Raw genomic sequence first — 57,671 nt, forward strand, 5'->3', positions numbered from 1 at the left:
CGCGCACGGCGCGGTGCTCTTCGGCATTGTTGTCGAACCAGTTCTGGCGGCCGAAATCATAGTCATAGACCGGCTCCTGCCCCTCACGCGCGAACCAGTTCGGCCGCTCCCAGCCGGCCCCGGCGCCGAAACAGGCGCCGGCCGCTGCCATGCGGTCGTGCAGGATGGAGCGTTTGACGTCGCGCCCGGTCTCCCACTGCCGGTTCGGCCAGTGCATCTGGTAGGCGATGCCAAGCGATTCGACGATGCGATCGACGACGAAGGATTTGTTGTTGTCGGACGGCAGGACGCGGCGGACGTCGACATCCCAGATGTCGTAGGGCTGCACGCCGTCGTTGATCCAATGCGACATCACGTAACCTGCGCCGCCGCCCGACAGGATGCCGAGCGAGTTGAAGCCGCAGGCGACGTAGAGGTTGTCGATGTAAGGCGCGCGGCCCATCAGATAATTGTGGTCCGGCGTGAACGATTCGGGGCCGCAGAAGAACTGGCGGATGCCGGTCTCAAACAGGATCGGCAAACGCTGCATGCCGCGCTCGATATGCGACTCCATGCGCTCCCAATCGGGCTGGATCTCGTCGAAACAGAAACTCTCGGGAATACCGTCAACGCCCCAGGGCGCGGCGTCAGGCTCGAAGATGCCGAGCATGATTTTGCCCGCCTCCTCGCGCGCGTAGATGCTGCGTCCGGGATCGCGCAGGATTGGCAGCATGTTGTGCAGGCCCTCGATCGGCTCGGAAATCAGGTAATAGTGCTCGGCCGCCTGCAAGGGCAGATCGATACCGGCCATCAGCCCGACCTCGCGGCCCCACATCCCCGGACACAACACGACGACCTCGGCGCGCACGTCACCCTTCTCGGTGTTGACGCCGACCGCGCGGCCGTTCTCCTTGATCAGGCCCGTGACCCTCGTGTCCTCGAAGATACGCACGCCGCGCTGACGCGCGCCCTTGGCCAGCGCTTGGGCGACGTCGGCGGGGTTGACCCGGCCATCCTCCGGGAACCAGAAGCCGCACACGAGATCGTCGACCTGGGCGAGCGGAAACTTCTCCTTGATCTCCGCCGGCGAGATCTCGTGGTTCTCGACATCAAACGTCCGCGCCATCGCGCAGCCGCGCCGCATCTCCTCGGCCTTATCCTCGGTCATGGCAAGTTGGATTGAGCCGCAGCGGATGAAACCGGTCGCCTGCTCGGTTTCGGCCTCCAGCTCGCTATAGAGTTTCAGCGAGTACTGCGCCAGACGGGTCTGCGCCTCGGTATCGCGAAGGGTCGTGACCAAACCGGCGGCATGCCAGGTGGTGCCACTGCTCACCTGCTTGCGCTCAAGCAGAACGACGTCCTCCCAGCCAAGCTTGGCCAGGTGATAGGCCACCGAGCAGCCTATGACACCACCGCCGACAATGACCGCGCGAGCGTTGGATGGAATCGCGTCTGTATTCATGAATGCCTCTCTATGCGCCGCCGGACCGTCGCCCGATCAATTTCTGGGTCGTCGATCCTTACCCGATGCCCCCGTCCCGGCAAGAGGCGGCGTCAGGGGCCGATCGGAGAGGTGGGACATCCCGTGACGTCCCGCCTGTCCAACTCAGCTGAGGTGGGTAGAAAACCCGTCTGCCAAGACTTCCGTTCCAAGTGTCGAATTTCGGCCAACAAGAACGTCTGGAAGAGATGCAGTTCCATTCACGATGAAACGGAGGTACGATTTTCGTTACTTGGGGAATTACCTGTCAGTTATCGGTCGAGCGCCCTTGTGGTGGGTCCGATGCAGAACAGTACGCAGTGGGAACATTTCCACGGTGGCTCGGCTGAGGCTGAGCGCGCCAGCTTCGAAAAGCTTGCAGAGGACATCATGCGTGTCCAGGTCAAGCTTAAGAAAAAGAGCTCGGCGTTAAGCATAGATCGAACGTTTCACGCCAAGCCCATCCTGGCGGTCACCAACGCTCGTTTCCTCGTCGCTGATAATCTTCCAGAAGACCTGCAGCAGGGTTTCATGCGTCCAGGTGCCGCGTACCCGGCGACCGTCCGTCTGTCCAACGCGAGCGGCATTCACCAGGCTGATAAGAGCCGTGATCTTCGTGGTATGGCCGTGCGCGTCGTGGTCTCCGACGATGAGATTCATGACCTCCTGATGACCAACTTTCCGGTGTCGCACGCCCGCGACGCCGATCAGTTTGTTGCCTTCGCCAACGCCGTGGCGGGTAATCGAGTGGCCGGTATCATCAAGTTGATGGCGGCGGTCGGGCCCGGCGAAACCGTGCGCATGTTCCGTAACGTGCTGGCCGGCGCCAGGCGCAAAGTTCTGAGCCTCGCGCTGGAGAGCTTCTGGAGCCGCGGCGCCATGTTGTGGGGCAGCGCCGGCCCAGTGCGCTATTTCGTTCGTCCCGCACGCGGTGCCGCATCGGCGGTGACAGCGCCCGGCGACGATCCCAATTTCCTCAGCCGCGAGTTTGCCGAGCGTCTCGCCGGTGACGATGTGGACTACGAGTTCTGTATCCAGCGGTACGTCGACGAGAAGAAGACCCCAGTTGAGGATGCCGCCGGTGAGTGGAAGTTGAGCGACTCACCGGCGATCGTCGTTGCTACACTGGTCATCCCGCGCCAGGACACGCGCTCGGCCGAAGCAGCGGAGACCGTGCGCGCCGTTGAGCAGATCAACTTCAATCCGTGGCACACGACCGATGACTTCAGACCGCTCGGCCATATCAACCGCGCTCGCAAGGCGGTTTACCAGGCAAGCGCGGCGCATCGAGGCGGCCTGCGTTTCCACGAGGATCCGCCGCTGCGCAACCGCATCGCCACGCGCGTAACGTCTGCGATCTTCAAGCTGATCAACCGGCGCTGGGAGTGGCACAGACTGCCGGTGATGATGGCGTTGCTGAACCTGTCGCTGCTCCGCCACGAACTGCGTCAGAAAAACCTAATCGATACCGCGCCGCGCGAGGCGCCACCGCAAGCCGATCCCTCGCCACCAGGCGCGGTTCCCGAAGAGGTCCGTACGCGCCGGATGTTCGACGGCAGTCACAATGATCAATCCGCGCCACGGATGGGCGCTGTCGGCGCCACCTTCGGCCGCAACATCAAGGCGGCCTATCTGCCTGACCTGATCGACGAGCCCAACCCGGTAACCGTCAGTCAGACACTGCTGCGCCGCGAGAACTTCGTCCCGGCGACAACCCTGAACGTGTTGGCTGCCGCCTGGATCCAGTTCCAGGTCCACGACTGGGTACAGCACAAACGCCACCGTCTGGGCGAAAACGATATACGGGTCTCCCTACCTGACGGCATGACCTGGCAGAACGTCAAGGATGGACCGTGGGAATCCGAAATGCGCATTGCCGGCGACGACGCGCTTGCCGAAGCCGACCCCGCCGCGGGACGCGATGCGCCGGTGTTCACCAACATGGTGTCCCACTGGTGGGATGCCTCGGAGGTCTACGGCACAGACGACAAACTGATACAGACGCTGCGCGAGGGTCCCAAGCTTCGCCTGGATGACGGTTATCTACCTCTCGACGCCAACAGCTTCGAGCTGACCGGCTTCAATCAAGCGTGGTGGCTGGGTCTGAGCGCCCTCCACACCCTGTTTGCACGCGAGCACAACGCCATCTGCGATGCGCTGCGGGACGAGTATCCCTATTGGAGCGACGACAGGGTTTTCAACACGGCGCGTCTCGTCGTCGCGGCCCTGATCGCAAAGATCCACACCGTCGAGTGGACGCCGGCGATCCTCGCCACCGAGGTGATCGACATCGGCCTCAAGTCGAATTGGTACGGCGCGCCGAAGGATCCGTTAACCCAGTTTGGCCTGTGGCTCACGGATGTTCATGCGCTGAAGGGGATCCCCGAAACCCAGCCCGACCACCACACCGCGCCCTATTCGCTGACAGAGGACTTCACGACCGTCTACCGCATGCATCCGCTGCTACCCGACGACTATCGCTTCTACAATCGAACCGATGGGTCGTTCGTCGAAGCCGGCAGCTTCGATGACATACAGGGGGCGAAGACTGACGACGTCCTGCGCCGCCTCGAACTCGGCAATGTCATCTACTCCCTGGGCATTGCGCATCCTGGTGCAATCACGCTGCACAACTATCCCCGCGCGCTGCAGAACTTTGTGCGCGAGAACGGCGAGACGGTCGACTTGTCCGTCGTCGATATCATGCGGGAGAGAACACGCGGCATTCCGCGCTACAACGCGTTCCGTGAGGGCCTACACAAGCCGCGCATCAAACGATGGGAAGACATCACCGCAGACGGCGAGTCGGTGCGCCAGCTGCGCGATGTCTATAAGTCGATCGACCACGTCGATGCCATGGTCGGCCTGTTGGCGGAAAACCCGCCGTCCGGGTTTGGCTTCAGCGACACCGCGTTCCGGATCTTCATTCTGATGGCGACGCGGCGTCTGCAGAGCGACCGCTTTCTGAACGTCGACTTCCGGCCTGAAATCTATTCACCGCTCGGCATCGCTTGGGTGCTGGAGAATGGGATGACCAGCATCATCCTGCGCAATTTTCCCGAGTTGGCGTCGGTCGTGCCGAGCGACCAAAGCGCCTTTGCGCCATGGCGCGCGTTACCGTCCGAGCGATAAGGAGGGGCCGGATGCGAGTTTACGAATCGATCGTCAAGAACCTGGAACACCTGGGTGTCGACGCCGTGTTCGGCGGCGCTGGTGAGAATGCCGCCGGCATGATGGTGGCGCTGGACAATTCAAAGAAGATCCGCGGCATGATCACCAAGAACGAACAGGCGGCCGCCTTCATGGCCTGCGGCTATGCCATGTTCACGGACAATCTGGGCGTTTGCTTTGCGACGGCCGGTCCGGGGGCGTTCAACCTGATCTCCGGTTTGTCGGTGGCGCTGACCGACTCCTATCCGGTTCTGGCGATCACCGGCTATTCGTCGATCGAATGGAGCGGCATGGGTGGGCTCAATGAGACCTCCGGGCTCAACAGAACACCGGACTCCCAAGCCATGATGGCGGCGACGACCAAGAAGTCCTACTTGCTGAAGGATATCGCCGAGACCTCGGACATGCTTGAGGAGGCGGTCAACATCGCGTTCGAGGGCCGCCCCGGCCCCGTCCACATCGCCGTCGCAGAGGACCTGACGGCATCCGGCATGGAGGTCGAGAACCACCGCGATATCCGGCTCGACATCAATCCGGTCGTGCCTGAAACGGCGCGTGTGGCCGAGGTCGCCGACGTTCTGGTCCGGGCGCTCGAAGACGGCAAGCGCATCGCGGCCTTGGTTGGATTTGGCGCGATACGCAGCCGCGCCGGTGAACCGTTGCGCCGTCTGCTGGAGCGCTACCAGATCCCGCTGCTGACGACGCTCGACGGCAAAGGCATCGTGCCCGAGGAGCACCCCCTGGCCGTCGGCGTGTTCTGCGACAGCGGCCACAAGAGTGCCTGGGACACCTTTCTTGAGGCCGATGTCATTCTGGCCATCGGCAACTCGCTTGCCCAGCACGCGACCTTCGACTTCCGCGAGGGCCTGTTCGACGGCAAGACGCTGATCCACATCAACATCGACCCGGTCGAGATCGACAAGGTCTACAAGTCCGACCACGCCATCGTCGGCGACGCCAAGCTGGCGGTCGAGGCGCTCTACGACAAGATGTCCGATACCCTCGACCCCATGCCGACCATGGAGTTCGACACCCAGGACTACGACGAGGAGACGATTATCGCCGTTCTACGGCGGCTGCACCCCGGCGAGCTGGCGCAGAGTGTCTCTAAGCTGATGCCCGACAACGCCGTCGTGCTTGCCGATGCCGGCGCTCACCTCGCCTGGCTCGGCTACTACCTTGAGCTGCGCGACGGACAGAACTTCCGCAAGCCCGGCATGTACGGACCGATGGCTGGCAACACCAACGGGGCGCTCGGTGTCAAGATCGCCGAACCCGACAGGACCGTCATCGTCGGCTGCGGCGACGGTTGCTATTTGATGTCGGGTTTCGAGCTTCTCACTGCCGTCCAGTACGACATCCCGGTCATCTGGATCATCTTCAATGACGGTGAGTTCAAGCTGATCAAGCTTTATCAGATCGCCGCGTTTCGCGAGTGCGGTCTGACCGACTTCGACAATCCCGACTATGCCGCCTACGCCAAGGCCTGCGGCGCGGAGGGTTACCGCGCGGAGTCGCTCGAAGAGTTCGAAGAAGCCTTCAAGCTCGCGCTCGCGTCCGGCAGGCCGACCGTGATCGACGCCGCGATCACCCGCTTTGCTCTACCCAACTACAGCACGACGCCGGAAGGCATTCTGGCGGGGATCTGGGAAGGCGTTCGCGGAAGGCTCGGCGGTGACGACGACGAGGACGACAAGTCATGAGCATGAACACAACCGGTCATGCCGGCCTCGACGCACTTCTCGCTAGACCCCTGCTCGAGACCATGTGGCAGCGACGCACACACCGCGTTCCCCGCGGCATCAAGAAGATCGCTGCGGGCTCCATGACCTACGAATCCGCCTCGCCACCGGTGCCGCTCGACGCACTCGAAGAGGCTGTCCTGATCGCCGCCACGGGCTGTACCGGGCTCACCATGCCGGATCGCCCGTTCTCCGATCCCAACACAGGCGATCCCGTGATGGCCAAGCCCAACCTGACGATGGCCGGGCGTACCGCGGGCAGCCCCGACAACGCTCAGGGAACGCACTTCTTCCTGATCAACGACAGCGGCACCTACTTTCTCAAAAACCTGCCGCCGGCCGATGGCGATCCCTTCGACCCCGACACGCTGATCGCGCGCGCCAACGAAGCCAAGGTGCAGTTGATCGACAAGCGGATCGATGTCGCGGAGGGCGACCGCGCTTTCCCCGCCTATCTCGACTCCAACCGTTTTCTTTCGAACCTACCGGGCACGACCATTCTGATGCCCGTGGTCGATCTCTCACACCAGTACATCAACGGGTTGATGTACTTGCTGACCCAACCGGACGGTGCCCGCCCGACCCTGGTCGACGATCGTTTTTTCTATCGCAACGCAGGCGTCAAACGCTGGGTCGAGAACGGCTTCTTGAACAAGGATCTCAAGGTGCCGCTTGGCGCCATCGGTACACTGCGAACCCAGATCGAGGCCGACCTGCTGCTGCAGAACCTGTTCCTGGTCGCCGATGCCATGGGGTTGGGTGCCTGGATCCACGCGACGATCAGCCCACCGGTCTTGACCGGCGATCCAAAGTTCAGCCCGCGCTATGGCCCGATGCTGGGTTTCGAACATGTCGTGCCGCGCTGGCGCGTGCTGGATCTGCTTCGCTGGCACGTCCCCTTGCCGCGTTTCGCGAACCTGCGCTCCCACGCGGTTGCGCTCAAACACGACGGCAGTTTCCTGATACGGGCCAAGTGTCCGCCCAACTACCCGTCTATGGCGGACGCCGTCGATGCCGTGATCGCCGGGAAGTTTGGTCCCGGCGGCGTCTACAACGACCGCGACACGTTCCAGAAGATCTACAAGGACGACTTCGGCGACCGTTATCTTGAGGAGGCAAACTCCTACAGCGACGACGTCATCAACTGCGTGCGCGACGTCTGCAACTACATCTACGACACCCATGGACGCTTTCCCGCCCATTGCGAGGCGATCCACGTGCCCGGCGTGTGGTTGCAGGTTCACTATCCGGAAGTCCCCTATTACGAGACCTATTTCAAGGATGGATTGACGGAGGCCCATCGCCGGCACGACGAGCTTTGGCGTCCCGACGGCAGCGGCAAGGGGGCGACGAATGGCTGATAACCCGAAAGTCTTCAGCGAACGCCAGGCGCGTTTTCTGCTGCACCTGGGCCAAACTGTCGCGCCGGGTGTGGCCGACCTGGACAAGCGTGGTCAGAAGCGCTTCCGGATGATCATTCGGCTTATGCTGTTACGCCGTTCCAACATGGAGCGGCTCCAGGTGCGGCTCTTTCTCCTTGTGCTTCGCTGGTTGCCGGCACCGGTTTTCTTCCGACCCTTCGAACGCATTCCCGCCTCGGCGCAGACCTGGATCCTGCTGCGCTTCGAGAACGCGCCGATCAAACTGCTCCGCGCCGGATTCTGGGGCCTGAAGACACTGATCTTCATGGGTTACTACGGCCAGTTGGCGATCGCAAAGAAGGTCAAGTACGACCCGGATCTGCGCCATGGCAACGAGCTGTTATTACAAGAGAAAGCGGCGCAGCCATGATCGAGAAAGACTACGACATCATCATCATCGGCTCGGGCGCCGGTGGCGGGACGGTTGCGCGAGAGCTGAGTGCCCTGTGCGGCGAAGGTAAGACGATCGCCGTTCTTGAGTGGGGTCCGAAGTTCCGTGACGAGGAGTTCACGGGCCGCGAGCTGCAAATGGCCAACAAGCTCTATTTCGAATCCGGTGGTCTGTTGACCGAAGGTCGCGAGATGACCTGTGCCTTCGGACGCGGTTACGGCGGCTCGACGATGGTCTACACCGGCACCTCGATCGAACTGCCGGAACATGTCGCTGAGCGTTGGGCGGTCCCCGGCCTTACCTATGCTGACATCATCGCGCGCACGCAGAAGTACAAACAGGAAAACAACGTCCACATCCTCGACGACAACCTGATCAACGAGAACAACGAACTGTTCCGCATAGGCTGCGACAAGCTCGGCCTGAACGCGCGCAAGTTCCCAGTCAACATCAAAGGCTGCCTGGGTTCAGGCGCCTGCAACATGGGATGCCCCAACCAAGCCAAACAAGGCACGAACCGCGTTCAGCTGCCCCAGGCCGAACAACAGGGTGTCGAGGTCGTTACCCATTGTCGGGTCGAGAAGATCGGTGAGCGTTGCGTTGAAGCCGAGGTTAAGACCCTGCCCCTTGGCGAGCCGCCCAGCTGGGCGCCGGGCCGTTATCTGATCCGCGCCAAAGTGGTGATCGTCTGCGGTGGCGCGGTCAACTCGTCAGCGCTGATGCAGCGCTCCAACTTGCCGGTGAGCTTTCCGGCGCTGGGACGCTTTTTCACGTGCCACCCGGCGCTCACCCTGGTGGCACAGCACGACAAGCCGATCACCAATTTCTACGGCTTTCCAAAGACCTACTACTGCGACGATTTCGAGAAGTCGGAACACTACCTTCTCGAAACCTGCATGTACTTCCCGTTCACGACCGCCAAGAACATCGCTTCCTTCGGGCCTGAGCATTCCGCCTTCCTTGCGGACTTTACACGCCTGCAGATGATCCTGGTGTTGGCAAGCGACAAGGCGATCCCGGAGAACAGAATCACAGTCGACGACGATGGCAACCCGCAGGTCGACTACACCTTCACCGACGATGTTAAGAAGGCCTTCGTCAGCGCACAACGCGTCGCGGCCCGAATTTTCTTCGCCGCCGGCGCGGCGCGCGTTCATGTACCCGGAGCATCGATACCGGTGATTGAAGCGTCGATGCAGGACAAGATCGACGAACTCGTGACCATGCGCGAGCTACGCATGGGCAAGATACCCATCTCCAGCGCCCACATGATGGGCGGTTGCCGCATGGGTCGCGACTCCTCCGATTCCGTGACCAATGGATGGGGCCAGGTGCACGACATCCCATGGTTGTTCTGCGCTGATTCGAGCCTTTTTCCCGGCTCCTCCGAGGTCAACCCCTACATGACCGTCATGTCGCTGGCGGATCGGGTGGCAGAAGGCATACGCGACAATGCCGGGACCTTGCTCGCGGCATGACGCGGAAGGTTTAGACATCGTGGAATGGCTGGCCGACAACAAAGAACTGCTGAGCTGGATTTTCGGCGCCATCGCGACCGCGGCAGGCGGCATGTGGGCAGTCGTCAAATTCTATCTTGAAAGGCGCGATCGACAGAACAGCCGCAAAGCCGCAGGCACCAGTAGCAGCACAACGCCAAGCGGCAACGTCCACATCGGCGACAGCGTTACGATCCAACAGGCGTCGCTGTCAAAGCCGGCTCTGGCCTTGGCCGTCATTGGGCTTGCCCTCCTCGCTTACGCCGCCTTCTTTTCCCGTAACGACTGCATTCAAGGTTCGGTTGTCACCGGCGACGTCTCGGGAAGCCAGATCAATGTCGACGCAACCGTCACAGGAGATTGTGAGTGACGCACAACGGCGCACTGGCAGCTTGCGTCATCGCGCTGGCAATGATTTTGCCGTCCGCGCCTGCCACCTCGCAGATTATAGGGGACAGATTGCAGGCGAACTGCTCCAGCGTCAGTCAAGACGTCACCGAGAGCACGATCAACATCATCTGCGGCATGCCGCACGAGCAAGTCGTCCAATTGGTCGAGCTCGCCGCATCGCCTGAGGCCGGCGACCGCGATGAGCTGTTGACACAACTGGCGGCCATCGTTCCCGCCAACAGCCAGTTTCAGGCAGAAGCCGTCGCCACGTTTCTTGAGATCCTGAACGAGCAGCCCGTCGAGCCGGAACAACTCGCCGATCGGTTCGCTGCGATCGCAGAACAACACGTTCAGCTACTGGAAGAAGTAAGCCGGTTTCGTGTCTCCGATCCCGACGTCCAACGTCTGCGCGACGAGGCGGCATCGGCATTGGAGAATGCACCGAACTATGACCTTGCCGTGGCCAAGCTGGAAGAAGCCCGCGCGCTCGTACGTCAAAAGCGCGAGGCGGTGGCTCAGGTGCTGGCCGGTCAGCAACGCGAGGAGGCAGCCCTTGCGCGCGAACAGGCAAAGATCGAGTCAGCCCGTCTGCAATACGCCGAAGCGGCCCGCCACTACCAGGAAGCCGAACAGCTGTTGCCGGCCGACGACCTCGACCAGCGCGGCTCCGACCTTGTCCAAGCCTGTCTGAACTGGCGTTACCACGGCGAGGACTTTGCCGACAACGCATCACTGGATAACGCGATTGCCGCCTGCGGCGCAGCACTCGATCACTTCAGCCGCGAGCGAACGCCATCTGACTGGGCGAAGACGCAGAACAGTCTGGGCAACGCCCTCACAGCGTTGGGTGAACGTCAGGTTGACACGACCCGGCTCGAGCAAGCCGTTGCCGCCTTCCGTGCCGCACTGGAAGAACAGTCCCGCGACAGTGACGCACTCGACTGGGCGTCTACCCAGAACAATCTGGGCGTCGCCCTGATGTGGATGGGTGAACGCCAGGCGGATACCGACAGCCTGGAGATGGCGGTGATGGCCTTCCGTGTGGCGCTGGAGGAGCGCAGCCGCGCCGATGTTCCACATGCCTGGGCCATAACCCAGAACAACCTTGCCACCGCGCTCGCCATGATCGGGCGCCGCGAAAACGACCTCGTTTCCCTTGAAGAAGCAGCCCGAGCCTATCGCGCGGCGCTGCAGGAATGGTCGCGCGATAACGCGCCGCTCGACTGGGCGATGACCCAAAGCAACCTGGGCAACGTCCTGGCGACCCTTGGCGAGTGGCAAACCGATCCCGAACTCCTGGAACAGGCCGTTGCTGCTTACCGGGCAGCGCTGGAGGAGCTACCGCGTGAGCGCCTGCCGCTCGACTGGGCGATGGCCCAGAACAATCTGGGGAACGCACTGACGGCACTGGGCGGGCGCAGCACCGGAACCGAACACTTCGAAGAGGCGGTGACAGCGCTGCATGCAGCGCTTGAAGAGCGCACGCGCGAGCGCGCGCCGCTGGACTGGGCGGAAACGCAGAACAATCTGGGCAACACCCTCATGCGCCTGGGCGAACGCGAGATGGACACCGAGAGCTTCGAGCTTGCTGTCGATGCCCACCGCGCAGCGCTTGAAGAAAGAACACGCGATGACGTGCCACTTGATTGGGCCATGAGTCAAAACAACCTAGGCAACGCCCTGATGCGTTTGGCTGACCGAAGCGGTGATGCAGAAGATGCCGAGGCCGCGGTGACAGCCTTTCGGGCAACCCTGGAAGAATGGACTCGCGAACGCGTCCCGTTTTATTGGGCGGCAGGACAGAACAGCTTAGGTTCGGCACTCGTGCGCTTAAGCCTCGCGGAAGGCGAGACCCAACATTTGGAGCAGGCCGTTACCGCATTCCAGGCGACGTTGGAAGAGTGGACCAGAGAGCGCGCACCACGCTATTGGGCCATGGCCCAAAGCAATCTTGGCAACGCGCTGCTTTTGCTGGGTGAGCGCGACGACGGTACGGCGTACCTCATTGAAGCAAAGGCGGCCTATGAGGCGGCCCTGACGATCTACCCCGAGACGGAGAGCACGAACGCGCACGCTGAAGACCTAAGAGACGACCTCGCCCACGTGGAGACCTTGATCCAAGAGCGCCAAGAAAGCACCGACCCTTAGCGGGAATCGTGTTTCGTGCGTCGCATCGCGCCCAGACAGGCGGTTTGTGATCGCAGAAGCAAAGTGCGAAAAGCAAGTCACCTAATGTTTGTCTCGTGAACGATGGAGACCCGAATGTTAGACCATCCCGCAATTGACATCGCGTTGGCGACGATCCTTTTCTACATCGTGTTGAGTCTCGTCGCCTCCTCTGTTCAGGAATGGATAGCCAGCATGCTGGGCCTCCGCTCCAAAAACCTGAACGCAGGGATCAAACGGCTGATCGGTGATCAATACACCCAGCGCGTCTACCGCCATCCGTTGATTGCGAACCTGGCCAAGGCTGGCAAGCTGCCATCCTATATTGATCCGAAGACGCTGAGTACCGTACTCCTCGAGCTGATTGCGCGGGACAATGCGTCGAAGTCGTATGTCACCTGCACGGCGGACGACGTGCGAGGTATTGTCGGAAAGATCAGCGATGATCATCCTCTCAAAGAGATCTTGGATACTTGGCTGACGGAAGGCGAAGATGCGGCCAACACCCTCAAAGACCGCCTGGCCTCATGGTTTGACGAAGGCATGTCGCGGATGTCGGGTTGGTATGCGCGGCGCGTCAAGGTCATCATTTTTGTTATCGCCGCGGCCGTTACGATCGCGACCAACGCCAGCTCCATCCACTTCGTCGAGGAGCTTTGGCGCAATGACATCCTGCGCTCGCAGCTGGCGGCGCAAGCGGTAACGCTTACAGAAGCTGCCGCATCAACCGACGAGATGCCGAATGTCTCTCAAGACCTGAATGACTTTCCCATCGGGTGGTACGGGCTACCCGAGGATTGGGTGGCATGGCTAAAGACGGTTCTCGGATGGGCCATCACGATCGCTGCGATCAGCCTCGGCGCGCCTTTCTGGTTCGACCTTCTCAGCAAAGTCGCGCGATTGCGGGGAACCGGAGCGAGGGCCGGCTCGAACAACCGCGATCCGTCCAGCACAAGCTGAGCAGCGCTGCTCGGTTCGGGCGGTGTCGAATGTCTGGCGTCGGAGGCGATCAGCGCGGAGGTATGAGAGAGCGCACCTGAGTTGCACCCTATCTCACATGCGACCCGTAACCTGCATTATGGAGACTGGCGGTGCGGGCAGTCTGCTGCGAACCCGTCTCCGCTGGGATTTCCCGGTTAGCAGGGAAAGTACAGGGAAATTTTGCAATTTCTGGTGTTTTCTGGGCTTCTCTCCGCTGTTACCGCAGTGTTTTCAACCGCTTAGAGGCAAATTCCCTGCGTATCGGAACAGAGAATTTTTTCGACCGAACAGGGAAGTAATTCAGCACGGATACTGCGAAAGCTTCAATGCGCGGCTCAGGGATGAGCTCCTAAATGGTGAGATCTTCTACTCGCTGAAGGAAGCCCAGATCATCATCGAAAGCTGGAGGAAACACTACAATACCAAGCGACCCCACAGTGCATTGGGCTACCGCCCACCGACACCTGAGACCATCGTCCTGATGGGACAAAGGCCAGTCATGCACTAACATTCAAATCGGACCACTCAGGTGGGGCTGATCAGGCCATCTCCGGACGCTTATGCCACCGGACCAAGTGCGTCCGGCGGCGCGCATGCTGTGCATGCAATCCCACGGAATCTGGCTGCGTTGCGCCCTGGATACCGACGGCATCACACGCGATGAAGCGTGTGCACAGCTCCTTGGATTGCTGAACCTGCTGCTTAACGAGGAGCAGCTCATCACGCCCATGTCCGCAGCGGACTACGTCGGGTTTCAGATCCTTCGATCGCCGGGCGCGGCAACCATGGCGCCATGACCTGCATTATGGAAAGGAGGTGACCGGTTATGGCGGAGGGAGCATCCGTCGAACGATTCCTATTTCTGGATGAATAACAACAATAATCAACACGTACTTGGAAAACATACCACCTAAAACACCGCGCCAATCGCCACTTTGGGGGTGGTACAATCGGTTCCATTCCACTTCATCACAAAGGAAACAGCACATGCCCATTTACCAAGGCTCGGCGCCGGGCATTTTTGGTCACCTCTGGGGAGATGGGTTCATGTCGCCCGGTGGCGAGAGAAACCGGGCGATGCTTTTTGGTGATCGCGAAATCAAAGGAAAACGGCTGCTGGACATCGGTTGCGGGGGCGGTGGCCCCGGTCTCAAGCTGGTCGAGGAACGTGGCGTGGAGCTGGTCGGCATCGACGCCGAGCCCTTAATGGTAGAGGGCGCCCGACGACGGGCTAAGGAGCGCGGGCTCGCGGGTCGCGCCGAGTTTCATCTGGTGGAACCTGGGCCGTTTGGTTTTGCCGACAGCTCTTTCGACATCACCATGAACAACGGCGGTGCCCTGATGTACACCGAAGACAAGCTCTCCATGATCAAGGAGTGTTATCGGGTGCTTAAACCGGGCGGTCTGATTGCTTGTTACGACTGGATGTCGCGTGAGGTCGAGCAAAGCGAGGACTTCGCGTCGGTGGTCGGGGATAAGGTCTTCCTGATGCCGCTCGAGCACCACGGCGAGCTCTTACGCGAGGCCGGTTTTATCGACGTCGAGCTCACCGATGACGCCGACTGGTACCGTGAAGAGGTCAAGGAGGAATGCCGCAAGCTTCGCGAGGACTCCAGGGATGAGCTCTGCGAGCGGTTCGGCGAGGAGGTAGTCGATGACTTCATCAACTTGTGGACAGATATAGCCCGGATTTCCGGGAGCGGTGAGCTTTGTCCGGCCTACTTCCACGCCACCAAACCCTCCTGAACCGGATGGTCAGAAAGAGGAAGTATGCGCGGCAGAACGCCGCCAGGCTCTAGCCTTAGGGTATGATTGGCGGACAGCGTCTAAGCTTGGTCAATTCTTTTTTGGGAGCGGGTCATGGAAGAAGGCAGCAAATCTGCAACCGGTGGCTGTCAATGCGGCGCCGTTCGATTCGAAGCCTGCCGACGTCTCACCGGTGCTTTCATTTGTCACTGCCGCATGTGTCAGCGCGCGACTGGCAGCGCATTCTCCGCCACCACGCTATACCCACGCGACGCGGTCAAGCTGACGGGCGAGATTCGATGGTATGCCTCCTCGGATATAGCGGACAGAGGGTTTTGCCCCAACTGCGGCACATCAGTCGTGATCCGCTACCACCCTCCGGCGTGGAGCGGGTGGTATGCGATTTCGGTGACAACCCATGACGATCCGGAGTCGATTCCGGCCGAGGCCCACACGGGGGTTGAAAGCAAACTCTCGTGGCTCAACGTCGATGACGGCCTGCCGTGCATGACCTACCCCGAAACCTTCCTTGAGGACATCGGGGCGGATGACAACAAGATCTTCCACCTGGCCAACGAGTTGGGTACGCGCGATCCGTGAGTCCGATCTCACGCGTGAGAGTAAGCTCGGTTCCGGGTCAGAAGAAGACGTAGGCCCGAACTATCACGTTCTTACGACACGGCGCATCATCGGGCGCTGTGGGATCCTTGGCCGCGGTGTGGAAGGACCAGCGCGAAACCGACCCGTCGGTCACCGAGTCATAACACTTGAGCATTGAAACCTCGGTTGGGGTCTGCTGGGGCAACCAATACCACTCGTGCTCGGCCCGATAGGTGAACCGCGTGGTTTCGCCCACCCGGTCGTCGTAGATGCGGTAGTCGGTGATGTAAGGCTGGTCGGCGAACGAAGGCCAGGCACAGAGAACAAACGGCCACTGCTGCACCGTCTCCATTGGCTTGGCCAGATTGAGCGACATGAATCGCCGCGACATTTTTTCGTCGGCTTGCGCCTCCGTGTAGTGCTGTTCACGGCCGAAATTGCGCAGGTTGCGCGTCAATAGCTCGCGGCAGCGCACCCGGCCGCTGTTGTCGTTCAGGTCGTTGTGCACCAGATTGATGTATTCGGTCGTGACCCCCGGATCTTTGTTGTCTTGATCCTCTACCGCCACTCGGTCACTGCCGTACGCACTGTCGAACACGTCGTGGTTGAAAACGAGGGCATCGGTGGCACCGGGGAAGAAGTCGAGTAGCAGCTGCTCCATTTCCGGGTAGAAAACGCACCGCACCTCGGCCGCGTCGTAGAAGTTGTTACATTTGGACTCGCAGTGCGCCAACGACACGCCGAGCTTGTCCATCGACTCAGCGCCGTAAGGCGACAGCCCCGGGTGATAGTCCTCGATACGCCTCGCGTCGCGCACCACCTGCGGGAAGTAGAGGCATTGCCGTTCGTAGTTATCTTCGTCCTCGGACAGTGCCTGCACCTCGGCAGCGCGCGCCGGGTCCCGCCACGCGGCGTGTGACGAAACCAGGCTAAAGGTGGGCTGCTCGAATACCGTGTAACGAAACGGCATGACAAGACCGCCCTCGGACGCGTTCATGTTGTTTGTCCGAATGTGCGCCACACACTCGTCGTAGGTGCGAAAACCCTCGCCGTACTGAGTTGCAATTGGGCCCGGCGGTGCGTTGCTGATGCTCTCTATCAACCGTTGCGCCGCGCCCTCGGCCGCCTGACTCAAACCCTCCTCGATCGCCGCCGTCGTTCCGCCATCGCCGTTTTGATCAAACGCCATGAAGGACAAACCGCCGTTAGCGGCAATGGGCGGAGGTTGGCCCTCGGTGAGCTGCAGGGTGGGGACATAAACTGACGGTGACGGTGTATCGGTTTCCGCAGACTGTTTCACGAGCGGGTCCAATTGGTGAACCTCCAGGCAGCCTTCTATTAGCTCGCCGCGATACTACTCCACGGGCGCCCAAAGCGCTATGACCTGTAGCTCATCCTGTGCACCGCGGTGGTACAGGTGCACCTGATCACCTTACCTTGGTCTACACAGACGTCCGACGTCTTACCATTTTGTGACCAATTGTAGCCGGGCGTACACGATTGAGCAGGACCCAGATTGTCATCTAAAGTGCGCTAAAGTCTTGTCCAGTCGAGGTAGAAAGTGCTGACGCCTTACCGGGTGCTCGATTTTACCGACGAGCGTGGCGAGCTCGCCGGCATGGTTCTGGGCGATCTCGGGGCCGACGTAATTCGCATCGAGCCTCCCAAAGGGAGTGCCGCGCGCCGCGGCGGACTGGTAGTTGGCAAGGGCGCGCGTGCGGGTGAAAGCATCCAGTTCATTGCTTACAACCGGAACAAACGTTCTGTTGCGCTGACGCTGTCTGAGCCCCGGGACCGAGGTTCACTAATCTCGCTCGTAAAGAGCGCCCATGTCATTTTCGAGAGCTTCCCTGACGGCGAGCTCGCGCGGCACGGTATCGGCTTCGATACGTTGAGGGAGTGGAATCCGGACATTGTCCTGGTGCGAATCAGTGCATTTGGTGTCGACGGCCCGCACGCGGGCCACGCCGCATCCGATCTCACCATTGCCGCGATGAGCGGCAGCGTTTCGGTGCAGGGAACTCCCAGCCGGGCTCCGGTACGAGTGTCGGCCCCGCAGAGCTGGCGTCATGCCGGCGCCTGGGGGGCGACGGCGGCGATGATCGCGCTGGCCGCGGTCGCCCACGGCTCCGGCGCGCAACATGTCGACGTGTCGGCCCAGGAAGCGATGACCTGGACCATGATGGATCAGCTAGCCGCGGCCGCGCACGGGTTACCCCGGCGCGAGCGCATCGGGTCATCTTTTGCGCACGCTGGGGTAACGTATCAATCTATTTTCCCCTGCCGTGACGGCTACGTCACTCTCTCGCCCGGCAGCTCGGAGATGGCCCCGTTAATCAATTGGCTGGTGGAAGAAGAGCTGCTCGATGCGTCTTGTCGAGAAAAGGACTTTGCGTCGCCGCTCGAGAGCCCGCGGGAAGGCCAGGAGAACTTCCCTCTGGCGTTGTTGCTCGAGAAAGGGGCCGAGCTGGTTGCGCGTTACGATCGCGAAGAGCTGATGCAGGCCTACATAGAGCGCGGGGTTAGGACCGCGCCCCTCAATGGACCGCGCGAGCTGCTCGGATTTCACCATCTGGCGGAGCGCGAGTATTGGATAACTCAGTCTCTCGGCGAGGCTCACGAGGCGCGCGCGCCGGGTCCATTTGTGCGCTCCAGTCGGTTTGCGTTCAGCCAGCATTGCCCAGCCCCGCGCATTGGGGAGCATGCGGAAACGATCTGCCAGTCGTCACCCATCGTCGCTGAGAGAAGGCAGGGAGCCCGCGCGCGTCTGCCTTTCCATGGCGTTCGGATTGCCGACTTCACCTGGGCGGTGGCGGGACCCACGATTACCAAGATTCTCGCCGATCAGGGCGCCGAGGTGATTCGCATCGAGTCGTTCTCGCGTCCCGATGTGCTGCGTTGGTTGCCGCCCTACCTGGATGACATCGAGGGAGCAGATCGATCGCATGCATGGGCGCAATGGAACACCGGTAAACGCAGCATTGCGTTAAATCTCAAAACCGAGGGCGGGGCGGCACTGGCCCGCCGCTTGATCGCCTGGGCCGATGTGGTGGTGGAGAACTTCAGCCCCGGCACCATGGACAGGCTTGGGCTTGGCTACGACACGGTGCAAGCGATCAACCCGCGTGCGGTGATGCTGAGCAGCACCCTCATGGGCCAGACCGGCTGCGGCGCGCATATCGGCGGCTGGGGTAATCAAGCTGCCTCAATCGCCGGGTTTTACGAGCTCACGGGCTGGCCGGACCTGCCGCCGGATGGGCCCTACTTCGCCCACACCGATGTCATTGCACCGATGTTCGGGGCCTGCGCTCTGATGGCGGCCATCGATCATCAGCGTCGTACGGGGGAAGGGCAGTACCTGGATGCGAGCCAGCTCGAGGCCGCCCTGCATTTTCTCGCCCCCGAGCTCCTCGCGCATCAAACCAACAAAACCACGTTCACTCGGCTTGGTAATAGGCATCTGCTCCACGCCCCGCAGGGGATCTATCCCTGCCATGGCGAGCCCGCGTGGTGTGCCATCGCCATCGACACCGACGAGCAGTGGCGATGTTTGCGTGAAGTGCTGGGCGATCCACCATGGTCGGCCGAGCCCGGCCTCGTGACGGCCGCGGGCCGCCAGCAACGTCACGACGAGATAGACCGCCATCTCACCGGTTGGACCCGCGAGCTGCCCGCTCGGGAGGTGATGGATCGGCTGCAGAAAGCAGGGGTCCCCTGTGGTGTGGTGCAGGGCACCGACGATCTCAAAGACGATCCGCAGTACCGGCATCGTCGATTCTTCCATACGCACCGGCACACCTTGCACGGAGAGGCGTGGTACGCCGCGTACCCGTTTCACATCCAAGGCGAGCCGCAGACGACACGCTTTGCCGCGCCCTGTATCGGTGAGCACAGCACCGAAGTCATGTGCGATGTTCTCGGAATGGACGCATCGGAGATAGCGCAAGCCCAACGAGACGGGGCGGTGGAGACCGGCCCGGATCAATGGTAGCCAAGTTCGATCCCTGTGAAGACCCGCGATGCATCGCTTGCCACGACCGAGACGACCTACGATCGACTGGCTGAACTCGCCGTTCGGTGGAACTCGCTAGGTCACCACGATCAGCGCCTCTTCCTGAAGCGTTTGGTATCGCGCGTCACTGTTGCCAGCGAACATGTGGAGATCCATGTCCATCCCGACGCTATTGTTGATGTCGGTCGACAAGGCGACGACGGGTTCCTTGATCGAAGTCCCGACCTCCAGAATCAGACCAAACCGCTGGTTCTGACAGTGCCAGCATGCCTGGCACGACGCGGTAGGGAGCTCAAACTCATGCTCGGTGGTGAAGAGGCAGAGGACAACGAACCGGATCGCGATCTCGTCGCCGCCGTGGCACGCGCCCATCACTGGCTCGATCTCCTAGTGACGAGCAAGGTCGGGTCAATTCGAGATCTCGCTCGCAACGAGAAGAAGTTGGAACGCCATATCGGGCAGCATCCGAGGCTAGCGTTCCTTGCTTCCGATATCGTCGAGGCCATACTCGACGGCCGGCAACTGGGATCGCTAACCGTCCGTCAACTTATCAGGACGGACCCGCCACTCGAGTGGGGTGAGCAACGTCGACTGCTTGGGTTTACGGCCTGAGACAGGTCGGTGCTCTGCGCCTTCCGCCCGAGTTCACTAGACTCGATGCCACAAAGTCCCCCCAGAATAAGGCCTGTCGGAGAATGTCTGGAGAGGTCGAAGACAGCCGCGATGATACCGCTCTCTGCAACGACCTGACGTGATCACCCAGAGGGCGCGAACGCCCGGCTACTGGGCGGGACACAGGCGCTCACACTTATGGAGAAAACCGTTCCATATCATGTAGTTGGAGAGTGGCGGAGGGAGCGGGATTCGAACCCGCGAGGGGCTTACACCCCAACACGCTTTCCAGGCGTGCGCCTTAAACCACTCGGCCATCCCTCCTCGAAGCCGCGAAACCTACAAGCACGCCCGGATCGGCGCAAGCTAGCCGGAAACGGCTGAGTTCGCGGTCAATTCAGTGTAAACTGGAGGCCACCCGCCCATGACGGCCAACGCGGCCGGGAGCGCTCACTTTGCGACGTTTCATACGCTATCTTGGCCTGCTGCTGCTGGCCGTCGCCGTCGCCATCATCGTTGCCAATCTGTTTCAAGACGGCTGGCTTTCGCCGTCCATCGCGGAAGTCTGGGCTTCGATCGACGCCAACTCGCTGGTCGGCTTCGGCTCGCTGGTGGAAAACGAGATCGACCCCGATCTGTGGGTCGATTCCATCCTGCCTCTCCTGGGCCTCCCGGTATGGTCGCTTCCGGCGTTCTTCGGCGTCATCTTCGTGCTGATCGGCTCAGGCGGCCGGCGCAGACGCCTGTCGCCGGGCGGCTAGAGCGGGTCACGATCGCCCAGAGTCACTCAGCGTCTCTGATCAATCGTGTGAACCCGCTCTCGGTCAACTGGTTTAGGCAGACCGTGGTCAGGTGGGTTCGGCCTTTTCCTTGCGCACGAGACTTTTGCCCACGGTGCGGCCCAGCAGGTAGTCGAGTGACACCGCGCCCGGCCCCTTGATGACCAGATAGACGAACAGGAACACCCACAGCGCGCGTTGATCGAGGATGGCAGCATTCGACAGATTGTCGAACCAGGCGCCGATGGTCGCGGCGTCGGCGCTGTGGAAGGCGATGTCCACATAGCTCTGGACAACCACGAAGACGACCATGCCCAGCGCGGCAATCCGTGTGAACAGGCCGAGCACGATCAGGATCGGCAGGATCACCTCGCCATAGGTCCCGAAAAAGACGACCAAACCCCAGGGAATGAACGCGACCTGGGACGCGTCATAACCTGCGGCCTCGATAACCGGCGGGACGATCTGGAAGTACGCGGAGTCCGAGATCGAGAACGGCCCACCGTCGAACTTCGTCAAGGCAGAGTTGAGGAAGTAAACGAACAACACCGCGGCAAAGACGACGCGGGCCAAAAGGCCCAACAGCCAAGCGTCGGTGGCGCGTTCGACGGTACGTGTCGTGCGGGTGTAGAGAGCGGCGATCGACTGGATCATGGCAAGTCCTGTCGGTGGTTGGAGGTGGGGTTGACGTCAGGTTAAGTCAGGATGGATCGGTGCGCATCTGGATCAGGTTTGCCCGGACAAACACGCCGGCCTCGAACAAACCAGACAGATGTTCGGAAAGCTCGAAAGCCGGTTCTGCCGCCATCGCGGTTTCGGCGGCATCACCAAGGGCCTTGCCGTCAAGCAGCGCCTCGGCGAAGGCTGCCCCGCCGGCCGGCAGAATGCGGGTATCGACATCAAGGCCCGGCCTTGCGGTCAAGGCGTCCTCGGCCCGCTTCATATCGACGTCGTCCGATGACATCAGCCCGGTGCTGGCTGCCCACAAAGAGACGACCGGGAAGGACGAACGGATCAGGCTGACCGCGGGATGAACGTCGAACGTGACGCCAGCGACCTCGTCGGGCGGGATCGCGCCCAACGCCTCGATCTCCAGCGGCGCGACGTCGGCGGCGTGATAGGCCTGCAAGCGCGCGAACTCCAGCCGCGCCACGTCACCCAGATAGGGGATCGCCCGCGCCGCCGGCGGGAATGTCTCCAGGAAATCGCCGAACGTCGCGCCATAGCGGAACAGGAGCGGCGATTGCGGCGGCGTGGTGTCGAGATAAGCGCGCGCGGTCGCCTGAAAGAATTCGTCGCCAACCAGCGCGCGTACGGCCGGAAACGTGTCAACCAGAGCGCCTGTCGCGGCAGCAACCACGTTGTTGCGGTAGACGTCGAACCGCTTGGACTGTGCCGCATCGGTCGTCGTTGGGCCGGGGCGCTGGATTTCGCCGGGCGCCGGTTCGTTGGGATCCACGAGCGCCTTTGCAAAGGCCGCCTGCGTGTCAGCCAGCATGCGCATGGCGCGGCTCCTCTAGGCGTTCGTCTTGCGGGGCACCGGCGTCCGCGATCGTCGCACCCGATTCAGCCGCACCCACCATAACCCTGTCAGCGGCCCGCGCCTCAGCAAAGAGGACCGGCCAGTCCGGCACGTTGGAGTCCCATTCAATGAGTGTGGGGACGGTGCCCACGCGGGCGATCACGCGGCGATAGAGCGCCCAGACGGGATCGGCGACATGCCGGTCATGGCTGTCGATCAGCAGGGTCGCGCCTGTCTCGTCGCGGTCCTCGGCATGACCGGCCAGATGAATCTCGCCGACCGCGGCGAGAGGAAAAGCGTCGATATAGGCCTCGGGCTCGTAGTCGTGATTGGTGGCGGAAACGAAGACGTTGTTGACGTCAAGCAAGAGCCCGCAGCCGGTCCGCGCCGTCACCTGGCTGAGAAAGTCCAGCTCCGACATCGTGCTGGTCTCGAACGTCACGTAGGTCGCTGGGTTCTCGAGCAGCATACGCCGGCCCATGGTCTCCTGAACCTCGTCGATATGGTCGACGACGCGCCGCAGAACCTCCTCCGTATAGGGAACGGGCAAGAGATCCGGATAATAGGTCTGCTCGTGGGTCGACCAGGCGAGATGCTCTGAGAAGAGACCGGGCGCATAACGATCGTTGACGACCTTGAGCCTGGCCAGATGCTCTCTATCCAGTGCTTGGGCTGCCCCGATCGAGAGGCCAACGCCGTGCAGAGAAAGCGGGTATGTCTCACGGATGCAGGAGAGGTACCGATGCGGCGGGCCGCCTGCCCCCATGTAGTTTTCGGCGTGAATCTCGAACCAGCCGATATCGGGACAGGTGTCCAGGATTTCACGGTAGTGCTGCGCCTTGAGGCCGACCCCGGACCTTGCGGGTATGTCGGGTGAAACGCGGCCGGTGGCTGTGGTCTCGGCCATGGCGGATCAGGGAACCATCATCCCGTCAAAACGACGACGGGCAGAGGCCGTTCCCCGCGCGCCTGACGATCAGGCGCGCGAGGCACGTGCCGTCGGTCAGGCGTCCGGCAGATCGCGATCGAGCGGTTCAAGGGAACCGGTGCGACCGTCGGGCAATTCATAGTCAGCCATCTGTTCGACGCCATACTTCTCGCAATCGCCCGCAGGAACGAGCGTCCAGGCGTTACCCTGATAGTCCAACGTGGACGTGCCGGCACATGTCGTGCCCGGTCCTGCCGCGCAGTCGTTCTGGCCGGCAAGCGAGATACCGTAGCACTTTTCCTTCTCCGCGGCATACGCGGGCGTTGTTACGCTGGCTGCGGCCGAAACGGCCAAGGCGACGGCGCCGGCCACAGAGGCGGCGACGAATGATTTTGATGTCTTCGACATGGGTGAAGCTCCGTTATGGGACGAGTACAGTATGGATGATAGTAAAGCGGTTTTGTAACTCTATTCGTCAAGAGGTCCGACGACCGAGTAGGTGCCGTCGTTCTTGTCCAGATCGGTCCAGTTCTTGGTCGACGCGGGCTCTGCTTCCGCAGTTGTCCAGTTCTGCTCACTCTTTTCGATGAAACCTGGGATGTCCTCTTCCCAGAAACCGACAACGGGGGGATGGATGTTCAGGTAGAGCGTGCCATCGACGATGCGCCACAGGTTCGGATTGCCCGGAACCTTGCCGCCCTGGGCAATGCCATAGGCGCAATGGCCGTCATAGGCGGGCGCGTACTTCTCAGGATCAGCGATGAATGCTTCCTTGTTCTCCTCGCTGGCGAACGCCCAGGTTGCGCCGTTCCACTCCGTCGTGATCGATTCCTTGCCCTGGACTGCCAGTGGTTGTGTCGACCCCACGGGAGCCTGCTCGAGGCTGAAGAACGCAACGGGATCATAGCCGGAAATGGCAAATCCCGTGTTATCGACATATTGCTGGCCGGCAAAGGCCGAACCAAAGCTCGAGATGGCCAGAAAGGCCGCTGCAACGGGAAGGACACGGAGAGAGGTGCGCATGGTATCCAATCCTATGACCACGAGGGGTCGTTGGTTGATGAACAGGCCTAGCATGTCGTGATTTGGGACTTTCTCTCAATTCAACAGACTTCACGAGACGATAGAGAATGCGTGACCTAACCCCGGGGGTTCATCAGCGTGCTGCGAGATATCGCCGAGGCGGCGACCAGTAGAGCGGGTTCGTTCGGCGCTCAGGCCTTGCGGTAGACGAGGTAGTGGACCGCAGGGCCCTCCCCCCTAAAGACCTCATCGAGAAGGTGCTCGATCAAGGCGATCGCAGCGTCGTTCTCAAACCGGTCGAGCATCGCCTTGAAGCCTCTGGCCTCCCACAGATCCTTGTGGATGGTGATCGCCATCAGGCCGCCAGATCGCAGGACGCGCATGATTTCCGGCAGCGGTTCCGGCCCGACATGCCCGCAGGTGAACGTGCCCGAGGATACTGCCGCGCCGTAGGATCCATCGTCCAGGGCCAGTGGCTCGTTAAGATCGGCGCGAATCAACTTGCGGTAGATGCCGCGCGCCTTCGCCCGCTCCAACATCGCCGGCGTGATGTCGATGCCGTCGATGGCGCGAAAGCCCTGTTCGGCCAGATGGACAGAGGTTAGGCCGGTGCCGCAGCCAATATCCAGCACCGGCGTTGAAACGTCCTCCAGATGCGCCGCGAGCATCCTGGAGATGCGGTCTGGTCCAACATAGCCGAGATCGCCGACCATGCGGTCCTCATAGGCGTCGGACCACTCGCTGTAGAAGGCCTTGGCCGCTTCGGTACCGTCAAGGGCGTAGGCGCCTTTGACGAACGCGTCCGTGTCGGCGTGTTTTCCGCCCTGCTTATTGTCGTCAGCCATCAAGCCTGAGCGCGGCCAGGAATGCGTCCTGCGGAATCTCGACATCGCCAAACTGGCGCATGCGTTTCTTGCCGCGCTTCTGCTTTTCCAAGAGCTTCCGCTTACGCGTGATGTCGCCGCCATAGCACTTGGCCAGCACATCTTTCCTGAGCGCGCTGATGGTTTCGCGGGCGATGACCTTGCCGCCGATCGCCGCCTGGATCGGAATCTTAAAGAGCTGGCGTGGGATCAGGCCCTTCAACTTCTCGCACACCGCGCGGCCACGGCTCTCGGCGCGGCTGCGTTCGACGATCTGCGCCAGGCCATCGACCGCCTCGCCGTTGACCAGGATGTCGAGGCGAACCAGATCGCCCTCGCGGTAGTCGTCGAGCTGATAGTCGAAGCTGGCATAGCCGCGGCTGACCGACTTCAGGCGGTCATAGAAATCGAACACGACCTCGGCCAGCGGCAGGCGGTAGACAACCATGGCGCGGCTGCCGGCATAGGTCAGCTCGACCTGCTCGCCGCGCTTGTCGGTGCACAGCTGCAGGACCGCGCCCAGATATTCGTCGGGCACCAGGATGGTCGCCTTGATCCACGGCTCCTCGATCCGCTCGATGCGCGTGGGATCGGGCAGGTCGACGGGATTATGCAGCTCGGCCGTCTCGCCGCCGCGTTCGGTGATGCGGTAGACGACGCTGGGCGCGGTCGCGATCAGATCCAGATCGAACTCGCGCTCCAGCCGCTCCTGGATGATTTCCAGGTGCAGCAGGCCCAGGAACCCGCAACGGAAACCCTGGCCCAGCGCGACCGAACTCTCCGGCTCGAAATGGAAGCTCGCGTCGTTCAGGCGCAGCTTGCCCAGGCTGTCGCGCAGATCGTTGTAATCGCCGGCATCGGTCGGATATAGGCCGCAGAAGACGACCGGCTGGCTCGGCTTGAAACCGGGCAGCGCGTCTTCGGTGCGTTCACGGTCATCGGTGATCGTGTCGCCGACACGGCACTCGGCGATGTCCTTGATGGCCGCGGTGATGAAGCCGATCTCGCCCGGCCCCAACTCGTCGACCAGGACACCTTTGGGTGTAAAGATGCCGACCCGGTCGACATCGCGCACCGCCCCGGTGCCCATCAACCGGATCCGCTGGCCCTTGCGGATGTGCCCGTCGACCATGCGCAGCAGGATCATGACGCCCAGATAGGCGTCGTACCAGCTGTCGACCAGGAGCGCCTTCAGGGGTTTCTCGGCGTCACCCGCATTGGGTGGCGGCAGACGGTCGCAGATCGCCTGAAGGACAGCCTCAATGTTCTCACCGGTCTTCGCGGAGACGGGAATGGCGTCCGACGCATCGATACCGACGACGTCCTCGATGTTCTGCTTCACCCGGTCGACATCGGCGGCCGGCAGGTCGATCTTGTTGATCACCGGCAGGATTTCCAGATCCGCGTCAACAGCCATATAGGCGTTGGCGACGGTCTGCGCCTCGACGCCCTGGGTCGAATCGACGATCAGCATGGCGCCTTCGCAGGCGCGCAGCGACCGGCTGACTTCGTAGGTGAAATCGACGTGGCCGGGCGTGTCGATCAGATTGATCAAATAGGTCTCGCCGTCGGCGGCGACAAAGCTCAACCGCACGGTCTGGGCCTTGATGGTGATGCCGCGCTCGCGCTCCAGATCCATGGCATCCAGCACCTGCCCCCGCATCTCGCGCGCATCGAGACCGCCGCACGCCTCGATCAGGCGGTCGGCCAGGGTCGACTTGCCGTGATCGATATGCGCGATGATCGCGACGTTGCGGATATGCGAAAGGTCGGTCATGGGTTTCCGTTCAGAGCAGATCCTGTTTTGATGGGGTTGCTCTGCGATTTCGTCAAGACAGGTGAATCTGCTTTACACATAGATAGAGAGCGGACGCGGAACATAAGCGTCCAGGGGGTTCGGACGCAACCACGGGGATGACCGGCAACAATTCGGTTCCCCGTGCGTCCGCGAGGCCGCATGGTGGCGGTGAAGCCATCTGCCGGGAGCGCCCCGCCCATGATCGACCATCTGGAAACCTCGCCTGACGGCCGCGCCATGCGTTTCAGAGCCGGCGGCAAGCTTACCCACGAGGACTATCGGGCGATGATACCCCTGCTGGAGCAGGCCATCTCCGAACACGGCAAGATCTCCGTCCTGGTTGAGCTCGACGATGTTACGGGCATCGAGGCGCGCGCGGTGATGGACGAATTTGCCTTCGATATCCGGCACTTCCGCGACTTCGATCGGCTCGGCGTCATCGGCGAGGGTCCCTGGGAGGACTGGATGACGCGCACCACGAACCCGCTGGTACCGGGCGAAATGCGCTATTTCTCCACCGCCGAAGCCGACACCGGCTGGGCCTGGGTTCAAGGTGGCTGACGATGAGCGACGCTGCGATGACGGGTTCCCAGGACATCACGATCCGTTCCGCTACGCCGGAGGACCGGTCTGACATCGAGCGGCTGGTGGCCGCCCTCCAGAACGACGGACGGCGTTACGATCCAGCGCTTGCCGCCGGAGAACCGGTTTTCGCCAAGAGTTCGGTCGACGCCATGAATGCCTATGTCGCCGATGACCAGGGCCTTTGCCTCGTCGCGCTTCTGGACGGTCGCGTGGTCGGCTATGTCGGATGCTCGCTCGAGGTCGATGACGATATCTGGACCGATCCCGATTGGACACGGTCGGTGCATGTCCAGGAGCTATTCGTCGACCCGGCGGCGCGCCGCCGCGGCATCGCTCGACGGCTGGTCGGCGAGGTCGAGCGCCACGCCCTGAAGCTGGGCGTAAAGCGCATGCTGGTGATGGCCAACGCGCGCAATCCCGAATCCTGCGGCTCCTACCGCGCCATGGGCTTCAGCGATTACAAGGTCCTGTTCGAAAAGCTCCTGCCAACCGCGCCGTAAACTCGGACCTGTTCGGGGCGGCTAGAGCATTTTCCGTTCAAGCGGCATCACCAGCCCGCTCCCCCACCCGGCCACCCATGGCAGCATCCTCGGGGTGGCCGGGAGGGGGAGCGGGCCGGCACCGATTCCGTGAAAACGGAAAATGCTCTAGCCGTCAGCCCCTGAGCTTACCGCCGGTGTTTTTCTCCACCGCCGCCACGACCTTGGCGGCGACCGCGTCGATCTCCTCATCGGTCATGGTGCGGTCTCGCGGCTGCAGATGAACCGAGATGGCGATCGACTTCTGTCCCTCGCCCAGCGAGGCGCCCTCGAACAGATCGAAGACATCGACGGCGGTGATCAGATCGCGTTCGGCGCCGGCCGCTGCGCGCACGACTTTCTCCGCCGGCACGTCAGCATCGACAAGGAAGGCAAAGTCGCGCTCGACCGCTTGAAGCTGCGAGATATCCAAGGCGGGCCGGGTGAAGTTCTTCGACTTGGGCGCCGGCACATGCTCCAGCATCACCTCGAACCCGGCGATCGGGCCGTCGATATCCATGGCCTTCAGGACGGCCGGGCTGATCTCGCCGAAAGCCGCCAGGACGTTCGGTCCCAGACGCAAGACACCGGAGCGGCCGGGATGGAACCAGGCCGGCGCATCGGTCGAGGTCTGCGCCTTGTCGACCGGCGCGCCGACGGCGTCCAGCACGGCAAGCGCGTCGGCCTTGGCGTCAAAGGCATCGACCGGACGCTCCGTCTCAAGCCAGTTGCGCGGGCCTGAAGCGCCGACACGGACGCCGGCCACCGACGTCGTCTGACCCTCTGGCGCGCGATCCTTATAGGCCGGGCCGATCTCGAACAGGCCGAAGTCACGCTGCCCGCGCGCCATGTTACGGCCGGCCGCCGCCATCAGAGCGGGAAGGCCTGACGGGCGCAGCACGTCCATGTCGGCGGAGATCGGATTTTCCAGCACCAGGTCGTCATCGACACCGCCGAACAGCGCCGCGTGGGGCCGCGGCACGAAGGAATAGGTCACCGCTTCGTTCATGCCACGGCCGGCCAGCGCGCGGCGCGCCCAGCGCACCCGCTTCTGCAACAGCGTCAGGATCGGCTTGGCATAGGCGGAGAGTCGCGGCAGCGACACCGGCTCGATCTCATCGAAGCCGTTGATGCGCAAGATCTCCTCGATGACATCGGCTTCGCACTGCATGTCGTGGCGCCATGTCGGCACGGTGACATCCCATCGATCTTCGGCGGCGTCGCGCACGCCATAACCGAGATCACCCAGGATGCGTTCGCCTGCGGTCTTCGCGATGTCGATGCCGCCCAGCGACAACACCCGCGACGGACGGACCGCCATGGTTTGCTGTTCGGTCGGCACGTCGCCGGCGATAACCGGCTCGCTCGTCTCGCCGCCGCAGATCTCAAGCACCAGCCGGGTTGCGATCTCCATGCCGTCGGGCGCGAAGGCGCCGTCGACGCCGCGCTCGAAACGATGGCGCGCGTCGGTGTCCAACGCCAGCTTGCGCCCGGTCGCGGCGGTGCGCAGCGGATCGAACAGCGCGATCTCCAGGAAACCGTTGACCGTGTCCTCTTCGGCGCTCGTCGTCTCGCCGCCGATGATGCCGCCCAGGCCAAGCATGCCGCCATCGTCGACAATGGCGGTCATCTCATCGTCGGCCTCGTACTCCTTGCCGTTCAGCGCCAGAAACGTCTCGCCTGTCTTCGCCAGGCGCGCGCCGATCGTGCCCTTCACCTTGTCGGCGTCATAGATGTGCGCCGGACGGCCGATATCGAGCGTGACCCAGTTGGTGATGTCGACGAGGGCCGAGATCGGCCGCAAGCCGACCGCGATCAGCTTCTGCTGCATCCACGCCGGGCTCGGCCCGTTATTCAAGCCCTTGAAGTAACGCCCGATGAAGAGCGGACAGGCGTTCTTGGTCTCGTCGTCGAAGTCGAGCTTGATCGTCATCGGGCTCTTGAACGTGCCCTTGACCGGTGCCGTGTCGAGCGGCTTCAGCGTGCCCATGCCGGCGGCCGCCAGATCTCGCGCGATACCGCGCACGCCCAGGCAATCGCCCCGGTCAGGCGTGATCGCGACATCGAACACCGCATCGTCCAGACCCATGTAGGCCGCGAACGGTTCGCCGACGACCGCATCCTCAGACAGCTCGATGATGCCGTCGTGTTCGTCGGAGAGCCCCATCTCGCGTTCCGAACACAACATGCCGTTTGACTCTTCGCCGCGGATCTTCGACGGCTTGAGCTTCATGTCGGTGCCGGGGATGGTCAGGCCCGAGGCCGCGAACACGCCTTTCATACCGGTGCGCGCGTTGGGCGCGCCGCACACGACCTGGACGGTCTCGGTCCCGTTGTCGACCATGCAGACCCTTAGCTTGTCGGCGTTGGGATGCTGCTTGGCCTCAACCACATAACCGACGATGAATGGCGCCAGTTCGCGCGCGCGGTCGGTGACGCCGTCGACCTCCAGGCCGATGCGGTTCAACGTGTCGGCGATCTCCTCGGCCGACGCCTCGGTGTCCAGGTGGCGTTTCAGCCAGTCGAGCGTGATCTTCATCGTGCCAGCCCGCCATAAAGCGTCGGCATGTCGAGGGCGGCGAAACCATAGTGGCGCAGCCACCTGAGGTCGGCATCGAAGAACGCTCGCAAGTCGGGGATGCCGTACTTCAGCATCGCGACACGGTCGATGCCCATGCCGAATGCGAAACCTTGATACTTGTCGGGATCGATGCCGCCGTTCTTCAGAACGCGCGGATGCACCATGCCGCTGCCCAGGATCTCCAGCCAGCCGTGGCCGCCGCCGATCTTGAGCTGCCCGCCCTCAAACGAACAGCCGATATCGACCTCCATCGACGGCGACGTGAACGGGAAGTAGCTCGGCCGATAGCGCATCGGCACGTCGTCGACCTGGAAGAAGGCTTCGACGAAGTCGCGCAGGCAGCCTTTCAGGTGGCCCATGTGGGTCTTCTCGTCGACCACCAGGCCTTCGACCTGATGGAACATCGGCGTGTGGGTCATGTCGCTGTCGCTGCGATAGGTCCGGCCGGGCGCGATGATGCGGATCGGCGGTTTGCTGGCCAGCATGTTGCGGATCTGCACAGGCGAGGTGTGGGTGCGCAGGACTGGACGCTCCGACCGGTCCTGGGCCGACAGATAAAAGGTATCGTGGTCCTGGCGCGCGGGATGTTCGGCCGGGATGTTAAGGGCGCCGAAATTGTACCAGTCGTCTTCGATGTCCGGTCCCTCGGCAACCTCGAAGCCGAGTTCGCAGAAGATCGCCATGATCTCGTTGGTGACCTGGCTGACCGGATGCACGGTGCCGTGAAGCTCGGGGCGCACCGGCAAGGTGACGTCAATGCGCTCCTCGGCGAGCCGGCGGTCGAGTTCGCTGCGCTCCAGGTCGTCGCGGCGCGTCTCGATGGCCTCAGCGATGCTGTCCTTCAGCCGGTTGAGCTCGGCGCCCAGTTCGCGGCGCTGGTCGGCGTCGACCTGGCCCAACTGTTTCATCAGCGCGGTCACCGCGCCCTTCTTGCCCAGCGCGGCCACCCGGACGCCGTCCAGACCCTTCAGGTCGCCGGATTGCGAGACCTGTTCCAGAAGATCGTGGCGCAGCTTGTCGATCTGCTCCTGCATGGTCTTACCTGCCTTCTCACAAACAAAAAGGGGCCCACAAAACAAAGGGGGCCTTGTGGCCCCCTCGTGGTCGGGTAATAGCGGTGGCGGAACGATCCGTTGGTTACGCCGCGCTTTCCCTGGCCGAGCGAGCCTGGTCGCACAGCTTGGCAAAGGAAACGGGCTCACGCGCCGCCAGGTCCGCCAGGACCTTGCGATCGAGCCCAACCCCCGCAAGCTTGATGCCGTGCATGAACTCGGAATAGGTCATGCCGTGCTGACGCGCACCGGCGTTGATGCGCTGGATCCACAATCCACGGAACTGCCGCTTCCTGACGCGCCGGTCGCGATAGGCATATTGCAACGCCTTCTCGACACGCTCCAGCGCGATGCGATAGCAGTTGTTCGAGCGGCCGCGGTAGCCCTTGGCCTGCTTCAGAACCTTCTTGTGACGTGCGTGGGAGGTGGTACCCCGCTTCACTCGCGCCATCGTTCAATCCTTCTCTAAAACAACGCCCCGGCGATCAGCCGTAGGGCATCAGCCGTTTGACCATCTTGACGTCAGCGGCGTCGACCAGCGTGGTGCCGCGCGAGTTGCGGATGAAGCGCTTGGTGCGGCGGCGCATGAAATGGCGCTTGCCTGCATGGTTGCGCTTGATCTTGCCGCTCGCGGTCAGGCGAAAACGACGCTTCATCGAGCTTTTTGTCTTCAGCTTCGACATCGGGTCGACCTCAAGAAAATCAACAACTTAGAAGACACACGGCACCGATTCGGAACCCCCGAACCGGCGCGGAGCGGGCCTTATATACGCGACCCCCGCCCTTGGCAAGGGTTGGGGGGTGGGTTGGGTGCCTGATTCGCTGGCGCTGGCGCCTGGCCAGCCCGCTCCCCTGCCCTCCGGGGCAAAACGCCGAGAGGCGTTTTCGCCGAGGCCACCCCGAGGATGCTGCCATGGGTGGCCGGGCGGGGGAGAGGGCTGGCTATGGCAACTAGATCGAGATCATCTAGCGCGGCGCGATCACCATGATCATCTGGCGGCCTTCCATCTTGGCCATGGCCTCGATCTTGGCGATCTCGTCGGTGTCGGCGACGACCTTCTCCAGGAGACGGCTGCCGATTTCCGGATGGGCGAGTTCGCGGCCACGGAACCGAATGGTGATCTTCACCTTATCGCCTTCCTCGATGAACTTGACCAGCGACCGCATCTTCACGTCGTAATCGTGCGTGTCGATGTTGGGCCGCATCTTGATTTCCTTGACGTCGAACGTCTTCTGGCGCTTGCGTGCCTCGTTGGCCTTCTTCTGGGCTTCGTACTTGTACTTGCCGAAATCCAGGATCTTGCACACGGGCGGGTCCGCGTTGGGCGAAACCTCGACGAGGTCGAGCCCCACGGCATCAGCAGCCTGCATCGCTCGTTCGATTGAAACCACGCCGACCTGTTCGCCGTCGGCTCCGATAAGGCGCACCTGATTCGCGGTGATGCCATCGTTGGCCCGGGGCCCCGATTTGTCGGGCACGGGCGGTTGTCTGAGTCGTGCTATCTAGTCATCTCCTTGCTGGGGCCGGGCTTAGGCCGGCGGTTGCGACTCGGCAGAGAGTCTATGAATGGCGTCGTCAAGCGCAAGTGATTGCTGTTCCTTGCTGCCGAGTCGCCTGAGCGACACCGTACGTTCCTCGGCCTCGCGTTTGCCAACGGCCAGGATTACCGGCACCTTCGCGGTCGAATGCTGACGCACCTTGTAGCCAATCTTGTCACTGCCCGTATCAAGCAAGCCGTGCATGCCTTGGGCCTTTAGCAACTCGTGCACCTCGGCCGCGTAATCATCCGATTCGTTTGTCACCGTCGCCACCGCGTACTGTACGGGCGCCAGCCACAGCGGCAGATTGCCGGCATAGTGTTCGATCAGGATGCCGGTGAAGCGTTCGAGCGAACCAAATAGCGCCCGGTGCAGCATCACCGGGCGGTGTTTCTGGCCGTCTTCTCCGATATAGGCGACGTCGAACCGCTCGGTCAGGTTCATGTCGACCTGCAGCGTGCCGCACTGCCAGTCGCGGCCGATCGCGTCGCGCAGAACGAACTCCAGCTTCGGTCCGTAGAACGCGCCTTCGCCCGGGTTATGGCCGTACTCGTAGCCCATGCGGTCGAGCGCGCCCTTGAGCGCGGCCTCGAGTCGGTCCCAGACGGCATCATCGCCGATCCGCTTCTCGGGGCGGTCCGAGAACTTGATACGGACGTCCTCGAAGCCGAAGTCGCGGTAAATGTCCATGATCAGCTCGACGACGATCTGGCACTCGTCCTCGACCTCCTCGGGCGTGCAAAAGATGTGCGCGTCGTCCTGGGTGAACTCGCGCACGCGCATGAGCCCGTGCAGTGCGCCCGAAGGCTCGTAACGGTTGACCTTGCCGAACTCGGAAACCCGCGCCGGCAGGTCGCGGTAGCTCGTGATGCCCTGCTTGAAGACCTGAATTCCGCCCGGGCAGTTCATCGGCTTGATCGCGTAGATGCGCCCGTCCTCGGTCTCGGTCGTGTACATGTGCTCACGGAACGTGTCCCAGTGGCCCGACGTCTCCCACATACCGCGGTCCATGATCGTCGGGGTCGATATCTCGACATAACCGGCGCGGTCCTGGCGCCTGCGCATGTAGTCAATCAGCGTGCGAAACAGCGTCCAACCGTTGGGGTGCCAGAAGACGGCGCCGGGCGCCTCGTCCTGGAAGTGGAACAGGTCCATCTCGCGACCCAGCCGGCGGTGGTCGCGCTTCTCGGCCTCTTCCAGGCGATGCAGGTAGGCCTTCAGCTCGTCCTTGTTGCGCCATGCGGTGCCATAGACGCGTTGCAGCATCTCGTTCCGGCTGTCGCCGCGCCAATAGGCGCCGGCCAGCTTCATCAGCTTGAACGCCTTGGGCAGCTTGCCGGTCGACGGAAGATGGGGACCGCGGCACAGATCGGTGAACGCGCCCTGGGTATAGACCGAAATGATCTCGTCGTCGGGCAGGTCGCGGATGATCTCGGCTTTGTAGTCTTCCCCAATTGACTCGAAATAGGCGATTGCCTTGTCGCGGTCCCAGACCTCGCGCTCGATCGGCTCATCGCGTCCGACGATCTCGGCCATGCGCTTTTCCATGGCCTCCAGGTCTTCCGGCGTGAACGGCTTCTCGCGCGCGAAGTCGTAATAGAAGCCGTCGTCGATCACGGGACCGATGGTGACCTGGCAATCGGGGAATAACTCCTTGGCGGCTTCCGCCAGCACATGGGCGGCGTCGTGGCGGATCAGCTCCAACCCGTCGTCGTCCTTGGCAGTGACCAACGCGACCTCGGCGTCGTGATCGATCGCTGTCTTCAGGTCGATCAGCTGGCCGTTGACACGGATGGCGAGCGCCGCCTTGGCGAGCCCCGGTCCGATGGACTCGGCGATCTCCACGCCGGTGGTCGGCGCGGCATAGCGGCGCTCGGAACCATCGGGCAGTGTGATCGCGACTTCCGCCGCCTGGGCTTCAGCACTCATGGTCGGTGCGACTCCGTGATTTCATTAGGTTTTTGTTGTCTGGAACTTCGCGCAACGTAGTGCGAATCGTCCGCCTGTCAAGCCACGGCGGGCGTGACGGCGATTACCTCCTCGACCGATAGGTCGCCCAATGTGTCGCGTTGCAGGATCGTGACGTCTGGCCCGCGCGGTGCGGTCAACGCCGGATCGGAAGCCGCGGAGAACAACACGACCGACGGCGCGCCAGCGGTCGCCAGAAGATGCATGGGACCGGTGTCGTTGCCGATAGCGCAGCGCGCCCGGCGCCCGATGGCGGCGATCTGCTCAAACGTGGTGCGTCCACCCAGATTGAGCGCCTGGGGACAGGCGGCCGCGATCGCCTGCAACACATCGGTTTCCGCGCCCGACCCCAACAACACGGGCACATCGCCGCGATCGGCGAGACGACGGGCCAGGTCCCCATATGAGGCCGCCGCCCAGCGCTTGTCGGGTCGGTGCGGCGCGCTGCCCGGCACCAGGATGGCGAACCTCTCGGGCAGACCGAGTTCACCCAGGTCGGCGTCGATCATCGACAAGTCGGGTGCCGGAACGGACGCGATGCCGGCGACGGCAAGCTGGTCGGCCTGCCGGTCGACCGTGTGCATGTCGTCGCGGTCCGCGCGCGTCTGTCGGTGGGAGGCGCCACTCGCGATTCCCGACCACTCCGGTTTCGGATCGGCGAACAGGCGGTAATAGGAGCTCGAGCGGTCGGAGGTCTGGAGATCGTAGACACGGGCGAACCGTCCACCACGCAGTTGGCGCTTCAGCGCGGCGATGCGGGCGAGCTGCCATAGACGCGGGCGCTTATCGAGCCAGACCTCATCGAACCAGCCGCCGGCCTTTGCCAGCCCTTCATAGGGTGCCGTTGTCAGCAGGACGATATGGGCGTCTTTGTGAGCGTCGCGGATGGCCTGGAACGGCCCGGTCGACAACACGAAATCGCCCAGCGCGCCAAGGCGGATGACCAGGATGGCGTCGCTCAAGGCCAATCGATCAGCTCGCGATAGACGCTGAGCGTGTCCGCGCACATGCGCGGCTTGGTGAAGTGCTCGGCGACCCGGGCTCTGGCCAGGGCCGACAAACGCGCGCGGGCCTCCGCCCCCAGTTCCAGAGCGTTTTTGATACCCTCGGCAAGCGCCGTCGCGTCATCCGGCGGCACCAGCCAGCCGGTCACGCCGGGATCGACGGTTTCGACGGCGCCGCCGTGGCCGGTCGCCACAACCGGCACGCCCATGGCTTGGCCCTCGACCGCGACCCGGCCGAAACCTTCCGGTTCGATCGAGGCCGACACCACGACATCGGCCAGCCGATAGGCCGCCGCCATGTCCGTGCAGGCATCGATCAAGACGACTGTCGTCGCCAGGCCGAGTGCCTGGATCTTCTTTTCCAGCTCGCGGTAGAGCCCCTCGCGGCCCGAACCGACGCCGACCATCAGGCAGATGACGTCGCGCTCGGCCAGTTGGGCCATGGCATCAACCATCACCATCTGCCCTTTCCAGCGGGCCAGGCGTCCGGGCAGCATGACCACCGGCTTGCCGTCGGGCAGGTTCCAGCGCGCCGCCAGATTGGCGACCCGGTCCGGCGACACGGCGGCGGGATCAAAATCGACGATGTCGATGCCGCGCGGCACCACGCGCAGGCGATCATCGCCGATGCCATAGTTGTCGCGCACGTGTTGCCCAATGAACTCGGAAATCGCGATGACCCTGTCCCCCTTGGTCATCACCGCGTTGTAGCGTTTCTTCAGCGCGTTCGAATAGTTGTAGGGCGCGTGGAAGGTGGTCACGAACGGGCAGCCGACCCGCTGCGTCGCGCGGTAGGCGGACCAGGCCGGCGCACGTGAGCGCGCGTGCACGAGGTCGACGCCTTCGGCCCGGATCAATTGGGCCAGCTTGCGCGCGTTGCGGCGGATCACCAGCGGATTCTTGCTGGCGACCGGCAGGGTGATCAGCTCCGCCTTGGTGCGCAGAAGATTGGGCGCCAGCTCGCCCCCGGCCGAGGCGACAATCGCGCGGCCGCCAGCCTCGATGACCGCGCGCGCCATGTCGATCGTCGCGCGCTCGGCGCCGCCGATCGCCAGCTCCGGCACAACCTGAAGGATGACCGGACGGCGCTGTTCGGCAGGCGCCTCGTCGGTGTTAGGATCGGCGATATCGTTCATGGCGGCGGAACCTAGCGCATGTGTGACGGGGAAACGACACCACAATGGCTCGACCGGGCCGACGGCGCGCGAATTGCCTATCACAAGCGCGGCGGCGACGGCCCGGGGGTCGTTTTCCTGGGCGGATATGCCTCCGACATGACGGGAACCAAGGCCAGTTTCCTGGATGACTGGTGCCGCCAAAGAAACCGCGCCTTCCTGAGGTTCGACTACCAGGGCCATGGCCAGTCCAGCGGCGCCTTCGCCGATGGCACCATAGGCTTGTGGGCCGGCGACGCCCTGGCAGCTTTCGATGCCTTGACCGAGGGCCCGCAGATTGTCATCGGCTCCAGCATGGGCGGATGGATCATGCTGATTCTGGCCCTGGCGCGTTCCGATCGCGTCGCCGGCCTGATCGGTATCGCGGCAGCCCCGGATTTCAGCCAGGATCTGTGGTTGAGCCTGAGCGACGAGCAGCGCGAGACAGTGCATCGCGACGGCGTCATCGAGCTGAGCGACGACGGTCAGCCCTATCAGGTCACAAGCGCCTTTTTCGACGATGGCCGGCAGCACCTTATGCTGCGCGGACCTCTCGCCATCACCTGTCCTGTGCGCCTGTTGCAGGGTATGCAGGACACCGCCGTTCCATGGTCGACCGCTGTGACACTCACTGACCGGCTCAACGGTGCTGACGTCGCCCTGACCATGATCAAGGATGGCGATCACCGCCTGTCGCGTGACCAGGATCTCGCCCGTCTTGGCGCGACGATCGACGAACTCACCGTCTAGATGACCGAACGCGTGCCGCCACGACCACGACGATTGGGCCACGCCCTCTGGGCGGCTGCCGCCGTGTTGATCGCTTTCGTGTTGGCTCAGCCCATCGCATCGGCGGAGGACGATGTCAGTCAGCGCGCGACGTCTGATCTCAGCGCTTCCTGGAGCCTGACGCTCGACGCCGCCGAGGCTTACATCAGTCAGATTGACAGCACGCCAGAGGAAACGACCTACTTCCTGGAACAGGCAAGGCGGGTCGACAAGGAGGTCGACTTTGTCACCGCGAACGCCCTGGCCCGGATCGAACAGATTGACGAACTTCTAGCGACCATCGACGACGAGCGCCGGGGAGAAACAGTCGACCAGGTCGTGATCGACCAGGCACGCGCCGACCTTGAGCTGGAGCGTTCGGACCGGCTGAACCGGCTGGCGATTGCGGCCATTGTGAACGACCGCGCGGAACGCGTTGTTCAGGAGCTGGCGAGCGACGAGTGGCTGGCTTCCGGAATATGGACACGCTCGTCCTTCTCGCCGTCGTTGTCGACATTCACACAGGCTGTACCGGCAGCCGGCTCTATCGTTGCCAGCATCCTGCGCTCGCCCTTGATCTGGATATCCGAGTTCGACCAGCAGCCGATAGCCGAAGAAGAAACGGTGATTGGCCTTCTCGGCCTGATCGTCACGGTGGGACTGGGTTGGATCGCGCGCTACTTCATCCTCAAGCGATTTGGCCGCGACCCCGCGATCACCGAACCCAGCTATTCGCGCCGCTTCATCGCGGCACTGGCGATCGGTTTTGCCGGCGGCATCATTCCGGCGTTCGTGGTCGGCCTGTTTCTCTATGACCTCTCCAGAACGCAGGCGATTCTGACCGGCGACTTTGCCGCCGCATTGCAGGGCGCCGGTTATGCCGTCACCTTCCTGTTCCTGGCCTTCGCTTTGATCAGGGGCGCGCTGTCGCCCGAATTGACGACATGGAAGATCACCGCGTTGACACCGGACTCCGCGCGACGTTTGAGTTGGCGATGTCAGGTGCTGGCGGTCGTCATCGCGATTGACATCTTCTTCACCATCGCCGGCAACGAGAGCAGCGTCAGCCCGGCGCTGCGCGCCGTCGAGACGTTTGTCACCACGGTGGTCGAGGGCCTGGTTCTGTTGTCTCTTGCTTCGCCGAGCGTTTGGCAGCGCGAGGCCTCGGCGAAGCAGACCGGCGCCATCGAAGACGATCGCGGCGTCATCTCCCACCGCATGTGGGTCTGGATACGCCGCGCGACCGCGCTGATCGTCATCCTGGGCCTTGCCAGCTCCATTCTGGGCTACATCGAGCTCGGCAGCTTTCTGATCAAGAACATGCTGTCGACGGCGATCGTCATCGCGGTCATGTTCTTGTTGCGCGAAGTCCTGCGCGAAACGATCGGGCTCATTACCCGCTCCTACCTGATGCGGGAGAGATTGCGCGCCAGCCATCGAACCCGGCGAACCGTGAAGTTCTGGTTACGGCTCATCCTCGATCCGCTGATGGTTGTCCTGGCTCTCCTCATCCTGGCCAACATCTGGGGCGTGCCGTTCAACCGCCTTGCCGCCTGGACCGGAGAGGCGCTTGAAGGTTTCAACGTCGGCAACGTTCAGATCTCGCTGATTGACGTTGCGTTGGGGCTCCTCACCTTCGTCGTCGTCATCGTCATCATGCGCCTGGTCCAGACCGTGCTGCAGGATCACATCCTGCCCGAAAGCGGATGGGATGAGGGAACCCAGCATTCCGTGCTATCGGTGCTCAGCTATGTCGGTTTCACCCTGGCGACGGTGCTGGGCATTGCCGTCATTGGTGTCGACATGACGACCATCGGCCTGATTGCCGGCGGTCTATCCATCGGCATCGGTCTTGGTCTGCAGGGCATCGTCAACAACTTCTTATCGGGCATCATTCTGTTGATCGAACGGCCCGTGAAGGTCGGTGACTGGGTCATCGTCGGCCTGCACGAGGGCTTCGTGAAGCGGGTCAACATCCGCGCGACCGAGATCGAAACCTGGCAGCGCGCCAGCGTCATCGTGCCGAATGCCGAGTTGCTGAACACTTCGGTCACCAACTGGACCCACCATGACCGCATCGGCCGCATGGAGATCAGGCTGCGCGTGCCGCGCGGCACCGACGTCGATCTGGTGCAGGAGATCATGATGGAATGCGCCCAGAAACATCCCAGCGTCGCATCGTGGCCGGAGCCGTCGGCGCTGTTCATGGACTTCGGCGAGAACGGCCTGGACTTCGAACTCCGCTGCTTCACGTCCGATAACGTGTGGGTCTACTTCATCGGCAGCGATCTGCGCTTCGCCATCAACCGGCGTCTGCGCGAAGAAGGTATCGAGATGGCCTTGCCGCAACGCGTTATCCGTATGGCCGAAGAGGAGCCGCCGCCACGGCCGCCGCGCGATAAGCCCGATGACGAAGCAGAACCCGAAGGGGCCGATAAGCCGAGCCCCGCGACCTAAACGTCGTCATGTCCTCCCTCTCCCCGGCGAGGGAGAGGGATGCCTAGGCTTGGGCGCGTCAGCGCCCTAGACGGAGCTGGGTGAACGGGCTGGCGCGATGCCCTGGTCTAGGCGTCCTTTCGCGCGCTGACGCGCGACCCCTCACCCCGACCCTCTCCATCAAGGGGAGAGGGAGTCGATGGACCACCGTCGGCGGTCTTGGCGAGATCGGCAGGAATACCATCGCGATAGCTCGGAAAACGCAGTCGCACGCCAAGCTCGTCTTTGATCCGGCTGTTATCGACCCGCTTGTTGTCGCGATAAAAACTCTTCGCCATGTCCGAGAGATCGGCCTCGTCAAACGGGGTCTCCGGCGGCGGCTCCAGACCGAGCAGGTCGCACACATAGGCGACCACCTTGTCGGGCGCCTCTGCTTCGTCGTCGCAGACATTGTAGATGCGCCCGGGACGAATCTGGGCCATCGACGCGCGCAGGACCTGGATGATGTCGTCGACATGAATGCGCGAAAACACCTGGCCAGGTTTGACCACCCGCTTCGCCCGGCCCGACTGCACCTGGCGCAAAACGCCGCGGCCCGGACCATAGATGCCGGCAAGCCGGAAGATGTGGACGGGCATGCCGTAGCGTTCGGCCATCATCAGCCACATTTCTTCGGCCTCGGCGCGCCGTCGGCTTCGATCCATGGTCGGCGCGGCCGGGGTGTCCTCGTTCACCCTGCCGCCGCCATGGTCACCATAGACGCCGGTGGTCGACAGATAACCCGCCCAAACGAGATCCTCCAGCGCGGCAAGGTCGCCGCCGTGCCAAAAAACCGGCGGCGCCGGCATATCCGGTTGCGGTGGTATCGAGTCGAGCAAATGGGTGGTCCCGGCCAGCGCCTGTAGCGCGTTCTCCATGGCCGCCGTCCCGTCGAAGACGTAGGTCTCGATCCCTTCACCCTTCAGCTTCGCCTGCTTGTCGGCCGAACGCACCGTGCCGGCGACCGTCCAGCCTTCGGCCTTGAGCTCGCGCGCGAGCGCCAGGGCGCTGAAGCCCAGGCCAAAACAGAAGAGCTTCATCAAGCTGCATTCTCCAGTTCGGGTCTTTGCCATTCACCGCGAACGTAGCCGTCGTTTTCGTTCGGCAGATAGCGCGTGCGCATGGCGTCGAACCGGTCGAACGGCAACAGCCGGGCAAGCGCCCAGACGGCCATCGCCCGCACCAGGGGCGACGTATCGTCAAGGCGCGCTGTCGCGGCGTCGACCAGCGCCGGATCGCCGCTGTTGCCGATCGCGATCATCACGTTGCGCACGAAGCGGTCCCGTCCCGTCCGCTTGATCGGCGAACCGCTGAACAAGCTGCGGAAGCCCGCGTCATCAAGCTCGGCCAAGTCGGCCAGGCGCGGCGCCGTCAGCTCGACGCGCGGCAGAAAAGCCGGCTCACGCGTCGCGGCAGCGAACTTGTTCCAGGGACAGACCGCCAGGCAGTCGTCGCAGCCATAGATCCGGTTGCCCATGGGGATACGAAACTCGCGCCCGATATGGCCTTTGTGTTCGATCGTCAGATAGGAAAGACAGCGCCGGGCATCGAGACGGTAGGGCGCGGGGAAAGCGTTGGTCGGACAGACATCCAGGCAGGCCCGGCAGGATCCGCAGTGGTCGACTTCCGGTTCGTCGGCTTCAAGATCCAGTGTCGTGAAGATCTCCCCCAGAAACAGCCATGAGCCGAACTGCCGCGACACCAGATTGGTGTGCTTGCCCTGCCAGCCGATCGGCGTGCGCGCGGCAAGCGGCTTTTCCATCACCGGTGCGGTATCGACGAACACCTTGACCTCGCAACCCGCCCCGTCCGCGACGCGCCGTGCCACCGCTTTCAGTCGTTTCTTCATGACGTCGTGATAGTCGCGGCCCTGGGCATAGACCGAGATCACGGCGCGATCGCGATGGTCGAGCCGTGCCATCGGATCGATGGCCGGACCATAGTTCGCACCGACGACCAGAACACTGCGCACCGAGGGCCAGAGGGTTGTCGGCGCGGCGCGTTCATCGACGCGCCGTTCCAGCCAGTCCATATCGCCGGCATAGCCGGCCGATAAGAAGGCATCCAGTCGCGCACGGTTTATCGCTTCAGGTTTGGCGATGCCGACCGTGTCGAACCCGGCCTCGCGGGCATACTGAATGAGGGCGTTCCGGTGTGCTTCAGCGTCCATCAAAAGTCGAGGTCGTCATAATGCGACGATGGCCTTAAGCCCGGGATGCGATCTTCCAGCAGCGGTTGGAAAGACGGCCGCGACTTGACCCGGGCATACCAGTCTCGCGCGGCGTCCTGGTGGGACCAGGGTACGTCGCCGATATAGTCGATCGATGAAAGCTGCGCGGCCGCCGCGACATCGGCCATGGAAAAGCGCTCGCCGGCAAGCCAGGCCCGGCGTTCGGTCAGGTAGGCGATGTAGTCCAGGTGCACACGGATGTTGGCGAGCCCGGCGCGCACCGTCGCGGAGTCCGGTTCACCGCGCCCCAGGAACCGCTTCATGACCTTCTCGCCGAACACGTTGCGCGTTGCTTCCTGATAGAACTTGTCGTCGAACCAGGCGATCAAACGGCGCGTCTCCGCCCGCTCCGCCGGCGTCGCGCCCAACAGGTCGGGCTGCGGCTGCACTTCATGCAGGTACTCGGCAATCGCCGAGCTGTCGGCAATCGCGGTGTCGTCGGCCTCGACAAGGACGGGCACGCAACCGGCGGGGTTGAGGCTGAGAAACTCATCGCGACGCTCCCAGACATTCTCGCCGCGCAGTTCGAACGGCAGCCCCTTTTCCTTCAGGGTGATGCGAACTTTGCGACAGAACGGGGAAAGCGGCATGTGATAGAGAATGCGCATGCCGCGAAGCTACTTGATGGCGCCGACGGCGCAAAGGGAGAGATTAGCGACGGCCGAACAATCGACATTCAATCGGCCATACTGACGCGAACGCGACGACTGGGTCCGCCTCGATGGCGGACCGGGATAGCTAAGCCAGGAAGTCCGATTCAGGGCTGTTCACCGACAGGTCGATGTATTCCACATACTGGCCAGGCGGCACGCGCTTCAAACAATCGTGGCTCACACACGCCTCGACCAGAGCCTGCACCGGCCCGCGGCCGCCCTTCTTGCGATCGATGTGGATGGCCGACGCGCCACCAGCGGCCAGCGGAAACACATCCGAGCATCCGACTGGACGCACGGCGAGGTCGTAGCCCAAGGCGACCTGATCGTCCGACAGCAACTCGAAACGATCCTGCGCATGGCGACCACGCGCCGATACGACCCAGTTGCTGGCCTCGTCCGGCAGAATCAGGTTCATGGTCGCGAAGCATGACGCCGACGGCCCGCTGCCCCACTCGACCCCTTCCGGCACGATCAAAGACAGGCACATGGCGACGGCACCGGGCAGCGAGACACAATCGACCGGCACCGGCGCCAAGGTCAGGTGAACGTTGTGGGTCGAGGTGTCCGTGTCCTTGCGCGACGTCGCGACCTCGGCCAGCTCCATGTCGGAGAGACAGCCGCGCCTGACCAGAATAGAGGCCAAACGGCCGCCATTGGCAGCCTGGGTTTGGAGCGCATCGAACAGCTGGTGGTCGTTGATCAGGCCGTATTCCTGCAGCATCCGGCCCAACCGAATGTCGGTAGCCTGGATCGTTGCACCCGCGCCAGCCGTGCTTATAGCCATGTCAGCCCCTCACCTCACGCTATCCGGACGATCAAAAGGATCATCCGCACTATCCATTTTAGTTAGGGCTCAGGGGTATTCCTGTGACGCCGCGCACAGTTCGGCGGCCTGACAGGGTTACGGCGGTGGATAACCGGCACTCCTGTGACGATTGCAGTCGACCATTGTGCGCTCTCGCGCAACCAGCGCCAGCCCCCGCCCAGCCACCCCGAGGATGCTGCCATGGGTGGCCTCGGCGAAAACGCCTCTCGGCGTTTTGCCCCGGAGGCGGGGCCGTGGGCTGGTGATGTCAACGAGGGTGAATAAGCTCTAGGCGATCTCTTCGGCCGGGGCGCCGTCCAGCGGTTCGACCAGCCGGCCCACCATCTCCTTCGGGCAGATCTGCCAGAACCGGCCGATGTGTAAATCCCACTCGCGCAACAACTGGAGCGCGTAGGCAGACTGGGTGAGATCGGCATGATCGCCAACCAAATCCTTCAAAACGGCCTCCCAATGCTCGCTGGCGAGGCGCTGGAAGACGACGGAGTCGCGGTTGATATCGCGCGGCAGCGTCTCGGCGGGGTCGTAGATGAAGGCCATGCCACCGGTCATGCCGGCCGCGAAATTGGGGCCGACCGGCCCCAGGATCACCGCCGTACCGCCGGTCATGTACTCGCAGCCGTTGGAGCCGCAGCCTTCGACCACCACGTCGGCGCCGGAATTGCGCACGCCAAAACGCTCGCCGGCCTGGCCGGCGGCGAACAACCGGCCGGATGTCGCGCCATAAAGCACGGTGTTGCCGATGATCGTGTTCGACTGCGACGGGCGGGTGCTGGAGGCCGGCGGCCTGACGACGATGGTGCCACCGGACAGCCCCTTGCCGACATAGTCGTTGGCGTCGCCGAAGACCTCCAGGTGCAGACCCTGAACGGCGAACGCGCCGAGCGACTGACCGGCCGAACCGCGCAGGCGCACGGTGATGTGGTCGGGCGCCAGCCCGCGCATGCCGAAACGACGGGTGATCGCCGAACTCAGCCGCGTGCCGACGGCACGGTGGGTGTTGCGGACATTGTAGGCAAGCTGCATCTTCTCGCGTTCGTCCAGCGCCGCGCGCGCATCCTTCAGCATTTGGGCATCCAGCGTATCCGGCACCTCGTTGCGGCCTTCCAGCGTGCAATAACGCGCACTGTCGCCGGCATCGGCCTGGACCAGGAGCGGATTGAGGTCGAGGTCGTCAAGATCGGCGCTGCCGCGGCTGACCTGCTTCAGGAGATCGGTGCGGCCGATGACCTCGTTGAGCGAGCGGAAGCCGAGCGAGGCCAGGATCTCGCGCACTTCTTCCGCGATGAAGCTGAACAGGTTGACGACCTTTTCCGGAGTCCCCTCGAACTTCTTACGCAACAATTCCTTCTGCGTGCAGATGCCGACCGGGCAGGCATTGGAATGACACTGGCGCACCATGATGCAGCCCATGGCGACCAGCGACGCCGTGCCGACGCCGTACTCCTCCGCCCCCATCATGGCGGCGATGACGACATCGCGGCCGGTGCGGATGCCGCCGTCGGTTCTGAGCGTCACCTTGTCGCGCAGTCGGTTCAGGGTCAGCACCTGGTTGGCTTCCGTCAGTCCCATCTCCCACGGCGCGCCGGCGTACTTGATGCTGGTCTGCGGGCTGGCGCCGGTGCCGCCGACATGGCCGGAGATCAAGATGACATCGGCCTTGGCCTTGGCGACGCCGGCCGCGACCGTGCCGACGCCGGCCTGGCTGACCAGCTTGACGCAGACCTTGGCGTCCGGGTTGATCTGCTTGAGGTCGTAGATGAGCTGCGCCAGATCCTCGATCGAATAGATGTCGTGGTGCGGCGGCGGCGAGATCAGCATGACGCCCGGCGTCGAGAGCCTGAGGCGCGCGATCATCTCGGTCACCTTAAAGCCGGGCAACTGACCGCCTTCGCCGGGCTTGGCGCCCTGTGCGATCTTGATTTCAAGCTCACGGCAATGGGTCAGGTATTCCGCCGTCACGCCGAAGCGACCTGACGCCACCTGCTTGATCGGCGAGTTCGCGTTGTCGCCGTTGGGACGCGGGTTGAAACGCTCGGGGTCCTCGCCGCCCTCACCTGAATCCGATTTCGCGCCGATCCGGTTCATGGCGATGGTCAGTGTCTCGTGCGCCTCCGGCGACAAAGCGCCCAGCGACATGCCCGGCGTGACGAAGCGCTTGCGGATCTCGGTGATCGATTCGACCTCGTCGATCGGCACCGGTTCGGCATGGGAACGTGTCGCCAGGAGATCGCGCAGGTCGAACGGCGGACGGTTCTGCATGCCCTCTGCGTAGCGCTTGTACATCTGGTAGCCATCGGTCGCGACGGCGGTCTGCAGCGTATGGATCAGCCCCGCCTCGAACGCATGCGCCTCACCGCCGCGGCGATAACGGTAGATGCCGCCGATCGGCAAGGCGATGACGTCATCGCCGAAGGCATCGTCATGCAGCCGCAACAGACGGCTTTGAATGCCGGTCAGGCCAATACCGGAAATGCGCGACGGCATACCGGGGAAGAACTCGGCCACCAAAGTGCGCGACAGGCCGACCGCCTCGAAGTTATAGCCGCCGCGATAAGACGACAGGACCGAGATGCCCATCTTCGACATGACCTTCAGGAGGCCGTCGTCGATCGCCTTCTTGTAGCGCGCGATGCAGGTCTCCAACGACATGTCGCCGAACAGGCCGCGCCGGTGGCGCTCGGCGATGCTCTCCTGCGCCAGATAGGCGTTCACCGTGGTCGCGCCAACGCCGATCAGGACGGCGAAGTAGTGGACATCCAGGCACTCGGCCGAGCGGATGTTGAGCGAGGTAAACGTGCGCAAGGACTGGCGCACCAGGTGGCCATGCACCGCGCCGGTCGCCAGGATCATCGGGATCGCGGCGCGCTCCGGCCCCATGGCTTCGTCGGTCAAGATGACGTGCTCGCAACCGCCACGCACCGCGTCTTCGGCCTCGCGCCGAACCCGTTCGATCGCCTCCTGCAGCATGTGTTCGGAGCGCCCGCCAATGGGGAACGTGCAGTCGATGGAGACGGCGGTCTCGCCCATGTAGCGGCGCATCGCCTCGAACTCGGCGCTCGACAGCACTGGCGATTCAAGCTGCAGAATGCGCGTCTGGCTTTCGTCCTCGTCCAGGATGTTGGAGAGGTTGCCGAGCCGGGTCGCCAGCGTCATGACCCGGCGTTCGCGCAACGAGTCGATCGGCGGGTTGGTGACCTGACTGAAATTCTGGCGGAAAAAGTTGTGCAAGCCGCGGTAACGGTCCGACAGCACCGCGAGCGGCGTGTCGTCGCCCATGGAGCCGATTGCCTCCTTGGCGTCCTCGACCATGGGCTGAAGGATCAGTTCCAGATCCTCGATCGAATAGTTGGCGGCGCGCTGATGGGTCTTCAGGTCGCCGGCGCTCAACGCGCGCTTCTCATCGGTGTGGGCGCCGACGCCGATCAGACTGTCGATATGGGTGATGTTGCCGATCCAGTCGCCGTACGGCTGCTCAGCGGCAAGCTTTTCTTTGAGGGTCATGTCGTCATAGAGGGAGCCCTCGACGAGATCGACGGCGATCATCTGACCGGGACCCAATCGGCCCTGGCGCACAAGGTCGGCCTCGGCCAGCGGCACCATGCCGGTCTCCGAACCGACGAACAGAAGGCCGTCCTTGGTCTCCGAATACCGCATGGGGCGCAAACCGTTGCGGTCCATGCCGGCGATGATCCATTGGCCGTCCGTCGCGGCAATCGCGGCCGGGCCGTCCCACGGCTCCATGACACAGTTGCAATAGCTGTAGAGCGAGCGCACGGCGTCGGAAATGTCGTCGCGGTCGGCCCATGCCTCGGGGATCAGCATGGTCTTGACCAGCGGCACGGAGCGCCCGGCGCGCACCAGCAGTTCAAAGGTCGAATCAAGTGCGGCGGAATCCGAACTGCCCGACTGAATGACCGGCTTGATGACATCCATGTGGTCGGCGAAGACGCCGTGACTGATGCGCGCTTCGTGGCTTTTCATCCAGTTGATGTTGCCACGCACGGTGTTGATCTCGCCGTTATGGGCAAGCAAACGAAACGGCTGCGCCAGCGACCAGGTCGGGAACGTGTTGGTCGAATAGCGCTGGTGAAAGATCGCGAAGTTCGACACGAACCGCGCGTCGAGCAGGTCGGGATAAAACGCCGACAGCTGCTCGGCCAGAAACATGCCCTTGTAGACGATCGACCGGCAGCTCAACGAGCAAATGTAGAAGTCGCCGATATGGGCGGCCAGCACGCGCCGCTCAATCTGGCGGCGAATGATGAAGAGATCACGCTCGAACTGGCCATCGTCGACACCGTGCTCGTTGGCGATCATGACCTGCTCGATCTCCGGCCGCGTCGCATTGGCCTTTTCGCCGATGATCGTGCTGTCGATCGGCACCTGACGCCAACCGAAGACGCGGTAACCGAATTGAAGAATCTCCGATTCGACGATCGTGCGGCACGTCTCCGCCGCGTTCAGGTCGGTCTTGGGCAGGAACACCATGCCGACCGCCAGCCGTCCAGCACCCGGCGCGTGGCCGGTGTGCTCGATGTGCTCCTTGAAGAAATCCTGGGGTATCTGGACCTGGATGCCAGCGCCGTCGCCCGTCTTGCCGTCCGCATCCACCGCGCCGCGATGCCACACGGCCTTCAGAGCATCGATCCCCGCCTGCACGACGTCGCGCCGGGGCGTGCCGTCGATCGACGCAACAAAGCCGACACCACAGGCATCGCGCTCGAAGCCGGGATCGTAAAGGCCCTCGCGCGCCAATCGGGCGGCCTCAAGGGCGCTTTCGCCGTACGCGATCTTCGTCATGGCATCCCCCTCAACCGGCGGCGCGCAGCGCAACGGAATCCGCGCCGGCTTTCGCCTGCAGATACTGGTGAATGCCTTCGGCCGCGTCGCGCCCGTCGCGCACGGCCCACACCACGAGCGAGGCGCCACGCACGATGTCGCCCGCGGCGAAAACGCCATCCAGGTTGGTCGCGCCCGTCGTCAGTTGCGATTTAACCGTGCCCCAGCGCGTCGTCACCAGATCGGGCACGTCAAACTGCGCGGGAATGTCCTCGGGATCGAAGCCAAGCGCCTTCAGGACAAGTTGGGAGTCCAGACGATACTCCGAGCCGGGAACCGGTTGCGGTGTCAGCCGGCCGCTCGAGTCAGGCTCGCCCAGACGCATTTTGACCGCGCGCACGGTATCGACATGGCCGTCGCCCTGGAATGCCTCCGGCAGCGCCAGGAACTCGAACGTGACGCCCTCTTCCATGGCATAGGCGACTTCGCGCTGGCTGCCCGGCATGTTGCCGCGGTCGCGTCGGTAAAGACAGGTCACCGCCTTGGCGCCCTGGCGCACCGCCGTGCGCACGCAATCCATGGCGGTATCACCGCCGCCGATGACAACAACGTCCTTGCCGGCCGCGTTCAACGCGCCGCTGTCGAATGCCGGAACCGTGTCACCCAGACCTTTGCGGTTGCTGGCGATCAGATAGTCGAGCGCCGGCACGATGCCGTCCAAACCGACACCGGGCGCCTTGATGTCGCGCGCCGTATAGACGCCGGTTGCAATCAGCACGGCGTCATGGCGTTCGCGCAGTTCGGCGAACGACACATCGCGGCCAACATCGGTGTTGGGGTGAAGACTGACGCCGCCCTCGGCCAAAAGGTCGACACGGCGCGTGACGACGTGCTTCTCCAGCTTGAAGTTGGGAATGCCATAGACCATCAGACCACCGAACCGGTCGTGCCGGTCATAGATCGCAACTTGATAACCGCGTCGTCGCAGCATCTCGGCCGCTGCCATGCCCGCCGGGCCGCCACCGATGATGCCGACCGACTGCTCACGCTCGCGCCGCGGGCGCGGCGGCTTGACCCAGCCGTTCGCGAAAGCGGTTTCGGTGATGTACTTCTCGACCGAGCCGATGGTGACGGAATCGAACCCCTTCTCGATCACGCAATTGCCTTCGCACAGGCGATCCTGGGGGCAGATACGGCCGCAGATCTCCGGAAAGTTATTGGTCGCCGACGCCACCTCATAGGCCTCTTCGAGCCTGTCCTCGGCGGTCAGCATCAGCCAGTCGGGGATGTTGTTGTGCAACGGGCAATGCACCTGGCAGAACGGAATGCCGCATTGCGAGCAGCGCGACGCCTGTTCGACGGCGAACTCGCTCTGGAATTCGTCGAAAATTTCCGCGAAATCACCGCGCCGAACGCTGGCGTCACGCTTGGGTGGCCGGCGTTGCGCCGTATCCACGAATTTCAGCAGTTTCGCTGACATCTTATTCCCCAGGGCGGCCCCACCGTGGGGCCAGTTCGGCTCTATAGGTCAAAAAACGGCGCTGTGCGAGAGGAATCTACAAACAAGGGCAATAATAGTGACATTAATTTATCGTGCCAATTGCCCCTTCCGGTCCCATACCAAATTTGCCGACTCGGGACGGAATCTTTAGGTCCAGTATACTTACCTATTTATTCCCAACCTATCCACCGCAGGGGGGTGTTAGGATGCGCGCGCAGCCGGTCGGAGGGCGCGTTTGACACTATTCCAGCTTGCCGTGCTGGCGGTTATCCAGGGTATCACCGAGTTTCTGCCCATCAGTTCCTCAGGCCACCTGATCCTGGTTCCCGAACTGACCAGTTGGCCCGATCAAGGGCTGCTGATCGACGTTGCCGTCCACATCGGCTCCCTGTTGGCGGTGGTGCTCTATTTCATCCGCGACATCTGGCGCCTCACGCGCGGTCTCGTCGCGCGCGGCAATGCCAGCACACGGCCCCAGGTTGGTATGCTGATCGGCGCCACCATCCCGGTCGGGATCGCGGGCTTCGCGCTGCACGAGATCGGCCAGGAGAACCTGCGCGATCCGCAGATCATCGCCTGGGCAACAATTGTCTTCGGCATTCTGCTCTATGTCGCCGACCGCGTCGGCATGACCTTGCGACGCATGGAGCACATGACGTGGGGCGCGGCGATGACCATCGGGTTTGCCCAGGTCCTGGCGCTGATCCCCGGCACCAGCCGTTCGGGCATCACCATGACCGCCGCACGGATGCTGGGGTTCGAGCGTGCCGATGCCGCGCGGTTTTCGATGCTGTTGTCGATCCCGGTCATCCTGGCGGCGGGCCTGCTCGCCGGGATCGATCTCTACCAGGCCGGCGACGCCAGCTTGACCACCGCTGCTCTGGTCGCTGGCGGTCTGGCCTTCGTGGCCGCCTACATCGCGATATGGGGCCTGATGGCGTGGCTGCGCCGCGCCAGCTTTACGCCCTTTGTCATCTATCGCCTGGTGCTCGGCGCCGGCCTGCTGATCTGGATCTATACCTGAGCCAGCCGCGGCCCGTGCCTGACTTGTCCTAGCCGAACTTGGGCCGGCCCTTCAGACCGCCGCGCCGGTACTGGGCGAGATAGGTCGGCACGATGACTTCGACGGTCGTTGGGTTGATGCCGAGGTCCGCCAGTCCCGGCTGGTTGCCCGACACCACATTGTCGATTTGCATCAAACGCACCTGGTCGGGCGTCACCAATGGCACCGGCATGAACTGCAGGAACAAGGCCTGCAGATGGGCCACCGCATAGGGCAATGGCAGCAGGGCGCAACGACGCTGGGTCTCGCGCACGACGATCTTCATGAGGTCGCGGAAGCTGTAGACGGTCGGCCCGCCCAATTCGAACGTCTGCCCCTGCGTCGCCGGATCGTCCAGACAGGCAACGATGGCCGAGGCGACGTCGCACACATAGACCGGCTGAAACCGGGTCTTGCCGCCGCCGAAGAGCGGCAGAATGGGCGACATGACCGCCAGCTTGGCGAACAGGTTGAAGAAGCCGTCCTCGGGCCCGAAGACGATACTTGGCCGGATGATCGTCGCAGCTGGAAAGGTCTTCCGAACGATCTTCTCCGCCTCTGCCTTGGACGTCGCATACGTGGACGGCGAATCTTCGGACGCGCCGATCGCTGATATCTGGATCAAGCGCTCGACACCGTGGGACTTGGCCGCGTTGGCGATATGGCGCGCTGCCTCGACATGGGTGCGCGCGAAGTTTTGGCGCCCGCGCTGGTACAAGATGCCGACCAGGTTAATGACTGCCTCAGAGCCATGGATGGCCGCCTCGACCGAGGCCTGGTCACCGACATTGGCGGCAATGGGGACGATCTGCCCGACATCGCCCAAGGGCTTCAAGAAAAGCGCAGCTTCCGGGTCGCGGCCGGCGACGACAATGCGCCAGCCGTCATCGGCCAAGCGCTGGACGACATAGCGCCCGATAAAGCCGGAACCGCCAAAGATGGTGATCTGACGTGGAACCATGGGTTTCTCCAGGCACGCGCGCCCCCGCGTGGCGGGCATCTTATCGCCGGAACAAGGCCAGACAAGCAAGCACGAAGCCGTTGACAGCGCCGGGCCGTGCGCATAGTGACACACCCCGAGCCCAGGTGGCGGAATTGGTAGACGCGCAGGTTTCAGGTACCTGTGGGGGAAACCCCGTGGAAGTTCGAGTCTTCTCCTGGGCACCAAGTTCTCGGATCGTGCGCCAAGGCGGCACGCTCATAGGCAGGCATCCTGCGACAGAACGGTTCCTCTATGGCGCATATTCTCTATCAAGGTGATTTGCCGGACGATCTCGACCTCGGCCCGGTCGTCGCGATCGATACCGAGACCATGGGACTAGATCTCAGCCGTGACCGGCTGTGCCTGGTTCAGCTGTCATCGGGCGACGGCAACGCCCATCTCGTGCAGTTCAAGAAGGGCGAATACGACGCGCCCAATCTAAGCGCGCTCTGCACCAATCCGGATGTGCTCAAACTCTTCCATTTCGCGCGTTTCGATCTGGCGGCGCTGTATCGCTATCTGGGCATCGTGTGTGCCCCCGTCTATTGCACGAAGATCGCGTCGAAGTTCGTGCGCACCTTCACCGACCGGCATGGTTTGAAGGATCTGTGCAAGGAACTGCTGGACGTCGATATCTCCAAGCAACAGCAAAGCTCGGATTGGGGCGCCGAAGAGCTGACCAACGATCAGTTGAAGTATGCGGCGTCGGATGTGCTGCACCTCCACCGTTTAAGGGAACGGTTGGACGAGATGTTGGTCAGAGAGGGACGCGACGGCTTGGCGAAGGCATGTTTTGACTTCCTTCCCTACCGCGCCCAGCTCGATCTCTTGAACTGGGACGAGCCGGACATCTTCTCTCACTGATCAAAGGTAGGGCTTGCGCCGGTTACCGGCGGCCCCACCTATGTGGTAAGTTATTGAAACAAAAAGACGCGCTGCGCTTTCCAGGGTGGCTGCCACGACACCCGATTCGGAGTGACTGTGACGACAGAGCAGATTGATAGCCGCCAGGCTGGGTCACACGGCTGGGTGGTAACACCCAATGTCCGCCGTGGCCGCCTGACTGGCGGCTATAGCCGTTTTGTCGGCTTTATGCGCTGGCTGCTGCCGATCGGCGCCGTGGCGCTGGCAGCCGCGCTGATTGCATGGCCGTACCTGGAATCGCGCGAAGATGGCTTCACGCTGATGATGTCGGATCTGGAGGTCGACGACGCCGGCCGTCTGGTCATGGATAACGCCCGTTTTCTGGGCACCGACGACAAGGGCCAGCCCTATACGGTGACGGCAATCGCGGCCTGGCAGGACCCCAACGAGGACGAAATCATCAATCTGGAGACGCTTCAGGGCGATATCACGCTGCAGTCCGGTGCCTGGATCGCCGTCAGCGCGGCAACCGGTCGCTATGACCGGCCGGCCGAAAGGCTGATCCTGGAGCAGGACGTCAGCGTCTTCACCGACGAAGGTTATGAGCTCCACACCGATATTGCCGAGTTCGACCTGAATCAGGGCACCGGCTGGGGCGACAGGCCGGTCTCCGGTCAAGGTCCGGCGGGGCTATTGGAAGCCCAGGGCTTTCGCATGTCGGAAGGCGACGGCAAGATTCACTTCATCGGCCCTGTCCACATGACGCTGTTCCCCGGAGCCGCCGAATGAAACGGGTAATCGCAGGCCTGACTCTGGGCGCTCTGCTCTTCGCCGCGCCGGTTTATGCACAGGTTGTCGATTCTGGATCCCACGACACGTCGCTGCCGATCGCCATCGCGGCCGACGCCATGGAGGTTGAGCAAGAAGCCCAGCGGGCGATTTTCCTAGGTGCTGTCGACGTAGAGCAAGGCGATCTGCGCCTCAAAGCCGACAAGCTGATCGTCTACTACCGCGACAAGGATGCCCAGGAGGACAACGCTATCTATCGCATCGAAGTCATCGGCAATGTCATCTTCGCCGCGCCAAACGAGACTGCAAAAGGCGACGAAGGCGTTTATGATGTCGATGTCGGTACCATAACACTGTCGGGCGATGTCGTGCTGACCAGCGGCGATAATGTGATTCGTGGCAACGAAGCCATCATGCACCTGGAAACGGGCAAGAGCGAAGTGCGCGGTGGCGCCGGCAGCGATGGCCGCGTCGAGGGCCTGTTCGTTCCGGACAAGACCGACGAGGAGGGGACAGAATGACCGACTCCTCGTTGACCAGCTTGACCCAGGCCGCCAATGCCGGGCCGCAGCTTGTCACCGACAATATCGGGCTGGTGGCCGAGAACCTGGGCAAGAGCTATCACAAACGCCCGGTTCTGCGCGACGTCAGCGTCGGTGTCGAACGTGGCGAAGCCGTCGGTCTGCTGGGCCCCAACGGCGCCGGCAAGACGACCTGCTTTTATCTGATCACCGGCCTGATCACCGCTGACTCCGGCACCATTTCGCTGGATGGCGACGACATCACCGACCTGCCGATGTACCGGCGCGCCCGGATGGGCATCGGTTACCTGCCCCAGGAAGCGTCGATCTTTCGCGGCATGACCGTGGAAGCCAACATCCGCGCTGTCCTTGAGGTGGTCGAAAAGAACCGCGAGGTTCGCGAGCACATGCTGGACGAACTGTTGGCGGAGTTCTCGATCTCACATTTGCGCCGCGCGCCCGCCCTGGCGCTTTCGGGCGGTGAGCGGCGGCGTGTCGAAATTGCCCGCGCGCTTGCCTCGCGCCCCAGCTTCATGCTGCTGGACGAGCCGCTAGCCGGCATCGATCCCATCGCGGTGGGCGAGATTCGCGAACTCGTCTCACATCTCAAGGATCGCGGGATCGGTGTCTTGATCACCGATCACAACGTCCGCGAGACATTGGATATCATTGATCGCGCTTACATCCTCCATGAGGGTACACTGATGATGGAGGGCGCTCCCTCCGAGATTGTCGCCCACGAGGGCGTCCGTCGAGTCTATCTGGGCGACCGCTTCCAGCTTTAGGCATTCATCATGGCAATGTCCGCCAAACTTGATCTTCGGCAGTCACAGACGCTTGTCATGACGCCGCAGTTGCAGCAGGCCATCAAGCTGCTGCAACTGTCGAACATCGAGTTGGCGGCCTTCGTCGAGCAGGAACTGGAACGCAATCCGCTTCTGGAGCGCGGTCAGCCCGACGCCGATACCGGCGAGGCACCGGCCGACCAGGTGGCGGACGCGCCGGCGGATAACGGCGCGGCGGCCACCGAGCTCAGCGGCACCGAACAGCCGGCCAGCGAACCCGCCGAAGGCGGTGACGACATCGCCGAAGGTTCCTATGACTCCAGCCCCTTGTGGCAGGGGTCGATGTCGGGCGGACGCTTTGATGGCGAGGATCTGGCCGGCGTCGAACAGACCATTGCCACCACCGCGTCGCTTTATGACCATCTGGCGCGACAGATCTATCTGGAGATCACCGAACCGGCGGAACGGATTGCGGCGACCTATCTGCTCGACCTGCTCGACGAAGCCGGCTATCTGGTCGGCGATCTGGATGAGGCAGCGCGGCATTTGGGCTGCACGCGCGCCTTCCTGGATCGCGTCGTCGACAAGGTCCAGCACTTCGATCCACCTGGCATCTTCGCCCGCGATCTCAAGGAATGTCTGGCGCTTCAGTTGGCCGATCTCAACCGGCTCGATCCGGCCATGCAGGCGCTGCTCGACAACCTGGAGCTCGTCGCGAAACGGGATATGGCCGAGCTTAAGAAGTGCTGCGGCTGCTCCGAGGACGACATCGCCGACATGCTGGGTGAATTGAAAGCGCTCGATCCCAAACCTGGTCTGGCGTTCGATGCCGAGCCCTCCCAGACGGTCATTCCCGATGTCAACGTCAGACCCAAACAGGGCGGCGGTTGGCAGGTCGAGCTGAACAGCGACACCTTGCCGAAGGTGCTGACCAACCAGCGCTATTATGCGGAGATCAGCGGCGGCGCGCGCAACAAGGCCGACAAGGAGTTCCTGGCCGAGAAGTGGAACTCCGCCAACTGGCTGGTCAAGGCGCTCGACCAGCGTGCCCGCACCATTCTGCGGGTCGCGCGCGAAATCGTGCGCCAGCAGGATCTCTTCCTGATCAAGGGTGTCGAGCACCTCCGCCCGCTCGTCCTGCGCGATATCGCCGAGGTGCTGGAGCTGCACGAAAGCACCGTCAGCCGCGTCACCAGCAACAAATACATGGCCACACCGCGTGGCATCTTTGAGTTGAAGTACTTTTTCACCGCCTCCATCGGCAGCACCGGTGACGGGCCCGCCCATTCCGCGGAGGCGGTCCGGCACCGAATCAAGGCGCTGATCGACGCTGAACCACCAGATAAGGTGCTTTCCGATGACGGCCTGGTCGAAATACTGAAGGCCGACGGCATCGATATCGCCCGGCGAACGGTCGCCAAATATCGCGAATCCATGCGGATTCCGTCCTCGGTTCAACGCCGCCGCGACAAGAAAATACAAGCAAAATCAAAGAGTTAGGCTCAAATTTCGACCCAGGTTGCAACCACGCTTGAGTCGGGCCACATCCAGCGTTATATGTGCGCTCCCCAAATTGGGGCCGGAAGACCGGGCGGGCGCGCCGGTGGTCCGAGGAGACCGGGGACGACCGGTCGCCCGATGCATCCGCATCGACCCGATGACGCTGCGTTTACGACACAGGAACCAACATGAAGATCGCCGTAACCGGGCATCAGATTGATATTGGCGATGCCCTGAGACAGCACGTGGCCGAACGTTTGGAACATGGCGTCAGCAAGTATTTCGAGGATGCGATCGAGGCGCATATTCGGTTCTCGCGCGAGGGCAATCTCTATCGCGCGCATGTCTCTGCACATGTCGGCAAGGATATCTCCGCCGAAGGCCAGGCCGACGACGCGGACATTTACGCGAGCTTCAACGCCGCGGCCGAACACGTGGAAAAGCAACTACGG

At 62.8% G+C, this 57,671-nt stretch carries 49 protein-coding genes, 2 tRNA genes and 1 pseudogene (2 of these 52 cut by a window edge); 26 read left to right on the top strand and 26 right to left on the bottom strand.

Going from position 1 to position 57,671, the window contains the following annotated elements; genetic code table 11:
* A protein-coding gene (locus AAF563_06875) for an FAD-dependent oxidoreductase (protein MEM7120980.1) crosses the window boundary here: on the bottom strand, positions 1–1,441 show its 5' portion. Its footprint begins 1,013 nt before the window's first position; the window shows 1,441 of its 2,454 coding nt (coding positions 1–1,441); it begins with the start codon at positions 1,439–1,441; the stop codon falls past the left edge of the window.
* A gap of 321 nt (positions 1,442–1,762) precedes the next feature.
* On the opposite strand from AAF563_06875, the gene AAF563_06880 reads away from it, so the two are divergent.
* The 12 genes and pseudogenes from AAF563_06880 to AAF563_06935 all read left to right on the top strand — a co-directional run bounded on the left by AAF563_06880 (position 1,763) and on the right by AAF563_06935 (position 15,563).
* The gene (locus AAF563_06880; GenBank protein ID MEM7120981.1) at positions 1,763–4,591 is read left to right on the top strand and encodes a peroxidase family protein; all 2,829 of its coding nucleotides are present in this window, start codon (positions 1,763–1,765) and stop codon (positions 4,589–4,591) included.
* A gap of 11 nt (positions 4,592–4,602) precedes the next feature.
* Positions 4,603–6,333 (top strand): thiamine pyrophosphate-binding protein, encoded by a 1,731-nt coding sequence (locus AAF563_06885; GenBank protein MEM7120982.1) that lies wholly within the window; start codon positions 4,603–4,605, stop codon positions 6,331–6,333.
* On the top strand, positions 6,330–7,733 hold the full coding sequence (locus AAF563_06890; protein ID MEM7120983.1) for a hypothetical protein: 1,404 nt from the start codon (positions 6,330–6,332) through the stop codon (positions 7,731–7,733). Before AAF563_06885 ends, AAF563_06890 begins: the two co-directional genes overlap by 4 nt.
* Positions 7,726–8,163, top strand: a complete 438-nt coding sequence (locus tag AAF563_06895; GenBank protein MEM7120984.1) for a hypothetical protein — start codon at positions 7,726–7,728, stop codon at positions 8,161–8,163. The genes AAF563_06890 and AAF563_06895 overlap by 8 nt, the downstream gene beginning before the upstream one ends.
* On the top strand, positions 8,160–9,662 hold the full coding sequence (locus AAF563_06900) for a GMC family oxidoreductase (protein ID MEM7120985.1): 1,503 nt from the start codon (positions 8,160–8,162) through the stop codon (positions 9,660–9,662). The genes AAF563_06895 and AAF563_06900 overlap by 4 nt, the downstream gene beginning before the upstream one ends.
* A 19-nt stretch (positions 9,663–9,681) precedes the next feature.
* Entirely contained in the window at positions 9,682–10,050 is a 369-nt protein-coding gene (locus tag AAF563_06905) for a hypothetical protein (GenBank protein ID MEM7120986.1), read from the top strand.
* Entirely contained in the window at positions 10,047–12,218 is a 2,172-nt protein-coding gene (locus tag AAF563_06910) for a tetratricopeptide repeat protein (protein ID MEM7120987.1), read from the top strand. Before AAF563_06905 ends, AAF563_06910 begins: the two co-directional genes overlap by 4 nt.
* 114 nt (positions 12,219–12,332) lie before the next feature.
* Positions 12,333–13,196, top strand: coding sequence for a hypothetical protein (locus AAF563_06915; GenBank protein MEM7120988.1), 864 nt, complete (start codon positions 12,333–12,335; stop codon positions 13,194–13,196).
* A gap of 322 nt (positions 13,197–13,518) precedes the next feature.
* A pseudogene (locus AAF563_06920) lies at positions 13,519–13,725 on the top strand (transposase).
* A gap of 52 nt (positions 13,726–13,777) precedes the next feature.
* On the top strand, positions 13,778–14,014 hold the full coding sequence (locus tag AAF563_06925; protein ID MEM7120989.1) for a hypothetical protein: 237 nt from the start codon (positions 13,778–13,780) through the stop codon (positions 14,012–14,014).
* A gap of 250 nt (positions 14,015–14,264) precedes the next feature.
* Entirely contained in the window at positions 14,265–14,963 is a 699-nt protein-coding gene (locus tag AAF563_06930) for a methyltransferase domain-containing protein (GenBank protein MEM7120990.1), read from the top strand.
* A gap of 114 nt (positions 14,964–15,077) precedes the next feature.
* Positions 15,078–15,563, top strand: a complete 486-nt coding sequence (locus AAF563_06935) for a GFA family protein (GenBank protein MEM7120991.1) — start codon at positions 15,078–15,080, stop codon at positions 15,561–15,563.
* Positions 15,564–15,600: 37 nt separating this feature from the next.
* Here the strand turns inward: AAF563_06935 and AAF563_06940 are convergent, their stop codons facing one another.
* Complete coding sequence (locus AAF563_06940) at positions 15,601–16,875, bottom strand: CmcJ/NvfI family oxidoreductase (protein ID MEM7120992.1); 1,275 nt, start codon at positions 16,873–16,875, stop codon at positions 15,601–15,603.
* A 249-nt stretch (positions 16,876–17,124) separates the two neighbouring features.
* Here AAF563_06940 and AAF563_06945 point away from each other — a divergent pair, with 249 nt between their 5' ends.
* Positions 17,125–19,554 (top strand): CoA transferase, encoded by a 2,430-nt coding sequence (locus AAF563_06945; protein MEM7120993.1) that lies wholly within the window; start codon positions 17,125–17,127, stop codon positions 19,552–19,554.
* A gap of 96 nt (positions 19,555–19,650) precedes the next feature.
* Here AAF563_06945 and AAF563_06950 read toward each other — a convergent pair whose 3' ends face one another.
* Both AAF563_06950 and AAF563_06955 read right to left on the bottom strand, forming a co-directional pair.
* Complete coding sequence (locus tag AAF563_06950) at positions 19,651–19,947, bottom strand: hypothetical protein (protein MEM7120994.1); 297 nt, start codon at positions 19,945–19,947, stop codon at positions 19,651–19,653.
* A gap of 474 nt (positions 19,948–20,421) precedes the next feature.
* A tRNA-Ser gene (locus AAF563_06955) sits at positions 20,422–20,511 on the bottom strand.
* A gap of 131 nt (positions 20,512–20,642) precedes the next feature.
* Between AAF563_06955 and AAF563_06960 the strand changes: the two genes are divergently transcribed.
* A complete protein-coding gene (locus tag AAF563_06960) occupies positions 20,643–20,948 on the top strand; it encodes a hypothetical protein (GenBank protein ID MEM7120995.1) in 306 nt (101 codons plus the stop codon).
* Between the two features lie 87 nt (positions 20,949–21,035).
* Here AAF563_06960 and AAF563_06965 read toward each other — a convergent pair whose 3' ends face one another.
* The 7 genes from AAF563_06965 to lepA all read right to left on the bottom strand — a co-directional run bounded on the left by AAF563_06965 (position 21,036) and on the right by lepA (position 27,079).
* Positions 21,036–21,620 carry a DoxX family protein gene (locus AAF563_06965; GenBank protein MEM7120996.1) on the bottom strand — a complete coding sequence of 195 codons (585 nt, stop codon included), beginning with the start codon at positions 21,618–21,620 and terminating at the stop codon, positions 21,036–21,038.
* Positions 21,621–21,666: 46 nt separating this feature from the next.
* On the bottom strand, positions 21,667–22,470 hold the full coding sequence (locus tag AAF563_06970) for a DNA-binding domain-containing protein (GenBank protein ID MEM7120997.1): 804 nt from the start codon (positions 22,468–22,470) through the stop codon (positions 21,667–21,669).
* The gene (locus AAF563_06975) at positions 22,454–23,395 is read right to left on the bottom strand and encodes a DUF692 domain-containing protein (GenBank protein MEM7120998.1); all 942 of its coding nucleotides are present in this window, start codon (positions 23,393–23,395) and stop codon (positions 22,454–22,456) included. The genes AAF563_06970 and AAF563_06975 overlap by 17 nt, the downstream gene beginning before the upstream one ends.
* A gap of 96 nt (positions 23,396–23,491) precedes the next feature.
* A complete protein-coding gene (locus tag AAF563_06980; protein MEM7120999.1) occupies positions 23,492–23,824 on the bottom strand; it encodes a DUF2282 domain-containing protein in 333 nt (110 codons plus the stop codon).
* Between the two features lie 60 nt (positions 23,825–23,884).
* Positions 23,885–24,439: a YHS domain-containing (seleno)protein gene (locus tag AAF563_06985; protein MEM7121000.1), complete on the bottom strand. Its 555-nt coding sequence runs from the start codon at positions 24,437–24,439 to the stop codon at positions 23,885–23,887.
* 191 nt (positions 24,440–24,630) lie between these two features.
* Positions 24,631–25,284, bottom strand: a complete 654-nt coding sequence (locus AAF563_06990; GenBank protein MEM7121001.1) for a class I SAM-dependent methyltransferase — start codon at positions 25,282–25,284, stop codon at positions 24,631–24,633.
* Positions 25,277–27,079: a translation elongation factor 4 gene (lepA, locus tag AAF563_06995; protein ID MEM7121002.1), complete on the bottom strand. Its 1,803-nt coding sequence runs from the start codon at positions 27,077–27,079 to the stop codon at positions 25,277–25,279. Before lepA ends, AAF563_06990 begins: the two co-directional genes overlap by 8 nt.
* Before the next feature lie 219 nt (positions 27,080–27,298).
* On the opposite strand from lepA, the gene AAF563_07000 reads away from it, so the two are divergent.
* Positions 27,299–27,661, top strand: a complete 363-nt coding sequence (locus tag AAF563_07000) for an STAS/SEC14 domain-containing protein (protein MEM7121003.1) — start codon at positions 27,299–27,301, stop codon at positions 27,659–27,661.
* Positions 27,662–27,663: 2 nt separating this feature from the next.
* The gene (locus AAF563_07005) at positions 27,664–28,185 is read left to right on the top strand and encodes a GNAT family N-acetyltransferase (GenBank protein MEM7121004.1); all 522 of its coding nucleotides are present in this window, start codon (positions 27,664–27,666) and stop codon (positions 28,183–28,185) included.
* 154 nt (positions 28,186–28,339) lie between these two features.
* Here the strand turns inward: AAF563_07005 and pheT are convergent, their stop codons facing one another.
* The 8 genes from pheT to AAF563_07045 form a co-directional block, all read right to left on the bottom strand.
* Complete coding sequence (pheT, locus tag AAF563_07010; GenBank protein MEM7121005.1) at positions 28,340–30,742, bottom strand: phenylalanine--tRNA ligase subunit beta; 2,403 nt, start codon at positions 30,740–30,742, stop codon at positions 28,340–28,342.
* On the bottom strand, positions 30,739–31,818 hold the full coding sequence (pheS, locus tag AAF563_07015) for a phenylalanine--tRNA ligase subunit alpha (protein ID MEM7121006.1): 1,080 nt from the start codon (positions 31,816–31,818) through the stop codon (positions 30,739–30,741). Before pheS ends, pheT begins: the two co-directional genes overlap by 4 nt.
* A gap of 103 nt (positions 31,819–31,921) precedes the next feature.
* On the bottom strand, positions 31,922–32,287 hold the full coding sequence (gene rplT, locus AAF563_07020; GenBank protein MEM7121007.1) for a 50S ribosomal protein L20: 366 nt from the start codon (positions 32,285–32,287) through the stop codon (positions 31,922–31,924).
* A gap of 34 nt (positions 32,288–32,321) precedes the next feature.
* Positions 32,322–32,519 carry a 50S ribosomal protein L35 gene (rpmI, locus tag AAF563_07025; protein ID MEM7121008.1) on the bottom strand — a complete coding sequence of 66 codons (198 nt, stop codon included), beginning with the start codon at positions 32,517–32,519 and terminating at the stop codon, positions 32,322–32,324.
* Positions 32,520–32,802: 283 nt separating this feature from the next.
* A complete protein-coding gene (infC, locus tag AAF563_07030) occupies positions 32,803–33,315 on the bottom strand; it encodes a translation initiation factor IF-3 (protein MEM7121009.1) in 513 nt (170 codons plus the stop codon).
* A gap of 51 nt (positions 33,316–33,366) precedes the next feature.
* Positions 33,367–35,304 (bottom strand): threonine--tRNA ligase, encoded by a 1,938-nt coding sequence (gene thrS, locus AAF563_07035; GenBank protein MEM7121010.1) that lies wholly within the window; start codon positions 35,302–35,304, stop codon positions 33,367–33,369.
* Between the two features lie 77 nt (positions 35,305–35,381).
* Complete coding sequence (locus tag AAF563_07040; protein ID MEM7121011.1) at positions 35,382–36,305, bottom strand: glycosyltransferase family 9 protein; 924 nt, start codon at positions 36,303–36,305, stop codon at positions 35,382–35,384.
* Entirely contained in the window at positions 36,302–37,483 is a 1,182-nt protein-coding gene (locus AAF563_07045) for a glycosyltransferase family 4 protein (protein ID MEM7121012.1), read from the bottom strand. Before AAF563_07045 ends, AAF563_07040 begins: the two co-directional genes overlap by 4 nt.
* Before the next feature lie 18 nt (positions 37,484–37,501).
* Between AAF563_07045 and AAF563_07050 the strand changes: the two genes are divergently transcribed.
* A complete protein-coding gene (locus AAF563_07050) occupies positions 37,502–38,251 on the top strand; it encodes an alpha/beta hydrolase (GenBank protein ID MEM7121013.1) in 750 nt (249 codons plus the stop codon).
* A gap of 63 nt (positions 38,252–38,314) precedes the next feature.
* A complete protein-coding gene (locus AAF563_07055) occupies positions 38,315–40,726 on the top strand; it encodes a mechanosensitive ion channel domain-containing protein (protein MEM7121014.1) in 2,412 nt (803 codons plus the stop codon).
* Positions 40,727–40,833: 107 nt separating this feature from the next.
* On the opposite strand, the gene AAF563_07060 is transcribed toward AAF563_07055, so the two are convergent.
* The 6 genes from AAF563_07060 to AAF563_07085 all read right to left on the bottom strand — a co-directional run bounded on the left by AAF563_07060 (position 40,834) and on the right by AAF563_07085 (position 50,715).
* On the bottom strand, positions 40,834–41,784 hold the full coding sequence (locus tag AAF563_07060; GenBank protein ID MEM7121015.1) for an SDR family oxidoreductase: 951 nt from the start codon (positions 41,782–41,784) through the stop codon (positions 40,834–40,836).
* Positions 41,784–42,914: a tRNA epoxyqueuosine(34) reductase QueG gene (gene queG, locus AAF563_07065; protein ID MEM7121016.1), complete on the bottom strand. Its 1,131-nt coding sequence runs from the start codon at positions 42,912–42,914 to the stop codon at positions 41,784–41,786. Before queG ends, AAF563_07060 begins: the two co-directional genes overlap by 1 nt.
* Positions 42,914–43,582, bottom strand: coding sequence for a glutathione S-transferase family protein (locus AAF563_07070; protein ID MEM7121017.1), 669 nt, complete (start codon positions 43,580–43,582; stop codon positions 42,914–42,916). The genes queG and AAF563_07070 overlap by 1 nt, the downstream gene beginning before the upstream one ends.
* Positions 43,583–43,712: 130 nt before the next feature.
* Positions 43,713–44,414, bottom strand: a complete 702-nt coding sequence (locus AAF563_07075) for a hypothetical protein (GenBank protein ID MEM7121018.1) — start codon at positions 44,412–44,414, stop codon at positions 43,713–43,715.
* Positions 44,415–44,723: 309 nt separating this feature from the next.
* The gene (gltB, locus tag AAF563_07080) at positions 44,724–49,256 is read right to left on the bottom strand and encodes a glutamate synthase large subunit (protein MEM7121019.1); all 4,533 of its coding nucleotides are present in this window, start codon (positions 49,254–49,256) and stop codon (positions 44,724–44,726) included.
* Positions 49,257–49,266: 10 nt separating this feature from the next.
* Positions 49,267–50,715: an NAD(P)-dependent oxidoreductase gene (locus AAF563_07085; protein ID MEM7121020.1), complete on the bottom strand. Its 1,449-nt coding sequence runs from the start codon at positions 50,713–50,715 to the stop codon at positions 49,267–49,269.
* A 256-nt stretch (positions 50,716–50,971) separates the two neighbouring features.
* Between AAF563_07085 and AAF563_07090 the strand changes: the two genes are divergently transcribed.
* Positions 50,972–51,760 (top strand): undecaprenyl-diphosphate phosphatase, encoded by a 789-nt coding sequence (locus AAF563_07090; protein MEM7121021.1) that lies wholly within the window; start codon positions 50,972–50,974, stop codon positions 51,758–51,760.
* Positions 51,761–51,788: 28 nt separating this feature from the next.
* Here the strand turns inward: AAF563_07090 and AAF563_07095 are convergent, their stop codons facing one another.
* Positions 51,789–52,739 carry a complex I NDUFA9 subunit family protein gene (locus AAF563_07095; protein MEM7121022.1) on the bottom strand — a complete coding sequence of 317 codons (951 nt, stop codon included), beginning with the start codon at positions 52,737–52,739 and terminating at the stop codon, positions 51,789–51,791.
* 119 nt (positions 52,740–52,858) lie between these two features.
* Between AAF563_07095 and AAF563_07100 the strand changes: the two genes are divergently transcribed.
* The 7 genes from AAF563_07100 to raiA form a co-directional block, all read left to right on the top strand.
* Positions 52,859–52,945 (top strand) — tRNA-Leu (locus tag AAF563_07100).
* A gap of 67 nt (positions 52,946–53,012) precedes the next feature.
* On the top strand, positions 53,013–53,624 hold the full coding sequence (locus AAF563_07105; protein MEM7121023.1) for a ribonuclease D: 612 nt from the start codon (positions 53,013–53,015) through the stop codon (positions 53,622–53,624).
* Between the two features lie 117 nt (positions 53,625–53,741).
* Entirely contained in the window at positions 53,742–54,413 is a 672-nt protein-coding gene (lptC, locus tag AAF563_07110) for an LPS export ABC transporter periplasmic protein LptC (GenBank protein MEM7121024.1), read from the top strand.
* Positions 54,410–54,934: a lipopolysaccharide transport periplasmic protein LptA gene (gene lptA, locus AAF563_07115; protein MEM7121025.1), complete on the top strand. Its 525-nt coding sequence runs from the start codon at positions 54,410–54,412 to the stop codon at positions 54,932–54,934. The genes lptC and lptA overlap by 4 nt, the downstream gene beginning before the upstream one ends.
* Positions 54,931–55,719: an LPS export ABC transporter ATP-binding protein gene (gene lptB / locus AAF563_07120; GenBank protein ID MEM7121026.1), complete on the top strand. Its 789-nt coding sequence runs from the start codon at positions 54,931–54,933 to the stop codon at positions 55,717–55,719. Before lptA ends, lptB begins: the two co-directional genes overlap by 4 nt.
* A 9-nt stretch (positions 55,720–55,728) precedes the next feature.
* Positions 55,729–57,219 (top strand): RNA polymerase factor sigma-54, encoded by a 1,491-nt coding sequence (gene rpoN, locus AAF563_07125; GenBank protein ID MEM7121027.1) that lies wholly within the window; start codon positions 55,729–55,731, stop codon positions 57,217–57,219.
* A 188-nt stretch (positions 57,220–57,407) separates the two neighbouring features.
* Positions 57,408–57,671: the 5' portion of a ribosome-associated translation inhibitor RaiA gene (gene raiA, locus AAF563_07130; GenBank protein ID MEM7121028.1), read on the top strand. 33 nt of this gene lie beyond the right edge of the window; the window shows 264 of its 297 coding nt (coding positions 1–264); it begins with the start codon at positions 57,408–57,410; its stop codon lies off the right edge, out of view.

It is taken from the genome of Pseudomonadota bacterium (genome assembly GCA_039028155.1).
Classification (GTDB): domain Bacteria; phylum Pseudomonadota; class Alphaproteobacteria; order SP197; family SP197; genus JANQGO01.

Bases quoted from the DNA above. Each gene is read 5' to 3' on its own strand.
- AAF563_06930 (MEM7120990.1), top strand. From the start codon at position 14,265: ATGTCGCCCGGTGGCGAGAGAAACCGGGCGATGCTTTTTGGTGATCGC.
- AAF563_07060 (MEM7121015.1), bottom strand. From the start codon at position 41,784: ATGAAGCTCTTCTGTTTTGGCCTGGGCTTCAGCGCCCTGGCGCTCGCG.
- AAF563_06935 (MEM7120991.1), top strand. From the start codon at position 15,078: ATGGAAGAAGGCAGCAAATCTGCAACCGGTGGCTGTCAATGCGGCGCC.
- rpoN (MEM7121027.1), top strand. From the start codon at position 55,729: ATGGCAATGTCCGCCAAACTTGATCTTCGGCAGTCACAGACGCTTGTC.
- AAF563_06925 (MEM7120989.1), top strand. From the start codon at position 13,778: ATGCCACCGGACCAAGTGCGTCCGGCGGCGCGCATGCTGTGCATGCAA.
- AAF563_07075 (MEM7121018.1), bottom strand. From the start codon at position 44,414: ATGGCTATAAGCACGGCTGGCGCGGGTGCAACGATCCAGGCTACCGAC.
- AAF563_07095 (MEM7121022.1), bottom strand. From the start codon at position 52,739: ATGGTTCCACGTCAGATCACCATCTTTGGCGGTTCCGGCTTTATCGGG.
- AAF563_06980 (MEM7120999.1), bottom strand. From the start codon at position 23,824: ATGTCGAAGACATCAAAATCATTCGTCGCCGCCTCTGTGGCCGGCGCC.
- AAF563_06895 (MEM7120984.1), top strand. From the start codon at position 7,726: ATGGCTGATAACCCGAAAGTCTTCAGCGAACGCCAGGCGCGTTTTCTG.
- pheS (MEM7121006.1), bottom strand. From the start codon at position 31,818: ATGCAGGAGCAGATCGACAAGCTGCGCCACGATCTTCTGGAACAGGTC.
- AAF563_07000 (MEM7121003.1), top strand. From the start codon at position 27,299: ATGATCGACCATCTGGAAACCTCGCCTGACGGCCGCGCCATGCGTTTC.
- lptA (MEM7121025.1), top strand. From the start codon at position 54,410: ATGAAACGGGTAATCGCAGGCCTGACTCTGGGCGCTCTGCTCTTCGCC.
- AAF563_06915 (MEM7120988.1), top strand. From the start codon at position 12,333: ATGTTAGACCATCCCGCAATTGACATCGCGTTGGCGACGATCCTTTTC.
- AAF563_06950 (MEM7120994.1), bottom strand. From the start codon at position 19,947: ATGGGCGCGTGCCACGGCGGCGACGAGATCGCGATCCGGTTCGTTGTC.
- AAF563_07050 (MEM7121013.1), top strand. From the start codon at position 37,502: ATGTGTGACGGGGAAACGACACCACAATGGCTCGACCGGGCCGACGGC.
- rpmI (MEM7121008.1), bottom strand. From the start codon at position 32,519: ATGTCGAAGCTGAAGACAAAAAGCTCGATGAAGCGTCGTTTTCGCCTG.
- AAF563_06880 (MEM7120981.1), top strand. From the start codon at position 1,763: ATGCAGAACAGTACGCAGTGGGAACATTTCCACGGTGGCTCGGCTGAG.
- AAF563_06965 (MEM7120996.1), bottom strand. From the start codon at position 21,620: ATGATCCAGTCGATCGCCGCTCTCTACACCCGCACGACACGTACCGTC.
- AAF563_07045 (MEM7121012.1), bottom strand. From the start codon at position 37,483: ATGAACGATATCGCCGATCCTAACACCGACGAGGCGCCTGCCGAACAG.
- rplT (MEM7121007.1), bottom strand. From the start codon at position 32,287: ATGGCGCGAGTGAAGCGGGGTACCACCTCCCACGCACGTCACAAGAAG.
- thrS (MEM7121010.1), bottom strand. From the start codon at position 35,304: ATGAGTGCTGAAGCCCAGGCGGCGGAAGTCGCGATCACACTGCCCGAT.
- AAF563_07005 (MEM7121004.1), top strand. From the start codon at position 27,664: ATGAGCGACGCTGCGATGACGGGTTCCCAGGACATCACGATCCGTTCC.
- AAF563_06885 (MEM7120982.1), top strand. From the start codon at position 4,603: ATGCGAGTTTACGAATCGATCGTCAAGAACCTGGAACACCTGGGTGTC.
- AAF563_06975 (MEM7120998.1), bottom strand. From the start codon at position 23,395: ATGGCCGAGACCACAGCCACCGGCCGCGTTTCACCCGACATACCCGCA.
- AAF563_07105 (MEM7121023.1), top strand. From the start codon at position 53,013: ATGGCGCATATTCTCTATCAAGGTGATTTGCCGGACGATCTCGACCTC.
- queG (MEM7121016.1), bottom strand. From the start codon at position 42,914: ATGGACGCTGAAGCACACCGGAACGCCCTCATTCAGTATGCCCGCGAG.
- AAF563_06970 (MEM7120997.1), bottom strand. From the start codon at position 22,470: ATGCGCATGCTGGCTGACACGCAGGCGGCCTTTGCAAAGGCGCTCGTG.
- AAF563_06890 (MEM7120983.1), top strand. From the start codon at position 6,330: ATGAGCATGAACACAACCGGTCATGCCGGCCTCGACGCACTTCTCGCT.
- AAF563_07070 (MEM7121017.1), bottom strand. From the start codon at position 43,582: ATGCGCATTCTCTATCACATGCCGCTTTCCCCGTTCTGTCGCAAAGTT.
- AAF563_06900 (MEM7120985.1), top strand. From the start codon at position 8,160: ATGATCGAGAAAGACTACGACATCATCATCATCGGCTCGGGCGCCGGT.
- AAF563_07085 (MEM7121020.1), bottom strand. From the start codon at position 50,715: ATGTCAGCGAAACTGCTGAAATTCGTGGATACGGCGCAACGCCGGCCA.
- lepA (MEM7121002.1), bottom strand. From the start codon at position 27,079: ATGACCGACCTTTCGCATATCCGCAACGTCGCGATCATCGCGCATATC.
- lptB (MEM7121026.1), top strand. From the start codon at position 54,931: ATGACCGACTCCTCGTTGACCAGCTTGACCCAGGCCGCCAATGCCGGG.
- AAF563_06990 (MEM7121001.1), bottom strand. From the start codon at position 25,284: ATGGCTGACGACAATAAGCAGGGCGGAAAACACGCCGACACGGACGCG.
- AAF563_06985 (MEM7121000.1), bottom strand. From the start codon at position 24,439: ATGCGCACCTCTCTCCGTGTCCTTCCCGTTGCAGCGGCCTTTCTGGCC.
- pheT (MEM7121005.1), bottom strand. From the start codon at position 30,742: ATGAAGATCACGCTCGACTGGCTGAAACGCCACCTGGACACCGAGGCG.
- gltB (MEM7121019.1), bottom strand. From the start codon at position 49,256: ATGACGAAGATCGCGTACGGCGAAAGCGCCCTTGAGGCCGCCCGATTG.